This window comes from Calidithermus roseus, from assembly GCF_003574095.1.
Classification (GTDB): Bacteria; Deinococcota; Deinococci; order Deinococcales; family Thermaceae; genus Calidithermus; species Calidithermus roseus.
This window is the reverse complement of record NZ_QWLA01000002.1, coordinates 1-54,509: the sequence shown is the minus strand read 5'-3', so window position 1 is coordinate 54,509 and position 54,509 is coordinate 1. Positions and strand designations below refer to the sequence as shown.

The window sequence follows — 54,509 nt, the reverse complement described above, 5'->3', positions numbered from 1 at the left end:
GCGGTGCAGGTCGTAGGGCGGGCTGCTGGGCTTCTCGCCGCCGAAACCGCACTCGTCGCCCTGGAAGAACACCGGCACCCCCGGCAGGGCATACAGCAGCGCCGCCGCCAGCCGGACCCGGCCCAGCGCTTCCGCTGAGGGCGTCTCGCGCAGGCCCCCGCCCCCCAGGTCGGTGAGGATGCGGGCGGTGTCGTGCGAGCCGATGAGGTTGAAGCCCATCGCCGCCACCGCCTCGGCATAGGTGGCGTAGACGCGGGCCAGCTCGAGCAGCATGCGGTTGCCGTTGAATAGCGGTCCCCCACGGACGTAACGCAGCACCACGTCACGCCCGATGGCATAGTTCATCAAGGAGTCGAACTCATCGCCCTGAAGCCAGCTCGCGTCGCGCTGCCAGATCTCGGCCACCAGGTAGGCCTCGGGCTTGACGGCCTTCAGGGCGCGGCGCCACTGAGCAAAAAAGCCGTGGGCGTCCACCAGCTCGTTGACCACATCCACCCGGATGCCGTCGAAGCCGAAGCGAAGCCAGTATTTAGACACCTCGATGAGGTATTGGCGCACCCCTGGGTTGCCCGTGTTGAGCTTGGGCAGGCTGCCGAAGCCGCCCCAGGCCTCGTAGGCGGTAGCATCCCCCGGCACGAAGGGCCACTTCTTGATGAAGTACCAGTTCCAGTACGGCGAGTTGCGGCCCCGCCTGACCACGTCCTGGAAAGCGAAAAAGCCCAGCCCGGTGTGGTTGGGCACGAAGTCGAAGAGCACCCGGATGCCTCGCTTGTGCGCTTCGGTGAGGGCTTTTTTGAGCAGGGCCTTGTCGCCGAACTTGGGCGAGACCTCGAGGTAGGAGTGGGTGTCATAGCCGTGGGCCGAGCCCGAGTCGAAGAGGGGGTTGAAGTAGACCAGGCTCACGCCCTGCTCCTGCAGGTAGGGCAGCTTCTGGAGGAAGCCCGCCAGGTCGCCGCCAAAGTACTGGTGGCAGCAATGGTCGCCTGCCGGCGGATCGGTCCACTTCGAGACGAAGGGCTTGGGGGCGCCGGGGTCCTTGCTCCAGGCTTGGTTAAAGTTGTATTCGTCGCTCACGAGGGCCTTTTCGTCGTTGGAGGGGTCACCGTTGGCGAAGCGCTCGAGGAAGATCTGGTAGCCCACCCGCCCGCTCACCCAGTCCAGCGCCGCGAAGGGCTGCCGGGGTGGGCTGAAGGGGCCGAAGCTCTGCTCCTGGCCGCCGGAGTCCACCACCCGGATGCGGTACTCACCCACTGAAGTCGGCACAGCAGCCCGCCAGACCTCCACGTCCGCGTAGCTCAGTTGCCGGTGCATGGGGTAGCGCCCTCCGGCCTCGAGGAAGGCTTCCTTCACCGAACCCGCCCGGACCTCGAAACGCACCGAGAGCCTGCCCGCCGCTACGGAGACGTAGCGCACCGCCGAGGGGTCGTGCTCGAAGTTCAGCTCGGCGGCTCCACCCTCGGCAGGCGCATCGGCCTCGAGCCGGATCTCGCGGAAGGCGTTGAAGCCACCAAAGCCGTCGTCTACGCAGCCCTGGGCCTCAGCGTCAACCTGTGGGGTGCCAAAGGTGGGGTCGTCGCACATGTTCTTGGGCCACTGGCCGTTGATGAAGAACTTGTACTGCACGACTCCGGGCTCGAGCTCCACGCTCAGGGCCCAGGTGCCGTTGTCCTGCTTGCGCATGGGCAGCTCGGCCCAGTTGTTGAAGCTGCCCCGCAGGCTCACCGAGCGCACCTCGAGGCCCGCCGGGGGGTCGTAGGTGAAACTAACCTGGACTTTGGCCGCGCTGGCGAGGGCCAGCAGGAGCATCACCAGTACGGTCCACAAGCGCATCAAGGCCCTCATGCTCCTTATTATGGCCCAGCTTCAACATGGGCCGATGGCCTTCACCTGCGGCGGCCCTCCAGCGTCAGCACCAGCAGCCCCAGCAACACCAGCCCGGCCCCCACGTAACCCAGCGGGCCAAAACGCTCGCCCCACCACGCGAAGGCCACACCCGCCGCCACCACGGGCTCGAAGGTGGCGACCACGGCGGCGCGGGTGGCCTCGAGCCGCCGCAATCCCGCGTAGTAAGCCAGGTTGGCTCCGTACGTCGCCAGCGAGGCGATGAACAGCAAAGCACCCCAGGCCAGGAGGCTCTTGGTCTCGAACTGCACCAGCGGGAAAAGCCCCAAAGCCCCGACGGGAAGGGCATACAGGAAGATGGTGGGGGTCGAATAGCGGCTCAGGTACAACTTCCCGAAGATGTAGTAAAGCGCATAGGTGAACGCCGAGAGCATCCCCCAGAGCAAAGCCGCCGCCGACAGGCGCACCTCACCGCCTTGCAGACTGATGGCCGCCACGCCGAGCAGGGTGAGCCCCAGCGCTGCGAGCTTTCCGGCTGTCATGCGCTCGTGCAACAGCGGCCAGGCCAGCAGCGCGACCAGGGCCGGAGCGGTGTAGAGCAGCACCGCCGCCAGCGCCGCACCCCCAGCCTGCACGGCGAACTGGTAAGCCGCGTAGAACACCGAAATCCCCAGCAACCCAAAGCCCAGCACCGCCACCAGGTCGCGGGGAGCCACCTTAGCCTGGCGCAGGAGCAGGGCGTGCGCTCCGAACAAAACGCTGCCGATGGCGGCCCGCCAGAAGGCCACCTCGAGCGGGGTGATCCCCTCCTGGAACGCCAGCTTGGAAAATGATCCCAGCAAACCCCACAACGTCGCAGCAATGAGAACGTAGACGTAACCCACCGGGCCGAGTCTACCTCGACGCGCCGCTGAGCCATTGGGCTTTCACTTGGCATTGGTATAATCCCGGCGGAGCCTTATGAGGCCACGCGTAATCTTCGTCACCCTGGTGCTGGTGCTTCTGGGCATCTTCGCCGCGGCCAACTGGTCGCTCATCATGGCCCCCCAGTCACTCTCGCTCGTCTTCACCCGCGTGGAAGCCCCGCTGGGTCTGATCCTGCTCATCACCGTGGCCCTGCTTTCGATCTGGTACGTCATTCTCTCCATCGGGACCGAGGTAGCGGCCTTGCTCGAGGTCAAGAAGTACGCCCGCGAAATCCTGGCCTTGCGCAAGCAGGCCGAGGACGCCGAGGCCAGTCGCCTGGCCGAGCTCAAGAAGCTCATCCAGGAGGAACTCGAGTCCCTGCGCACCCATCTTGGCGAGCGCATCACCCAGTCGGAGAGCACCATCATCGATGAGTTGGAGAAGGCCGGCAACACCCTGGCGGCCTACATCGGGGAACTCGAGGACCAGATCACCGGGCAAGACCGCCACCCCCCTCCCCCACCCCAGCGCTAAAGCGTTGAGCCTGAGGGGCAAAACCGCTAAACTGGCAAGGGTTCGGGCCGTTAGCTCAGTTGGTCAGAGCGGGGGACTCATAATCTCTTGGTCGCAGGTTCAAGTCCTGCACGGCCCACCAGAAAAGCAGTGGCCGGGGTCTTTCGGGGCCCCGGTTCTCTTGTGCCGTACCCGCCAGCCTAAGTGACTAAGTGAGTTGATCACCTTCAGCCCCAACACCCCCATCAAGTCCAGCGAGGTCAACCAGAACTTCAGCACCCTCAGGGCAGGGATCATCGCCCTGGAGAGTGGCAAGCGGTGATGGTGCTGGGCTCGAACACGGTGGAAGGGGTTGGGCTGGTGATCTTCATGCAGAACCAAACCCCCGCCCAGGTGGTACAGGCCCTCAGCGAGGCCCAGGACCTGGGCAACGGGGTGGTGCTCGAGCTAGCGGGGAAGGTCCAGACCCAGGGTTCCAGGGTGAGCGCCCGTTACCTGAACAAAAGCTACGTGGGCCGGGCGCTGGCGCTTTTGGGTTCCGGCAAAAACCCCCTCTTCCCCAAAGCACGCCTTACTGAAGCTCCACCTGCTCTGCACGGATAACCAGGGGATCAGCGAGGTGATCTTCACTCCCGGTTCCACTGCGGATGTGGAGGGTTTGTATCGGCTACCGTTGGACTTACCGAGGGGGTCTGAACTGTAGGTGGATCGGGGGTATACCGCCTACCAGGCGGAGGATGACCTGGCGGTGGCCGAGGGTATCCGGCTGCGAGCCATCCGCAAGCGGAACTCCAAACGCTACCGGCAGGCCTCGCAGTGGATTGCCCAGCAGGGGCGGAAGATCATCGAGTCGGTGGGTTCTGCCCTGACGGAGCTATTCCCCAAGCGGATTCATGCTACGACCCTCCAGGGCTTTGTGCTCAAGGTGTGGGGGTTCATCTTTGCCCACAACTTCAGGAAGCTGGCCAGTATTTTGTAGGTGGCAACTTGGGTTATCTTACCGTCTGGATCAACCGCTAAAGCCCTCGAGGCCCACCTGCCAGGCCTCGAGGTTTCGGCTTGCTGACGGGAGCGGAAGCCGAGTGCCTTATCCTTGTGTAGTGCTGAAAGCCGTGCTCAAACCCGGCAAGGAGAAGAAAGTTCGCAACTACTACCCCGGCGTGTTCGCCGACGAGCTATCCGAGGCTCCGGTTATGGCGGGCGTCGCTGAACTCTACGACGCCGAGGGGCAGTACGCGGCCACCGGCTACTTCGACCCCAAGAGCCGGGTGGCTCTGAGGATTTACCGCTGGGAGCGGGGCAACCTCGACCGGGCCCTCTTCCGTAAGCGTTTCGAAGTCGCCCAGTCCAAGCGGGCTCACCTGGGCCGCTTCTACCGGCTGGTCCACGCCGAGGCCGACGGGCTGCCGGGACTGGTGGTGGACCGCTTCGGCGAAACCCTGGTGGTCCAGGTGCGCAACCGGGCCATGGAGGCCCTGCGCGAGTTCTGGCTGCCCGCGCTGCTCGAGGTCGCCCAGCCCGGCGGCGTCTACGAGCGCTCCGACGTGGAGGCCCGCAGGCAGGAGGGCCTACCCGAAAAGGTGGGCGTGATCCACGGCAACGTGCCAGAGGTGCTCGAGGTCGAGGAGGACAGCTTAGTCTTCCCCATCCCGCTGGCCCTGGCCCAGAAGACCGGCTTCTACCTCGACCAGCGCGACAACCGCCGCCTGTTCGAAAGCCGCCTCAGGGCGGGAGAGCGCGTGCTGGACGTGTACAGCTACGTGGGCGGCTTCGCCCTGCGGGCCGCGCGGGCCGGGGCCTACGCGCTGGCCGTGGACAAAGACCTCGACGCCCTGGCCGTGCTGGACAACGCCGCCCGCCGCCACCGGCTCAGCGTGGATATCCGCGCCGGGGACGCGCTGGAAGTGCTCAAAGACCTCAGCACGAAGGCCCAGCCTTTCCACCACGTCCTGCTCGACCCTCCCACCCTGGTCAAGAAGCCCGACGAGTTACCCAGGGTCAAGCGCCTGCTGGTGGAGCTGGTGAACCACGCCCTCGAGTTGCTGGCCCCCAGGGGCTACCTGTGGCTGTCGAGCTGCGCCTACTACCTGGGCGTGGAGGAGTTGCTCGAGGTCACCCGCCGCGCCGCCGCCGACCAGCGCCGCCGCCTGCGGGTGGAGCGCGTGACCTACCAGCCCAGCGACCACCCCTGGAGCCTGCACGTGCCGGAGTCGCTGTACCTCAAGACGTTGGTGGTACAGGATGATCCTCTGTGAGGGTCTTACGTCGTACGTCCTACGTCGTACGCAAAACGCAAGACGCGAGACGCCTTCCTCGACCCTAGACTCTGGACCCTCGGACAGGCCACCGGCCTTACCGCCCCTCTCTCCCCATCCCAAGCTCGGTGAGCTCGAGCTCCCCTGCTCCCGCCTCGAACCCCACCCGCTTGTGGGTGCCGTCGCAGAAGGGCTTGTTGCCCGAGTGACCGCAACGGCACAGGGCCAGTTTGGCGCGCTCGAGCCGCCGCTCTGTCCCGTTCACCTTCAGCGGGGTCCCCTCGGGCAGGTCGATGGCGATGGAGGCGTTCTCGCGGAAGCGAATCCTCATAGCTTCAGGATAGCGCTCTTCAGGTAGAGCCGAACCGGCGAGCGAACGGGCTAAATGCCCCTACCTCGCCAAAACTTTATCGAGCAGACTGCTCTTCGAGGCAAAAGTGGCCCTCAGCACGAAGTGGACGAACTGCGCGGCTTAGGAGGTATAGTTACAGATGACGGTAAAGTATCGTATGACAACAGTTACTGCAGACACACTCGAGTTCCCCAGCTACGTCAAAAGCCCTCGTGCCAGGCAGTGGATTGCCGAAATGGTGGCGCTGTGCAAGCCCGACAGCGTCTACTTTTGCGAGGGCACCGAGGAGGAGTACCAGCAGATGTGCGACCTGCTGGTGGAGAAGGGCACGTTCATACGGCTCAACCCACAGCTCAGGCCCAACTCCTTCTTAGCCCGCTCCGATCCCTCCGACGTCGCGCGGGTGGAGGACCGCACCTTCATCTGCAGCATCAACAAGGAAGACGCCGGCCCTACCAACAACTGGGTCAACCCCCGCGAGATGCACGAGACGCTGCAAAAGCTCTTCGACGGCTGCATGCGCGGGCGCACCATGTACATCGTGCCCTTCTCGATGGGGCCGCTGGGCTCGCCCATCAGCTACATCGGCATCGAGATCACCGACTCGGCCTACGTCGTGGTCAACATGAAGATCATGACCCGCATGGGCAAGCAGGTCTTCGAGGTGCTGGGCGAGAGCGACCAGTTCGTGCCCTGCGTCCATAGCGTGGGGATGCCGCTTAGGGACGGCCAGCCCGACGTGCCCTGGCCCTGCAACCCCGACGTCAAGTACATCGTCCACTTCCCCGAGGAGCGCAGCATCTGGAGCTACGGCTCAGGCTACGGCGGCAACGCGCTGTTGGGCAAGAAGTGCCTAGCACTGCGCATCGCCAGCGTGATCGGGCGCGACGAGGGCTGGCTGGCCGAGCACATGCTGATCCTGGGTGTCGAGGACCCCAAGGGCCAGAAGACCTACGTTGCTGCCGCTTTCCCCTCCGCCTGCGGCAAGACCAACTTCGCCATGCTGATCCCGCCCAAGCCCTTCCAGGAAGAAGGCTGGAAGGTGACCACCGTGGGCGACGACATCGCTTGGATCAAGCCCGGCCCCGACGGGCGGCTCTACGCCATCAACCCCGAAGCTGGGTATTTCGGGGTAGCTCCGGGCACTTCCTACAGCACCAACCCCAACGCCATGGAGGCCATCCGGGCCAACACCATCTTCACCAACGTAGCCCTCACCCCCGAGGGCGACGTGTGGTGGGAGGGCATGGACGGCCCGCCCCCGGCCAGGGCCATCGACTGGCAGGGCCAGGAGTGGACCCCCGATTCCGGGCGCAAGGCCGCTCACCCCAACGGGCGTTTCACCGCTCCGGCCTACCAGAACCCGGCCATCGACCCCGAGTGGGAGAACCCCAATGGAGTGCCCATCAAAGCCTTCATCTTCGGGGGCCGCCGGGCTACGGTGGTGCCCCTGGTCTACCAGAGCTTCAACTGGAGCTTCGGGGTATATCTGGGCGCTACCATGGGCTCAGAGATGACGGCGGCGGCCTTCGGTCAGATCGGTGAGGTGCGGCGCGATCCTTTCGCCATGCTGCCCTTCATCGGCTACCACATGGCCAGCTACTTCAACCACTGGCTGGACATAGGTCGCCGGGTCGTAGACCCCCCGCGCATCTTCAGCGTCAACTGGTTCCGCAAGGACAAAGACGGCAACTACCTCTGGCCCGGCTACGGCGAGAACATGCGGGTGCTGAAGTGGATCGTGGAGCGGGCCAACGGACGTGGCTACGCCACCGAGTCTCCCCTGGGCTACGTGCCCCGCTACGAGGACATGGACTGGCGCGGCCTGGACTTCTCCAAGGAGCAGTTCCAGGAGCTCATGGCCATCGACCGCGATCTGTGGCTCAGGGAAATCCTCTCGCACGAAGAGCTCTTCATCAAGCTCTACGAGCGCATGCCCAAGGAGTTTTTGGCCATGCGCGAGTTGCTGATCTCCAACCTCTGGCGCTCGCCCGAGCACTGGGACGTAGGAGAGGTCAACAACTCGTAAACAAGCCAAACGCCATTTGTAGGGGCGAGCCACTAGCTCGCCCCTTCCCTTCTACCGCACCAGCTTCACAACCTGCCGAATGGCCCCCAGATGGTAGGCCACGTGGGCCAGCGAGGCGGCCAGGCCGCCCGCCGCGTCCTCGTCCCAGGCTTCAGTTTTGCGGGCCAGGTCCACGGTGGCCTGGTAAGCCGCACGCACCCGCTTGCAAGTGGCCTGCCACTGGGCCTCGTCCACGACCCTGGGTTCGAAGCTGCCCTTCCAGTCGAAGGGGCCCCGGTCGCCGCCGGCCCAGCGCACCCCGACCTCGAGGTGAAACGCCACGTGCGCCGCGTGCGCAGCCACGCTGGTGCCCAGGGCCGTGGGGTCGGAAGCCTGCTCGGCGGTGAGGGCGTCCAGGGTGGCGAAGAGGCCGTGGTTGCCGCTGCCGTCGGGCTTGGTGTTATCCAGGAAGGCGGTGCCCTCGCCCGGCCTGCCACCCTCACAGGCTTCCCGAAGAACCTCGAGCCAGCTTTCGACGAACGCCTTTTCGTTCATGACAGAATGATACCCGCTAGTTCTGCTTCGTTCAACCTATCGAGGGAATACCTGCGTTCACTCGACCCCTTCCGCCTTCAACTCCGCCGCCAGCTTCTCGTAGCCCCTGCGGCCCATCAGGGCGTAGGTGTACTCCTTGCCCAGCTCCACGCCCGGCTGGTCGAAGGCGTTGATGTTCCACAGCTCGCCCAGGAAAGCGGTCTGCCACATGAGGTGCTGCATCAGCCAGCCCAGGGTGTAGGCGTCGAGGCGCTCGAGCACGAAGGCGAAGTTGGGTTGATGGGCCTTGGCCAGGGCGTGGGCGGTGGCCTTGGCCTCGGCGTCCAGCAGCTCGAAGAAGCTGCGGCCAAAGAGGTAATCGAGGGCCTCGAGCCCGGCCACGGCGGGGATCTTGAGGTCTTCGGTGGGCTTCTCCAGGCGCACGAAGGTGATCAGCTTGTCGTGGGGGCCCTCGCGGAAGAGCTGCACCTGGGCGTGCTGGTCGGTGGTGCCGATGGCCCGCACCGCCGTGGTGCCAGTGTGAACCACCTTCCCTTCGCGGTCGATGGCCTTGCCTAGCGACTCGTCGTGCAGCTGCACGAACCAATCGGGCAGGTAGCGCAGGCGGGTGGAGTAGGGCATGAAGACGTTGACGCTCTTGCCCTTCTGGCTCAGGAGGTGGTGGACCAGGGCACTCTGGGCGGGCAGGTTGGCCTCGACCTGGGCCTGCGCGGTCTCGTTGGCCTTGCGGCAACCCGCCAGCAGGGCTTCCAGGTCTACCCCCACGAAGGCCAGCGGCAGCGTTCCCACCGGGCAGGTCACGCTGAAGCGCCCGCCCACCGCCGGGGGTACCTCGAAGGCAGGGAGCCCCTCGGCCTGGGCGTAGGGGCGCAGGATGCCCCTGGCGGGGTCGGTGGTGACGACCACGTGCCGCTTCCAGTCCTGGCCCAACGCCTCCTCCAACCAGCGCCGGAAGGCCAAGAAGGCGGCCATGGTCTCAGCGGTGGAGCCCGACTTGCTGATGACATTGACCAAGGTCTTGCGCGGCTCGAGCGAGCGCAGCAGCTCGAGGATAGGCTCGGGCTCGACGTTGTCCACGAAGTGCAGCCGCACTGGCCCCTTGCCCAGGGCCGCGTTCACGGCCTGCGCTCCCAGCGCCGAACCCCCGATCCCCAGCACCACCAAGTCCTCCACCCAGGCGTTGGCCTCGCGGTAGCGCAGCACCTTGCGCAGGGTCTGGGTGTCTTCGGGCACGTCGATCCAGCCCAAAAACTCAGCAGGGTCGCCCTTACGGCCCCAGAGGGCGTCGCGGGCGGCCTCGAGCCGCTTTTTGTGGGCCCGCAGGGCCTGCTCGAGGTCGATGCCTTGCGATCCGATACGGCGGGAATCCAGGTTGCTGAGGTCTAGGCGCAACATGGAGCCATGCTACTGGATGGGGCAAGCAGCAGGAAGCGGGGAGGTTGTGAGGCCTGGGCATCCCCTGGAAAATACGGGAGGAAGCCTCGTCCGAGGGTCACCCTCGGACAAAAGCCCCCTCGCGCACTCCACCGGAGGAGGACCCCATGCCCGACCGCTACTACCCAGCACCCACGCCGCAGCACGGCCTCGAGTCGGGGCCGGTGATCCTCAAGGATGGCCGCACCGCCTTTTTGCGCCAGGCCACGCCCGCCGACCGGGGCCTGTTCCTGGACTTTCTCAGCCGCCTCTCCCCCCAGGCCCGGCAGTACCGCTTTTTCTCCGAGATCAGCCCCGAGGCCGCCGTGGATTTGCTGCTCAAGCAGAAGCCCGGCGAGGAGCGCTTCACCCTGATCGTGCTTTCAGGTGACCCCCAGCGCATCATCGCCACCGGGGAGTTCGTGCCGGAGGGGCCAGGGGCCGACAGCGCCGAGGTGGCCTTCCTGGTGGACGACTGGTACCAGGGCAAGGGCCTGGGGACGCTGCTCTTGGAGCGCCTGGCCCTCATCGCCGCCCGCCGGGGCATCCGGCGCTTTCACGCCTTCACCCTGCTGGAAAACCGGCAGATGCTCGACGTCTTCCGTAGCAGCGGCTTCGAGGTCCACACCGAGAACGAGGCCGGGGAGGTGGAGGTCACCTTCGAACTCGAGCCCAGCGCCGAGACCGTGGCTCGTTTCGAGTGGCGCGACCAGGTCGCCACCCTGGCCTCGCTCTACCCCTTCTTCCGGCCCCGCGGGGTAGCGGTGGTGGGGGCCAGCCGCGACCCCCAGAGCGTGGGCTACCGGGTGCTGGAAAACCTGGTCAGGAACCGCTTCGCCGGACCGGTCTACCCGGTCAACCCGGCGGCTTCCCCCGCGGCAGGGGAAGTGCTGGTGGTGGGCTCGATCCTGGCCTATCCCTCGGTCAAGGCCATTCCCGGACCCGTGGACCTGGCCATCCTCACCACCCCCCCCGACCAGGTGGTGGCCGCCGCCGAGGCCTGCGGGCAACGCGGGGTGCGAGCACTGGTGGTGCTCACCATCCGCCTCGAGCGCTCCACCACCCTCGCGCTGGTGGAGGTTTGCCGCCGCTACGGGATGCGGCTGGTGGGGCCGGGCTCGCTGGGCCTCATCCACACCCACCCCGAAGTGCGGCTGGCCGCGGGCCTCACCCCCATGCCCGAGCACGGCAACATCGCCCTCTCCTCGCAAAGCGGCTCGCTGGGGCTGGCGGTGCTCGAGTACGCCCGCGAGATGGGGCTGGGCCTGTCCAGCTTCGTGAGCCTGGGGGCCAAGGCCGACGTCTCCAGCAACGACCTGCTGCAGTTCTGGGAGGACGACCCCCAGACCGGGCTGATCCTGCTGTACCTCGAGTCCTTCGGCAACCCCCGCCGCTTCGCCCGGCTGGCGCGGCGGGTGGGGCGCAAGAAGCCCATCGTGGTGGTGCGACCGGGGCGCGACCCCGTAGTCGAAGCCCTCTTCGCCCAGGCCGGGGTGCTGCGGGCGGAGAGCCTGGAGGAGATGTTCGACGCCGCCGCGCTGCTGGCCCACCAGCCCGCGCCTGCGGTGCGGGAGGATGGCCGCCATCACGTGGCCTTAGTCTCCAACGCCAGCGGCCCCGGCACCCTGGCCGTCGAGGCCCTGCGAACCACGGGCCTCGAGGTCACCCACCACGACCTGGGCTCGGTGGCCGGACCCGAGGAGTTCGGCCAGACCGCCCGCCAGGTGCTGCAAGACCCACAGTACGACAGCGCCGTGGCCCTCTTCGTGCCCATGGGCTTCTCCGAGCCGCTCGCGGTGGCCGAAGCCCTGCGCCAGGCCCTGCTCGAAGCCCGCCAGGCCGGCAGCGCCAAGACTGTGCTGGCCTGCTTCATGACCGCCAGCCGGGTGCTCTTCCGGGTGGGCAAGGAGCAGGTGCCGGTGTACCGATTTCCCGAGTCGGCGGCGCGAGCCCTGGGCCTCACGGTGGCCTATGCCCGCTGGAAGAGCCGCCCCACCGGCGAGTTCCCCGACTTCGGGCCCGACCTCGAAGCCGCCCGCGCCCTGTTGCAGGGCCGCCAGGGAGAACTCACGGCGGAAGAAACCCAGCGCCTGCTGGAGCTTTTCGCCATCCCCCAGGCCCCCCAGGCCGAAGGGCTGGCGCTGGAGCTCGAGGTGCGCCACGACGAGCTTTTCGGGCCGGTGATCTCCCTGAGCCTGAGCGATTTGCCGCTGGGACCACAACTGCTGGCCGTGCGCATCACCCCCCTCTCCGACCAGGACGCCTCGGAGATGCTGCGGGCGCTGGAGGGCAAGGCTGACGTGGCCGCTTTGCAGGAGTTGCTGCTGCGGGTCTCGCAGATGGTCGAGGAGCTGCCCGCCTTGCACGGGGTCGGGCTCGAGCTCAGGGCCGGCCTCGAGGGTTACCGCGTCACCCGGGCGAAGGTCGAACTCCAACCGCTATCCTGAAGCCGTGCGGCTCTTCGTCACCGGGGGCACGGGCTACCTGGGCCAGGAGCTGGTGCGGCAGGCGCTGGCCCTTGGCTGGGAGGTGGCGGCCAGCCACCACACCCGGCCTCCCCTGCCCTACCCGGCCACCTGGGTCCGGCTCGACCTGCGCGACGCGGAGGCGACGCGGGCAGCGCTGGAGTCTTTGCGCCCGGACGCCGTGATCAACACCGCTTACGCGCAGTCCGGCCCCGATCTCTGGCCGCTGAGCGCCCAGGCCCCCGGCCATCTAGCGGCAGTGACCCATCGCCTGAGCGCCCGGCTGATCCAGCTATCCACCGACCTGGTCTTCGACGGGCAGGCAGGCCGCCCCTACCGCGAGGACGACCCACCCAACCCCTTGAGCGACTACGGCCGGGCCAAGCTAGAGGCCGAGCAGCAGGTGCTCGAGCGCGAGGGCAGCCTGGTGGTGCGCACCTCGCTGATCTACGGCCTGCGCCCCGAGCCCCCCGACAAGCACACCCTCTTCGCCCTGCGCCTGCTGCGCGGCGAGGCCCAAGGGGTGCTGTTCCATGACGAGTTTCGCAGCCCTGTAGCGGTGGAAGACCTCGCCGCAGCCCTGCTCGAGCTGGCCCAGTACCCCAGGGAGGGCGTCCTGCACGTGGCTGGTCCCGAGGTGCTGAGCCGGCTCGAGTTCGGTCGCCTGCTGCTCGAGGCCCGAGGCCTCGACCCCGCTTCCCTGCCCTCAGGCTCCGTCCTCGACTTTCCCGGCCCCAGGGCCCGCAACACCGCCCTCGATTGCACCCTGGCCCGAAGCCTGCTGCATACGCGGCTGCGCGGCGTGCGCGAGGCGCTGGCTCTGCGGACGTGAGGCCGATGCGGTAAGCTCAGGCCCATGAAACTCGGCATCGACTTCGGCCTGACCAACACCGACGCGGTGCTGGTCGAAGGGGAGCGCATGGTGCGCCGCTGGACCCTGCGCCACACCGGGCCTGCGCGGCTGGAAGTGCTCCAGCAAGTCCTGGCCGCACAAAACCTCGAGCCCTCCCGGCTCTCGGCCATCGCCACCACCGGCGGCCTGCACCGCAACCTGCCCGACTATGTCGAGGGGGTCCGGGTGCACAAGGTCGGCGAGGCCGAGGCCATCGGGCGGGGAGGGCTGGCGCTGGCCCAGTTGGGGCAGGCCCTGGTGGTCTCGGCAGGCACCGGCACCGCCATGATCGCCGCCCGCGACGGGAAGTTCGAGCACGTCACCGGCAGCGCGGTCGGGGGTGGCACGCTGCTGGGCCTCTCCCGGCTGCTCATCGGCACTGCCGACCCGCTCGAGGTCGCCCGCCTGGCCGGGGCCGGCGACTCCGGTGGCGTGGACTCCACCCTGGCCGACGCCATTGGTGGAGGAATCGGGCACCTACCGGCTTCAGCCACCGCCGTGAACTTCGGCAGGGTGGCCGAGCTGGAGCACCCCCCCAGCCGGGAGGACATTGCCGCCGGGCTCTTCACCATCGTGGGGCAGGTGATCGGGGTGATCGCGCTCAACGCGGCCAGGGCCACTGGGCTCGAGCACATCGTGATCGTGGGCCACCTACCCGACCTCGAGCCCTTGCGGCAGGCCCTGGAGCGGGTCTGGCAGTTCTACCTGGTCGAACCCCGGCCCCTCATCCCCCCTCATGGCGGCTGGGCCACCGCGCTGGGAGCAGCCCTGAGCGCCGGCGAGACTCGAGGGTGAGGCATGGAAGTCATCACCAGCACCGCCAACCCCCGCATCAAGGCCCTATCGCGGCTGCTGGAGCGCAAGGAGCGTGAGCGGGAGGGCAGGTTTCTGATCGAAGGAGCCCGCGAGATCGAGCGGGCCATGCGGGCGGGCGTGGAGCTCGAGCTGATCCTGGTGCGCGATGGCCCGCTGCACCCCGACGAGGAAGCGCTCTACCGCACCCTGGCCCGCGCCGAGGGCCTCAGGGGCCTCGCCCTGGCCGAGGCCCCGCTCAAGAAGCTCTCCAGCCGCGAGAACCCCGCCGGCCTCATTGCCGTAGCCCGCCTGCCGCGCCGCTCCCTGGCCGACCTCACCCTCCCACCCGACCCCCTGGTGCTCGTGGGTGTGGGGCTGGAAAAACCGGGCAACCTCGGAGCCATCCTCCGCTGCGCCGATGCCGCCGGCGCCCACGCGGTGATCGCGGTGGGGGGCGTGGACCTCTACGGCCCGCAGGTGATCCGCAACAGCACCGGGGTGGTGTTCGGCCTACCCACGGTGGCCGCCCCGGAAGGCGAGGTGCTGGCCTGGTTGAAGGCTCGAGGCCTCGTCCTCGTCGCCGCCACCCCCCACGCCCAGCGGCTGTACTGGGACGTGGACCTGCGCGGCCCGGTGGCCATCGCCGTAGGCCCCGAGCACGAAGGCCTGGGTCCCCAGTGGCTCGAGGCCGCCCAGCTCGCCGTGCGCATACCCATGCAGGGCCAGGCCGACAGCCTCAACGTGTCGGTATCGGCAGCCCTGCTGCTTTACGAAGCCCTGCGCCAGCGGCGGGGCCGCGGTATGTGAATATCCATACATTCACAAACTTGACTATCTCACACTCAAGTTCATAGCCTTGACCCTTGACAAGCGGCTGATCCAAAGCTAATACTGTGATCTCGGGTTGACACTCTAAACCCATAACTGTCAAAGGAGGAATCATGGCGACCAAAACCGCACTCAAGCCTCTGGGCGACCGTGTTGTGGTCCAGCGCATCGAAGAACAGGCCACCACCAAGGGCGGCATCCTGCTCCCTGACACCGCCAAGGAAAAGCCCCAGAAGGGCAAGGTGATCGCCGTGGGCTCGGGCCGCGTGCTGGACAACGGCACCAAGGTGCCCCTGGAGGTTAAGGAAGGCGACACCGTGGTTTTCGCCAAGTACGGTGGCACCGAGATCGAGATCGACGGCGAGGAGTACATCATCCTCTCCGAGCGCGACCTGCTGGCTGTGATCTAAACCGTCGAGGTCAAGGGGCCAGAACCGAGAGCCAAAGACAACAGAGCTAGCTCTTGACACCTGACCCAGACGCTGTTCGACACGACTGAAAGGAGCTTTGATATGGCTAAAATGCTTGTTTTCGACGAGGCTGCCCGCCGCGCCCTCGAGCGCGGGGCTAACACCGTGGCTAACGCCGTGAAAGTGACCCTGGGCCCCCGTGGCCGCAACGTGGTGCTGGAGAAGAAGTTTGGCTCCCCCACCATCACCAAAGACGGCGTGTCCGTAGCCAAGGAAATCGAGCTCGAAGACCACCTGGAAAACATCGGGGCCAAGCTCCTCATCGAGATCGCCTCCAAGACCAACGACATCACCGGTGACGGCACCACCACCGCCACCGTGCTGGGCCAGGCCATCGTGCGCGAGGGTCTGAGGAACGTGGCTGCCGGAGCCAACCCGCTGGCCCTGCAGCGCGGCATCAACAAGGCCGTGGACGTGGCGGTCAAGGCCATTCGGGAGATGGCTGAACCGGTCAACGACCGCAAGGCCATTTTCGAGGTAGCCGCCGTGTCGGCCAACAACGACGAAGAGATCGGCAACCTCATCGCCGATGCCATGGAGAAAGTGGGCCGCGACGGCGTGATCACCGTCGAGGAGTCCAAGAGCCTCGACACCGAGCTGGACTTCGTGGAGGGGTACCAGTTCGACAAGGGCTACATCTCGCCCTACTTCGTCAACAACCCCGACACCATGGAGGCCAGCCTCGATGATCCTTACATCCTGATCACCGAGAAGAAGATCACCAACGTGCGCGAGCTGCTGCCCGTGCTCGAGCAGGTGGCCCAGACCGGCAAGCCCCTGCTGGTCATCGCCGAGGACGTCGAGGGCGAGGCCCTGGCTACGCTGGTGGTCAACAAGCTGCGTGGCACCCTCAACGTCGCTGCCGTGAAGGCTCCGGGCTTCGGTGACCGCCGCAAGGAGATGCTCAAGGACCTCGCCGCGGTGACCGGCGGCACGGTGATCTCCGAGGAGCTGGGCTTCAAGCTCGAGAACGCCACCCTCTCCATGCTGGGCCGCGCTGAGCGCGTGCGCATCACCAAGGACGAGACCACCGTGGTGGGCGGCAAGGGCAAGAAGGAAGACATCGACGCCCGAATCAACGGCATCAAGAAGGAGCTCGAGACCTCCGACAGCGAGTACGCCAAGGAGAAGCTCCAGGAGCGCCTGGCCAAGCTGGCCGGTGGCGTGGCGGTCATCCGCGTTGGTGCGGCTACCGAGACCGAGCTGAAGGAGAAGAAGCACCGCTACGAGGACGCCCTCTCCACCGCCCGCGCCGCCGTGGAGGAAGGCATCGTGCCCGGTGGCGGTGTGGCCCTGCTGCGTACCGTGCCCGCTGTGAAGAAGCTGCTCGAGCAGCTCGAGGGCGATGAGGCCACCGGCGCCAAGATCGTGCTGCGGGCCCTGGAAGAACCCGCTCGCCAGATCGCGGCCAACGCCGGCTACGAGGGCAGCGTGGTGGTCAACCAACTCCTCAGCAAGAACGAGAAGAACTACGGCTTCAACGCCGCTACCGGCGAGTACGGCGACATGATGGCCTACGGCATCGTCGACCCCGCCAAGGTCACCCGTACCGCCCTGCAGAACGCCGCTTCCATCGGCTCGCTGATCCTCACCACCGAGGCCGTGGTGGCCGAGAAGCCCGAAGAGAAGAAAGCCCCCGCTGCCCCCGCCGGCGGCATGGGCGGCGACATGGACTTCTAAAAAACCTCACCGTCCGGCCCCCTCTTCTCCTGTGGAGAAGAGGGGGTACGATGTTAACGCAGGTGTAACGTCACGGTTCGTACGATAAATGCGCCTCGGTTGTAGGGAGCAGCGTGCGCCAGGAAATCATCACCCAGCTCAGGCGGCACCTCAAGGCCGTGCTCTCCAGACGTCCAGGTCGGGCGTTGTGGTTGTGGGGTGAGCCTGGGGTGGGCAAGACCTTCACTGCCCAGACCCTGCTGCGAGAAACTTCCTGCAAGAGCCTGAGCCTGCACGCTACCCTCCCCGACAGGGCCTTGGTCCTCTCCCTCCCCCGGCCTCCCAGGCGGCCTGCCTGGAGCGAGGCCCAGCGCCAGCGGCTCATGCACAGCCAGTACGTGCCGCTAGCGACCCTGGTGGACACCCTGGCGGCCACCATGAGCGCCCTGGCCCCTTTCGTGCTTCACCTCGAGGACCTCCACGAGGCCAGCCCCGAGCGCCTCGAGCTGGTTCAAAAGCTCGCTCAGGTCGTCCTGCGCTTGCGGGGGGTCGGGCTTGTGGTCACCAGCCGCAGCGAACCCCTCGAGCCTTTCAAAGGGTATCGCCTCGAGCCTTTGAGCCAGGCGGAGTCGGACCAGTTGCTCCGGGCCGAAGCCGCACATGAGCTGCCCCAGGAGGGCCTGGAGTGGGTCTTTTCCCGTGCGAAGGGGAACCCCCTCTTCACACTGGAGTTCTGGCGTTACCTCTCCCGGCAGGGCTACTTCTGGTCGGATGGCCGACACTGGCACTGGAGAAAACCCTCGGATGACTTCGTTCCCGTGAGCGTGGAGGCGCTAATTGGCCGGGTACTCTCCGACCTTGTCGAGGCTCCGGACCTGCAAGCCGCCCTGGAAGCACGGGCCATACTACCCAGCAGGCTCCATGACGACGCTTTTGAGGCGCTGTGGTCCAGGGTGGCAGATGTGGATAGCCAAACCCTGAGCCATATCCAGCGACTTCTAAACCAAAAGGGGGTCTTGCAGCAGGGTCGCTTTGCCCATCCGCTGATTCAGGAAGTGCTTCAGCGAGAGATTCCCGCTTGGCGCAAACAAGCCTACGCCCGCCGGGCCCTGGTGGCGCTGGCCGGGCAACCTGAAGAGGCGGCCTGCTTCATCGAAATGGCCCACCTGGAACCCGAGGAAGCCCTCGGCTTGCTCGAGGCCGCCGCGCAAAGCGCAGAAGCCAGGGGGAACAGGCCGGGCCAGGCCAGGTGGCTGGCCGAGGCCGTGAAGTATAGCAGCAGCCTCGAGCAAGCCGGGCGAGCGTTCGAAGCCGCCCAGCTTCTCAAGGCCATGAATCCCACTCGAGCCATTCAGATGGCCGAAATCGCGGCTTCCGCCACCTTGCCCAACCCAGAGGCAGTCCTGCTGCTGGCCGAGTTGCTGGCGGTACAGGGGCACATCCGCGAAGCCGAGGCCTCACTGCGGCGGCTTCCTCGATCAGAGGACGGCGCGCTTCGCTGGTGGGAGACCCAAATCTACGTCCTAGGCCAGGGTGGCCGGTGGCAACAGGCCATCGAGCTGTGGAACCAGCAGCCTGGCTATCAGGCCAGGGCCAGGCCCCGAATCCGCCTCGAGGTAGGGTCCTGCCTGGCCTTCTTGAACAAGCTCGACGAAGCCCAGCACATCCTGGAGGAACTGCCTAGCCTCCATTCGCTACCCCCAGCCATTCAACTCGCGGTGCTCAACCTCCAAGGGCAGATCCAGACCTATCGAGGCTGCCATGCCCAGGCGCTGAAAAGCGAGGAGCGCTTCATCGCCTTGGCCAAATCCATGGGCTCAGCACAAGCCGCCATCTCAGGTCTGATCAATCACGCCAGTACCCATAGCGCTTTGGGGCTGCGCAGCCAGGCCAAAGCCTGCTTGCAAGAGGCCAGAATCCTCTCCCTGCAGTCTGGTGAAACCATGCGCCACGCAGTAGTGCAGCTGCGGCTAGCCGACATGCTGGCCGACGAGGGCGAATTCGAGCAGGCCGAAGCCCTGCTGTTGGAAGCGCAGGGCTTGCTATACCAGCACCATCAGGTTCAGTGGCAGGCCGAGAGCCACCTCAAGCTGGCTCGCCTCTACCTGACCTGGCAGCCGCCGCACGGCCCCATCCTGGCGCTCAAGCATGCCCAGTCCGCGCTCAGACTGGCTCGAGCCAGCCGCGACGTGAAGTTCCTGGCCTCGAGTCTGGCCTACCTGAGCCGCGCCCACAGCCAGGCTGGCAACCCTGCGGCAGCGTTGGAGGTCGCTCAGGAATGCCTGGCCTTGTGCACCGGCGAGGGCATAAAACAGGCCGATGCCTACTTTGCCTATGGCCTGGCCCTGGAGGCCAATGGGCGTCTGGCCGAAGCCCTCGAGGCCATCCGGGCTGCTTCCGCCCAGCAGCACGAGCGCAAACTGGCCGAACGCTTTGCCCTCGAAGCCGACCGTATCTCCGCCAATCTGGAGGACGCGCGCAAACGCTACGAGTGGTTCGTCTCCCAGGGGTTGCTGGGGCTGGCCAGGCTGGCTTCGCGCTACTTCCCAGTGCTGGCCGGCCCGTCCCAAGCACGGCACGAAAGCCCTCTCCAAAGTGGGCTCTGCCTCAAAGTGCTGGGTCCGGTGGAGTTGGAGCAGGGTGGCCAGCCCATCACCTACCGAGGCAAGAAGCGCCTGGAGCTGCTGTGCTACTTGCTCGAGGCCCGCATCGCCGGAAGGGCCGAGGTGAGCGGGCTCGAGCTAGCGGACGCACTCTACCCCGCAGCCGAGGAGGTCAGGGCCAGGGCCACGCTCAAGCAACAGGTTCACCTCATCCGCATGACCCTGGGCCCCGAAGCCATCCAGAGCACCCCGAGCGGCTATGCCCTCGGAGCCATCCGCTCCGATGCCGAGGAGTTCTTGCAGAGGGGGGATGCTCGCTTGTGGCGCGGGCCCTACCTCGAGCACCTCTGTGAAGGCTGGCACGGCGGCGTGCGCGAGGCCCTGACCCAGGCCCTGTACGCCGAGGCCGGAGCCCTGCTGGAAAGTGAGCCCAAAGAGGCCTCCCGGCTAGCCCAGATCCTGCTGGCGATGGAACCCTACGACACCGGCTTCTTGCAACTCAGCCTGCAAGCCGTCCGGCGCTGCGGAAGCCCCAAGGCCGCCACCCGGCTGTACAAAGAGGCCCAGGAGCGCTTTTTGGAAGTGGGCGAGGTCTTACCGGGGCTCGAGGCTTTCCTCCAGACAGCCCCTCCAGCCTGAGCCATGGTCGCCAATAGCCAATAGTCGATAGTCAAAAGCCAAAGACGAGAGGCTTGTAGCTCACGGGGAGGAGTCCTCCCCGCAAGCAGCTCGCCTTATCCCTCCTTGCCCCCTTGTTTAAGGGAACAAGCATTTAGCGTCTTGCGTACGACGTACGGCCCCATAGGCATCGACCATCGACGCATTTTTGACCGACTTTTGACCAGGCCTCCCCCAGACTAGACCCCGAGGTGAACCGGGGTTTGGAGGAATGCAGGGGAAGGAGAGCGGCCATGGATAAGCCGGTTTCGTCAGGTGAAGTCAGCCACGGCTTTGCGGCGGATTGGTTGGGCATCTATGGGGGGCAGATAGGCGGGGTGGACTGCACCCTCGAGCTGAAACTGGATCCGCAAGGAAAGCTGCACGGGTACTTCAACAGCGGAGATGAGCGCCTGGAGGTGCGCGGGGTCACCCCTGAGCACGGCGGAGCCATCCGAGGGCTTCTGCAGGAGCCCGGCGAGCCCGCCGCCATCGCCATCTTCCGGGCCTCGCTCGAGGGCCGGGGCCTGCTGCTAGAGATGGACGTGCCCGACCCCGATGAGCGGGACTTCTCGGGGGCCGAGCGGGTCTGGCTGGTCCGCCTCGGGGCCCTCTCCGCCGGTTCAACCTGAGGGAGAATTGCATGAAGCTCAGACCCATTTTCGTGCTGCTGGCCCTGGCCGCCTGCCAGAGCGCCGATACCATCCCGCCCACCATCGCCTCGAGCCTTCCCGCCAACGGGGCAACCGGTGTGGCCCTCGACGCCAAGCTGGTACTCACCTTCTCCGAGGCCATCAAACCCGAGACGCTGGGTGTGACATCCAGCCCGGCCATCACGCTGGGTCCGGTCACCTGGAACGATGCGAAAACGGCTGTGTTCAGCCCACCCGGTGGCTGGCAGGCTGCAACCAGCTACAACCTCGACATCGAGGCCAAAGACCTGGCCGCAAACGCGCTCTCAGGGAACAAGACCATCACCTTCCAGACCGTTCCCCCTCTGGACAGCACCCCCCCAGCCACCCCCACCGGGGTCAAGGCTACGGCGGGCGACGGTGAGTTCTTCGTGGAGTGGAACCCCAACCTCGAGCCCGACCTAGCCGGCTACACCCTCTACGTGGGCACCGCCGCCGACGCACTGCTGCCCATCCTGTTCGTCGAAAAGCCGGCCACCCTGGCCAAGGTGACGGGGCTCGAGAACGGCAAGACCTATTTTTACGCGCTAGACGCACAGGACACCAGCGGCAACCGCTCGGCGAAATCCAGCGTCGCCTCAGTGGCCCCCAAAGACATGGTGCCCCCCACCCTGCTCTCCTCGGAGCCGGCCAACGGAGCCACTGGCTTAGCCTTCGTGCCCCTCCTGCGCTTCACCTTCTCCGAGCCGATGGACAAAAACTCCGTGGAGATCGGGATGTGCGTGAGCACCGACCCCCCCGCAAGCGCGAGCTGCGACGCGCCGGTGGCAGTGAATTTCGGCACCCCCACCTGGAGCGAGAACGACACCCAGGTGCAGTTCACCCCCACCGACCAGCTCCAAAGCGGCAAGACCCACGTGCTGGTGATCTCGGCCAAGGACAAGGGGGGCAACCCCCTCTCCGGGCCGAACAAGGTGGCTTTCTCGCTGCAGGCCACGCCAGATACCACCCCACCCAAGGTGACCTCTACAGCTGCGCTTATTTCTCCGGAAACCCACCGTGGCCGCATCGTGTTGGAATTCAGCGAGGCCATGGACCAGCAGTCGGTGCAGGCTGCATTCCTCAGCCAGCCTGCCCTGGCGTGCAGCTGGGTCTGGGATGGGAACGTAGCCACCTGCAATACCACCTTCCAGCAGTTCACCACCTACACCATCACCCTCGGAAGCGGGGCTAAGGACACCGCGGGCAACGCGCTGGCCGCACCCCATCAGTTCAGCTTCGCCACCGGCAACTTCAACCCGCGCCTCAAGAACGTCAGCCCCCGCGACGGCGCGTTCAATGTCTCGGTCACCGCCCCCATCACCTTCACCTTCACCGAGGCCATGGACCAAGACAGCGTGCAGGGAGCGCTGGAGGTCAAAGTGGGGGGCAGCAGTGTTTCGGGGACCCTCAGCTGGAGTTCCGACAGCACCCAGGTGACCTTTACTCCCAGCGCTGCCTACGGCTACGGCAAGACCGTCACCTGGAAGATCAGCACCGCCGCGCGGGAGCAATCCGCCGGTCGGGTTATCGGGCTGCCTCTTCCTGAAGAGGTCAGCGGCTCATTCGTGACCGAGATGGTTATCGGTCGCTAGATCTTGTCTAAGGAGAAACGATGATGCATAAGCCTTTTCTGACAATTTTGATCGTGGTCATCGCGTCGGCCTGCCAGCAACCACCCCCGCAGCTTCCCCCACCCACCGTCAGCGTGGACCCCACCGTGAGGCCCAGCGTGCCGACGCTGCCCGGCCTCGAGGACGGCGTGCCCCGCCCCCTGGCGAGCATCCGCGACGCCAAGGGCAACCAGGCCGACTTCGTGGAGAACGAGTTGGTCATCGCCACCGACGACAGCGCCGCCCTGGGCGCCTTCCTCGCCCGCTGGCAGGGGAGCGTCCTGAAGACCTTTGACCCCGCCACCGCGGGCTTGAGTGGGGTGAGCAAACAGTATTTGGTGCGCGTGCGCGCCGACACCGCCGACACCTCCAAGCTCTCGGCCAACCTGCGTGCTCTGGACAAGGACAGCCGGGGGGCGCTCTTGGTCTCGAGCGCCGCCGCCCACAAGCTGCTGGCCGCTGCCGCTCAGGAGCAGGTCGGCGGACTCGCCATCGGGGTGAACTGGGTCAGCAAGGGAGACCTTTTTACCGATAAGGCCACGGCGGAGGCCCCCGCCGGGGACAGCATCAGTGGCACCGCCTACACCATCAACGCCTTCAACTGGCCGCACCTGAAAATCGGCGGCACCCAGGACATCGGGGTGGCCGAGGCCTGGCGGGCGCTGGAGCTGGCTGGAAAGCTGGGCAACAAGGTCAAGATCGCCATTCTGGACATGGGTTTCCAGCCCAACAACGACTTTCCCTCTGGCTGGATAGCCCTCTCCAACGTGCCCTTGGTCAATCCCATCGGAACCGAGAATCTGCTCTCCTGCTCGGGCGGGAACCCCTGCCCCTGGCACGGCACGGCGGTGGCCCATGCCGCCGCAGGTCTGCCGGATAACAGCTACGGGGCCGCCGGTTCCGCCGGGCCGGTGGCCGATTTGGTGCTGGTGTTTACCTCCTACGACTACTTCACCGTGATCGGAGCCCTTACCCAGGCCCGTATCGCCGGGGCCAGGATCATCAACATGAGCTTCAGCGCGCCGGTCCCGGCGGCGCTGGCCTGGACGGCGCTGCCCCTCGAGGCCGCCACCCGCGCCATCCGGCTCAGCGGAGCCCTACTCTTCGCCTCGGCGGGCAACGACGGCAAGAACGTCGAGGCCGAGGATTGCTTCATCGTCTGTTGGGAGGAGACCTGGTGGGTCCCCTGCGAGAGCGGTGGGGTGATCTGCGTGGGTGGGCTGGCCTGGGACTCCAAGAACCGCGCCTCCGGCTCCAACTACAGCTCCGATGATGGCGGTGACAGCGACCAGGACGTGGAGATCTTCGCGCCCTTCACCCTTTGGGTGGGCCCCGACCCGGACAACCCCGCCAATTACGCCAGAAAAATCAGCGGCACCAGCTTCTCCTCGCCCTTCGCCGCCGGGGTTGCGGCCCTGATCTGGGCGGCCAAGCCCTCCTTGAGCGCGGGCGAGGTCGAGGACATCCTGAAGGACACGGCCCACACCAGCCCCGATCCCAAAGTCAAGAAGTACGTCAACGCCCTGGCCGCGGTGCAGCAGGTTCTGGGAAACATCCCGCCCAACGTGCAGATCATCTCCCCCAGCGGGGGGAGTGTGCAGGTAGGGATGGAATCGAGGCTCGAGGCCGCCGTCACCGATTTTGAAGATCCCTTCCCCTGCTGCACCGTCACCTGGAGTTCGAGCGTGGAGGGCTCTTTAGGCAGTGGGCGGACCGTCGATTACACCTTCACCACCTTGGGCCCCCGCACCATTACCGCCACCGCCACCGATAGCGGCGGGGCCACTTCGTCAGTCAGCGTCAGCGTCAACGTGGTCAACACCCCGCCCACCGTCGCCATCAGCTCCCCCTATAGCGGACAACAGTTCTTCCGGGGCGTGAACTACACCCTGCGCGGGGTGAGCTACGATCCCAACGAGCCCGGCTACCAGCTCGCCTGTTCCAGCATGGTCTGGAAAGACGGAAGCACCACCCTGGGCACAGGCTGTGACCTTTCGGTGGGCTTCGCCTCCAATGGCGACCGCACCCTCACCCTCACCGGCACCGACTCCCACGGCGGCAGCGGCAGCGCCTCCGTGAACATCAGCGTGATTGACCCGCCCGCCAACCTGCCGCCCGTGGTTAACATCACCAGCCCCCAGAACGGCATCACCATCGGGCCCGACCAGGTGGTCAAGCTCTCCGGGAGCGCCAGCGATCCCGAGGGCGGGGCGGTCACGCTGACCTGGGACGTGACCACGGGCTACGACCCGAATACCGGGCAGGGCACCAACACCTACCCCGTCACCCCCGCGCCCAATGGCGACTGGAAGCCCACCGACAGCATCCCCTACAACACCTGCGAGGTCAGCGACACCCTGCGCCTGCGGCTCAAGGCCAAAGACCCGCAGAACAACGAGGGCTCCGACTTCATCGTCATCAAGGTGCTGCGGATTTGCTGAAAGGGGTGATATTCGACGTGTGAGAGGCATCTGTGAGGTTTTAGGAATCTGGGTTGCTTGAAAGAAGGGATCGACGATGAAAAGGAAATGGATAGCGGTCTTACTGGGAATGGTCCTGGTCGCGGGGTTGATCCTCGCCCAGACCCAGAGCTACACCTTCGAGTTCAGCGAGGAGGTCAAGAAGGCTGAGCAGCGGCAGGGGTTTAACAATCGAGTGATGATCAAGACCCCTACCTTCTCCGTCAGCGCCTTTGCAGTCAAGGACGAGATCAAGCTGCACAGGCATCCGGATGGAGATCACGTGCTCTACATCGTCAGCGGTCGCGGGACGCTAGTCCACGGAGAGATGACCATCCCCCTCAAAGGGGGCATAGTTGTCCACATCCCCAAGGGTATAACGCACAGCATCAAGGCCGGGGGCGAGGAACTCACCTTCGTAGACTTCGCCCAGCCGCCCTTCGATCCGGGCAAGACGGAGTGGGTCAACCGGTAAAGTAGCCTGTTCGCCAGAGTACAAAGCTACTGCAGGCTCAGCGAAGGGATTTCTCCTCCCAGGCGGCCAGGGCCTCGAGCGCGGGCTCGAGGCCCCGGCCACGCTCGGTGAGGGCATAGTCCACACGGGGTGGAACCTCGTTGTACTCGGTGCGGCTGATCAAGCGCAGCTCCTCGAGTTCTTTCAGGCGCAAGGAGAGGGTGCGGGGAGGGAGGTTGGTGAGCTGTTGCAATACGCCAAAGCGCAATGGGCCGTTCTGCAAACTGCGCAGGATGGTGAAAACCCCCTTGTGCCCCATCAGCTCGAGCAGTTGCTCCACAGGGCGCTCGGCAGATTTTAGCATGAGATCAAGCTACACCCGCTACGCTTCAACTGTTGTACGAATCCCTACAAAGCGTAGGAAGTTATAAAATGAGTGAAGCAGGAGCAATCTGAACCAGGATCAGGCAACCGGTTCCTTGAGGAATCGCCTGCTCCAACGGTCGATGGCTTCGACCACCTCCTGAAGGGCCTGACCGGCCTCGGTCAGGGCGTAGCTGGTGCGGGGGGGCATGGTGGAGTGGACGGTCTTCTCGAGGATGCCCAGCCCTACCAGCTTCTCCACCCGCTGGGCCAGGGTCGCCGGGTTACACCCGCCCACCGCCCGCGAGAGCTCGTTGAAACCCTTGGGGCCATCGAGGAGGTTGCGGATGATGTGCAGGGTCCACTTCTCCTGCAAGATGTTGATCGCCTCGTGCACAGGGCAAAAGGCGTGATCGCCGTGATCGTGAGATAGGTTGGCCATAGTCGATTTAGCATAACACACTTTGCTTTGTTGATCCAATCGCTTGACAAATCATAGCACTCTACATTACGATCCGGTTCAGGCGATGAAGCATACGATTCGCCGGTACGAGGAGAACGAATATGCAATGGAACCTGGATCCCAGCCACACCACCGTAGCTTTTGCCATCAAGCACATGGGCATCTTCACCGTCCGCGGCCAGTTCAAGCAAGTGCGCGGCAGCGTCGAGGCCGATGAGCAGGGCCGGCCCAGCCACATCGACGCGGTCATTGACGCCAGCAGCATCGAGACTGGCGATCCCCAGCGCGACGGGCACCTGCGCGCCGCCGACTTCTTCAACGCCGAGCAGTACCCCGAGATCCGCTTCACCAGCACGACGATCGAAGCGCTGGGCTCCAACCGCTACCGCATCCTGGGCGACCTCACCATCCGCGACGTGACCAAGCCGGTGACCCTCGAGGCCGAAGTTACCCCCGTCGTGAAGGATCCGTGGGGCCTGACCCGCGTGGGCGCCAGCGCCGAGGGCAAGCTCAACCGCAAGGACTGGGGCCTGACCTGGAACCAGGTGCTCGAGATGGGCCATCTGCTCGTAGGCGAGGAGGTCAAGTTCAACATCGAGGTCGAGGCGGTAGTTCCCGCTGCGGTTCAGGCCAGCTAATAATTCTTCCCCGCATTCATACACGAGCCTCTCAGCGTGCTGGGAGGCCATTGTGTTTCTGGCCGAACGTTGGGCTCATTTGGCTGTGTATGGTGAATCCTAGGAGCCTGCCCAAATGAAATATCTCACCCGCCTTCAACTGGGATTGTCGCTGGTAGGACTGCTGCTGGGAAGCCAGGAAAGCCGCGCCGCCGATGCTGTCCCCAGCTATCGCAACACTTTCCTGATGGGGGTCTTCGCCAGCACGGTAGCGCTGGACGGAGCCACCGGCATGAAGCGCATGGCGCAGATGCTGGGGGCGCGCAAGATGAACGCGGCCATCGTGCAGATGCACAGCAAGGACAAAGAGCTCTTCCGCGTGGCCGAAGGGGCCGGCATCAAGCTGCTCTTCGCCCCGGCTTACGAGCTCGACCGTAGCTGGTGGGGAGATGGCGAAAAGACCTTCCCCGACACCCCGGAGCAGGCCCGCAAGGCCGCAGAGGAAATCGTGGGCGCAGTGAAAGGCGAAAAAAGCCTGCTGGGATACGTGCTCTACGACGAGCCAGGGCCCGAACTCATAAGCCGGGTGTGCAGGATCACCCAGGCCTTCCAGCAAGCCGACCCCGAGCGGGCGGTGACGGGTGTGTTCATCGGCACCGATCCAGGGCGACAGCGGCTAGTGCGCGAGTGTCAGCCCAGCGTGGTGCTCATCGACGTCTATCCCTTCACCCGCGAGAGCAAGCCCGGCGACTTCACCATGCGGGGCTTCTTCAGCAGCCTGGACTTCGTGGATTACATCCGCAGCTACAGCCGCTACCTCGAGGGCCGCCCCCTGTGGGTGCTGCTGCAGACCCACGGCACCGACTGGGAGGGCTACAAGCTGCGCGAGCCCAGCCGCGCCGAGCTGCGCGCGATGAACTGGATGGCCCTGGGCGAAGGCGCCGACGGCATCTTTTACTTCCACTGGTCGAGCTTCCAGACCTGGCGCGGCCTGGGCGACAACCCCCAGCTCCTCGAGGAGGTCGGGAACTTCTCCGAGCGCATCCAGCCCATCAAGGGGCTGCTGGCGGGGCTCGAGCGCGTCGAGGGTGAGTTCCTTGCCCACCCCACCGACCCCCACCACTACGTGAGCACCCTTCGCCGCGGCAACAACCCGGAAGAGTACGTGGTGGTGGTCAACCGCGACGTGCAGCGCAGCAGGGACATCGCCGTGATCTCCGCCAGAGCGGCGCGGCTGCGCGACCTCCTGAGCGGGCGGGTCTACGCGCTGGGCGAGGCCATCCGGCTAGGGCCGGGGGACGGGCGTATTTTCCGGGTAGTGCCGTAGGAGAGCGGATAGTCGATAGTCGATAGTCGATAGTCGATAGTCGATAGCCGATAGCCGATAGTCGATGGTCGATAGCTGATGGCTGAGAGCCAAACGCCGGACGCGCGTCGTACGTCCTACGTCGTACGTCAGACGCAAAACGCCAAACGCAAGACGCGAGACGCCCTGGCCCTCGACCCTCGACCCTTGGCCCTCGACAAACTATCGGCCACAGGCCACTGGCCTCTCGCTGACCGCTGAAGGCTGACACCCCCTCGAGAGCGTTCGCCACATTCCAATGGCCCTGCCCGGAGGCGGCATAGACTCAGGCATGGATCAGCGCCAGTATCCCGCCGAGGGAATCGTGGTGTACTACGCCCCGCGCCTGTGCATCCACGCTCAGGAGTGCGTGCGGGGCCTGCCGGAGGTGTTCAGGCGCGGGGAGCGGCCCTGGGTTCAGCCGCAGCACGCCACGCCCGACCGGATCGCCGAGGTGATCGGGCGCTGCCCTAGCGGGGCGCTCCAGTACGTGCGGCTGGACGGCGGGCCCGGCGAGGCCGTGCCGCAGGGGATCAGCCTGCGCTTCATCCCGAACGGGCCGGTGTATGTGCGGGGGGCCCTCGAGTTCAAGACCCCTGACGGGGAGGTGATTTTCCGCGGCACCCGCGCCGCGCTGTGCCGCTGCGGGGCCTCCAAGAACAAGCCCTTCTGCGACAACAGTCACCTCGAGACCGGCTTCGAGGCCGAGGGGGCAGCGCTCGAGGTGGGGCGCGATGGCTAGGGTGCTCGTCTACGGGACCGAGTGGTGCCCGCTGACGCTGGGGTTTCGCAAGTACCTCCAGCAGAGCGGCATCCCCTTCGAGCTGCACGACGTGGAGCGCGACCCCGAGGCCGAGCAGGCCGTGCGGGCCATGAACGGCGGCAAGCTCAAGTTCCCGATGGTGGCGGTGGGGGAACTCGAGGGCCACTGGAAACCCGGCGACGACGCCCGCACGCTGAAAAACCCGCGCCTGGCGGAGTTGCAGGAAGCCCTGCAGCGCTACGGCTTCACGATAAGCTGACCATCATGCTTGATTTTTTATAGCACTATATTTAACATCATTGGTGAGGTTGCACTCGAGGAGGACGTGCAATGGAAAACGTCACCGGAATTCACCACATCACCGCGATGGCGGGCGACCCCCAGAAGAACCTGGACTTCTACGCCGGGGTGCTGGGACTGCGCCTGGTCAAGCTCACCGTCAACTTCGACGACCCCGGCACCTACCACTTCTACTACGGCGACGGGCTGGGCCGGCCCGGCACCATCCTGACCTTCTTCCCCTGGCCGCAGGCCGCGCCCGGACGGGCGGGCGTGCATCAGGTGGGGGTGGTCTCCCTGGCGATCCCCCAAAGCTCGCTGGGCTACTGGCTGCACCGCTTGATGGAGAAGGGCGTGGCGTACAGCGGCCCCTTCGAGCGGGAAGGCGCTCAGGTCGTGGCGTTCAAGGACCCCGACGGGCTGCAGCTCGAGCTCGTCGCCACCCCCCACGCGCCCGAGGCCACCGCCTGGGAGGCGATGCCGGTCCCCGCCGAGCACGCGGTCCGGGGCGTCTACGCCGCGCAGATGTGGGTGCTCAGGGCCAGGCCGAGCGTGCGGACGCTCGAGGCCATGGGCTACCGCGTGAAGACGCAGCGTGAGAACGTCACCGTGATGGTGCCCGAGGGCGGGTTCGGCGCGGTGGAGGTGCGGGAGGCGGGAGGGTTCTTGGCCGCGCGGGACGGGGTGGGCACGGTTCATCACGTCGCCTTCCGCGTCCCCGACGACGCGGCCCAAATCGCGCTGCGCGAGAAGCTGCTGGGCCTGGGGCTGCGCGTGACCGAGGTGCGGGAGCGGCAGTACTTCCGCTCGGTCTACTTCCGCGAGCCCGGCGGCGTGCTCTTCGAGGTCGCCACCGACATCCCCGGCTTCACCGCCGACGAGCCCTTCGAGGCGCTGGGCAGCAGCCTCAAGCTGCCGCCGTGGCTCGAGGCCAGCCGTGCCCAGATCGAACTGGCCCTGCCCAAAATCGCCCACCCGGGCGCGGAGGTGCGGGCATGAGCGGGGTGAACGGCCTGCACCACGTCACCGCGATGGCCACCAAGGCCCAGCGCAACCTCGACTTCTACACCGGGGTTCTGGGGATGCGGCTGGTGAAGAAGAGCGTCAACCAGGACGACCCCGGCACCTACCACCTCTTCTACGCCGACGCCGAAGGGCGGCCCGGCACCGACCTCACCTTCTTCCCCTGGGAGAACCTGGCCGCCCCGCGCAAGGGCACCGGCCTAGCCGTCGAGGTGCAGCTCGCCGTGCCACAGGGCAGCTTGGAGTTCTGGGCCGAGCGTTTGCAGCGCTACGGGGTCAAGCTGGGCGAAGCCGAGGTGCGCTTCGGGGAGCGGGCCCTACCCTTCCAGGACCCCGACGGCCTCGAGCTGGCGTTGGTGGAAACCGGCCCCCGCCCCTTCACCCCCTGGGAGCACAGCCCCGTCCCCGAGGACAAGCAGGTCATGGGCCTGCACGGCGCGCGGCTGTGGGAGCGCGAGCTCTACCCCACCGCGCAATTCCTGAACCGGGCGCTGGGCTTCGAGCCCGCGGGCCAGGAGAAGGGCTGGAACCGCTTCGTAGTGAAGGGCGGTGGCTCGGGCAACTTCCTCGACATCAAGGAGCTGCCCAACCTGCCGCAGGGCCGCTGGGGCCGCGGCAGCATCCACCACCTGGCCTGGCGGGTGGACGACACCGCCCACGAGATGGCCGTGCGCGCCCGCATCGAGGCCGCCGGGATGCGGGCCACGCCGCAGATCGACCGCTTCTGGTTCAAGTCGGTCTACTTCAACGAGCCGGGCGGGGCGCTGTTCGAGCTCGCCACCGACGGCCCCGGCTTCGCCGTGGACGAGGAACCCGCCCGCCTGGGCGAGAAGCTGGTGCTTCCGCCGTGGCTCGAGCCCCAGCGTCCACGCATCGAGGCCGTCCTGCCTGAGCTGCGCCTGCCCACCGCCGAGGTGCAACCGTGACCGCCGAGTTGGGCTTCGTCCACCGCTTCGAGCCGGGCAGTTCACAAGCTACCCTGCTGTTGCTGCACGGCACCGGAGGCAACGAGCACGACCTCATCGGGCTGGCCCGCGAGCTCTCCCCCACCGCCAAGCTGCTCTCGCCCCGCGGGAAGGTGCTCGAGAACGGCGCTGCGCGCTTCTTCCGGCGGCTGGCGATGGGCGTGTTCGACGAGGCCGACCTCAAGGCCCAGGCCGCCGACCTCGCCCGTTTCGTGAAAGACGCCGCCGAGCGCTACGGCTTCGACCCTGGCCGGGTCTATGCCCTGGGCTACTCCAACGGGGCCAACATGGCCGCCGCGCTGATGCTGCTGCACCCCCAGGCACTGGCCGGGGGCGTGCTGCTGCGCCCGCTGCTCCCCCTCGAGCCCCCCACCCTCCCCAACCTCCAGGGCAAGGCGGCCTTCCTGGCCGCGGGCCGGCGCGACCCCTGGGCCCCAGGCGAGCGCGTCGAGGCCCTGGCGCGGCGGCTCGAGCAGGCCGGAGCCGAGGTCGAGCTGCGCTGGCAGAATGGCGGGCACGAACTGCACCCGGAGGAACTCGAGGCGGCTCAGGACTGGCTGGCACGACATTTGGCCTGATGCCGATGGTCGATAGCCATGAGGTCGTACGCAAAACGCCGAGCGCTGATGACCACGAGCCACAGACCCTCGACCTTCAACACCACACCACCCGCCTTCTGCCCTTCGTCGACGGCTTAGACAACCCCCACGATAGGCTACTGCCATGGAATTCGACTTCGCCCAACTCAAACCCCAGGAACGCTACAAGCTCCTGACCGCCCTGGTGGTGCCCCGGCCCATCGCCTGGGTCACCACCCTCAACCGCGACGGCTCGGTCAACGCCGCCCCCTTCAGCTTTTTCAACGCGATGGGCTCCGATCCCGGCTTGCTGGTGCTCTCGGTGGGCAACCACGAGCGAACCCGGCCCAAGGACACCGCCGCCAATATCAAGCGCAGGGGGTTCTTCGTGGTGCACATGGTCAGCGAGGCCCTGGCTCCGGCCATGAACCTCACCGCCACCGAGTTTCCCGAGGGCATGAGCGAGGTGGAGGCCGCGGGGCTCGAGCTCGCCCCATCCGTTCACGTCCCGGTGCCCCGCATCGCCCAGGCCCCGGCGGGCTTCGAGTGCAAGCTGCACAGCGTGCTCGAGATCGGGCACAACCGGCTGATCATCGGTGAGGTGCTCCAGGCCTTCGTGCACGATGAGTTCGTAGCCGACGCGCACAAGCTCCACATCAAAACCGAAGCCCTCCAGCTCATCGGGCGGATGCACGGGCGGGGCGGCTACACCCGCACCCGCGAGATCTTCGAGATGCCGCGCATCAGCCTCGAGGAGTGGCAGGCCAGGCAAATGGAGAAAACCCCATGAACCCCCAGACCCCCACCCTGGCCCTGACCGGGCTCACCCTGCGCGTGCGCGACCTCGAGCGACAACTGGCCTTCTACCGCGACCTGCTGGGGCTCGAGATCACCCACTCGGAAGGCAACCGCACCATCCTTTCTCCCGCCGGGCGGAAGTTCGCCCTCACCCTCGTCCACGAGCCCTCGGCTCCCCTGCGCCCACAGCCCACGCTGGGGCTGTACCACTTCGCCCTGCTGCTGCCCGAGCGCAAAGCGCTGGCCAGGGTTTTCCGGCGGCTGCTCGAGGCGCGCTACCCCAACTTCCAGGGCGCCTCCGACCACGGGGTCTCTGAAGCCCTGTACCTAGCCGACCCCGAGGGCAACGGCCTCGAGCTCTACCGCGACCGCCCCCGCGGGCAGTGGCCCTTCCAGGGCAGCAAGCTGGCGATGGTGACGAAGCGGCTGGACCTGGAAGACCTGCTCGCCGAAGCTCCGCCCGGTGCACAGCCGCAGGCTGTCCCGATAGGGGATCGACCCCACGGCACCCCCCTCGACCCCGAGACCACTCTAGGCCACATCCACCTGCACGTCGCCGACCTCGACGAGGCCGAGCACTTCTTCCGGCAGTTCGGCATGGAGGTCACGCAGGGCGACTACCCCGGCGCGCGCTTCCTGGCCGCCGACGGCTATCACCATCACGTCGGCATCAACCTCTGGGCCAGGGGTCGCACCGCTCCTGCGGAGTCCACGGGGTTGCTCGAGTACACCCTCTGGCTCGAGCCTGCGAAAAAAGAACGCCTCAGCAGCCTGACCCTGACCGATCCCAACGGGGCTCGAGTGCGGGTCGGTTGAACAGACGGCTGAGGGGTCCCATCCCTCCACCCCGAAGGCTCGAGGCAAAGGGCGAGCCGATGGCCGATGGCCACTCGCGTTTTGCGTTTGGCGTTTCGCGTACGAGGTACGCTCCCTAACTCGAGGGCCCCCCCTCCTCTTCCCAGCGGCCCAGTTCCTCCAGACGCCGGTAAACCTGGTCACGGTACTCGCCTAGCTCGAGTTCGTCGCGGTCTCCGCCCAGGCTCTCGTAGTCCAAGCAGGCTTCCACCAGCTCGTTGAACAGCTGGACGCAGGGGTCAGGGGCCGGAGCCTCGTCTTCCATGCGGCGCACCTCGTCATACTGCTCACCGTACTCGGCGGCTTCCTGCTCCACGCAGCGTCGGAACACCGAATAAGCCAGGTCCACGCGTTGACGAGCTTCGCTCAGGGGCATGGGTAACCTCCTGCTACATTCTGAGCCTAAACCCCCCTGCCGGGGCCTTTCCACGACCGATTGCACCTTTTCGGCTCCAGCAGAACCAAATTCCGGCATGACGCTACCTTTGGGCTGACCCTCGCAAGGTAGCATACGGCCATGTTGAGCCCTCGTCGCAAGACCCCCACCGTGTGGGTCGGCAAAGTTCCCCTAGGCGGCGATCACCCCGTCGCCGTGCAGTCCATGACCAACACCGCCACCGCCGACGTGGAGGCCACCGTCGGCCAAATCTGGGCGCTGGCGCGGGCCGGCTCGGAGCTCGTGCGCCTGACCGTCAACGACGACGACGCGGCCAAGGCCGTGCCCGAGATCAAGGCCCGGTTGCTGGACCTGGGTGTGGACGTGCCGCTGGTGGGCGATTTTCACTTCAACGGCCACCTGCTGCTGCGCAAGTACCCCGCCATGGCCGCCGCGCTCGACAAGCTGCGCATCAACCCCGGCACCGTGGGCAAGGGCAAGCAGCAAGACCCCAACTTCAAGACCATGTGCGAAGTCGCCGTGGAGTTGGGCAAGCCCGTGCGCATCGGCGTGAACTGGGGTTCGCTCGACCAGGGCCTCCTGACCGAGATGATGGACGCCAACGCCAAGAGCACCAACCCCAAGGACGCGCACCAGGTGACGCTCGAGGCCTGCGTGGAGTCGGCCATCCGCAGCTACGAGTGGGCCCTGAACTACGGCCTGCGCCCCGAGCAGGTCGTGCTCTCGGCCAAGATCTCCAACGCCCCCGACCTGTGGTGGGTCTACCGCGAACTCGCCCGCCGCACCGACGCCGTGCTGCACCTGGGCCTCACCGAGGCGGGCATGGGCCCCAAGGGCATCGTGGCCTCGGCAGCCGGCCTGGTGCCCCTGCTCACCGAGGGCATCGGCGACACCATCCGGGTCTCGCTCACTCCCGCCCCCGGCGAGCCGCGCACCCGCGAGGTGGAAGTAGCGCTGGAGATCCTCCAGAGCATCGGAGTGCGCCAGTTCAACCCCACGGTCTCGAGTTGCCCCGGCTGCGGGCGCACCACCAGCAGCTTCTTCCAGGAACTCGCCCTGGAGGTCTCGAGGCGGCTCAACCAAAACATGCCCACCTGGCGCAGCCAATACCCCGGCGTGGAGAGCCTCAAGGTGGCGGTGATGGGCTGCGTGGTCAACGGCCCCGGCGAGTCCAAGCACGCCGACATCGGCATCTCGCTGCCCGGCACCGGCGAGCACCCTCGAGCCCCGGTCTACATCGACGGGCAACTGGCCACCACCCTGCAAGGCAACCACATTGCCGAGGACTTCATGAATCTGGTCAATGACTACGTCGAGAAGCGCTTCGGCAAGGCTGCGCAGCACGGGCAAGACGTGAAACGCTGATTCCTTGAGCCGGGCTGCGGGTAGGATACTCGCGATGGTCAAGTACATCGGCTCCAAGCGTGCCCTGTTGCCCTGGATCATGGGAGCCATCGAGACCATTCACCATCAAGAACCCCTTCGCTCCGTGGCCGACCTGTTTTCAGGCACCGCCAGGGTCGGCCACGCGCTCAAGAAGCGGGGGTTTTACGTCATCAGCAACGACCTCATGAGCTACGCCCACGTGTTGGCCCAGGCCCTGGTCGAAGCCGACGCGGGCGTGTACAGCCGGGAGCGCCTCGAGCCCATCCTTCAGCGGCTCAACGCGCTGCCCCCTCGAGCGGGCTGGTTCACCCGCGCCTACTGCGAACACTCACGCTACTTCCAGCCCCACAACGGCGCGCGCATCGAGGCCATCCGGGAGGGGCTCGAGGCCGAAGCCCAGGGCGACCCCCTCCTGCGGGCCGTCCTGCTGACCAGCTTGATGCTGGCCGCCGACCGGGTGGACTCGACCACCGGCATCCAGATGGCCTACCTCAAGCGCTGGGCCAGGCGTTCGTACAACGACTTGCGGCTGGAATACCCTCCCCTGCTGCCGGGCACGGGGCAAGCCCTCCAAAAGGACGCGCTCGAGGTAGCGCGGGGGCTCGAGGCCGACCTCTTCTACCTCGACCCGCCCTACAACCAGCACTCCTATTTGGGCAACTATCACGTCTGGGAAACCCTCACCCTGTGGGACCGACCCCAGACCTACGGCGTCGCCCACAAGCGGGTGGACGTGCAGCAGCGCAAAAGCGCCTTCAACTCCAGGCGCGAGGCTGGCGAGGCCATGCAACGCCTGCTGGGCGCGATCCGGGCGAGGCATCTGGTGGTCTCCTTCAACGACGAGGGCTTTTTCCGGGCTGGGGAGATCGAGGCCATGCTGCGCGACTGGGGCTACGTCCACCGCCTCAGTCGCCCTCACACCCGCTACGTGGGCGCACGCATCGGCATCTACAACCCCCAGGGCCAGAAGGTGGGCAAAATCTCGCACACCGAGAACCACGAGTTCCTGTTCGTGGCCACGCACAGCCGCAAGGTGTACGAGGCCATAGCCCAGTCGGCGGGCATGGCCGCCGATTAGAGGCTGCTGGCACGTCGAGGGTCGAGGGCGGGTGGCTGGTGGATATCTCCCCTTGGTGAGTAGAGAAAGGGCGCCCAGCGTTCGGTGTTCGACCTACGATCTTCCAGCATTCAAAACCTACCCCCGCAGGAAGTCGAGGGCGGTGCGGGCCAGCAGTTCGGCGGCCAGGGGCAGAGCCCGCTCGTCGTCGATGTCGAAGGCGGGGTGGTGGTGGGGCTTGTCCTTGCCGCTGGCGGGGTCACCGGCGCCCACCCAAAAGTACACGCCGGGGGCACGCAGCAGAAACTCGGCCATGTCGTCGCCGCCCATCATGGGGGGGATCTCGATGAGCTTGTCCCCCACCCGCTCGCGGGCGATGGCGCGGAAGCGCTCGGTCATGGCCGGGTCGTTGACCACCGCCGGGGAGCCCGGTCGCCAGGCGACCTCGGCGCTGCCGCCCATGGCCGAAGCCAGCCCGCTCGAGAGCTCCTCGATGCGGCGCATCAGGTGCCGGCGCAGGCCCGCGTCGAAGGTGCGCAAGGTGCCCTTGAGTTCGGCCTGCTCGGGGATGATGTTGTGGGCTCCCTCCCCAGCGGTGACGGTGGCGATGGTGATGACCGACGAGAGCAGCGGGTCGGTCTCGCGGCTGACCAGGCTCTGCAAAGCAGTGATGAGGTGCGCCCCGATCAGCACCGGGTCGGTGCCCAAATGAGGGGTGGCGGCGTGGGCTCCGCGGCCCCGCACGATGAGGGTGAAAGCGTCGGCGGCGGCCATGATGGGGCCGGGCCGCACCCCCACCATCCCGGCGGGCAACTGGCTCCACAGGTGAAGCCCCACCACCGCGTCCACCCCCTCCATCACCCCGGCTTCGATCATGGGGCGGGCCCCCTGCACGATCTCCTCGGCGGGCTGGAACACGAAGCGCAGCTCACCGGCGATCTCCTCGCGCAGTTCGCTCAAGGCCGCGGCCACGTGGGCGGCGATGGCGGCATGGCCGTCGTGGCCGCAGGCGTGCATGACGCCAGGGTTCTGCGAGGCATAGTCGGCTCCGGTCGCCTCGTGGATGGGCAGGGCGTCGATGTCGGCCCGCACCAGCACGGTGCGCCCTGGCCTGCTGCCTTTGAGCCGGGCCATCAGCCCGGTCGTGGCGATGCCGCGCGTGACCTCCAGGCCGAGGGCCTCGAGGTATTCAGCCAGCTTCGCGCTGGTGCGGTGCTCCTGGAAGGCCAGCTCAGGGTGGCGGTGAAAATCGCGGCGCATGGCGACCATGCTGGGGACAAGCTGGGTGAGACGCTGGGTCAGGTCCATGAGCAGAGCTTATCGTAAAGCGGGCCGCGTGGCGGGGCCCTGCCATGCTTCTCATCCCACACTCGCACGGCTCTAATATCGTTGACAACGGCAAAAATCACTGTTAGCCTGAGCGCGACTTTTTGGAGGTTGTTTTGATGAAGCGATTCTTCCTGCGTGGGGTAGGGCTCGGCCTGCTGGCCGTCCTCAGCGCGTGCAGCGGTGCGGTCAGCGGTCCCAGCGCATCGGGTGGCAGCGTCGCCATCCTCGGCTGGCCGGCGGCGAGCGGCACCCTGCGCTTCCAGAGCGGGACCACCGTGCTCACCCAGAGCCCGGTGGATTCCGGCGGCCAATTGCAGTACCAGCTTCCCACCCCCGACCCCGCCCTGCTCACGCAGCAGAACCTGGTGCCCGACACCTGGCGAACCAAGGGCAACGGCTGCATCGTCAAGACCTCCTACCAGTACAGCCCCAGTACCATCAAGCACCTGCGCGTGGACCTGCTGCCCCTCGACGGCAGCGGCAAAAGCCTGGGCAGCGTGATCCTGGCCAACCAGCAGCCGGTGCTCGAGCCCGGCCAGAAGTACGCCTACCTCGACTACTTCGACCAGGACACCACCATGAAGGGCACCATCGACTGCCCCAGCACCTTCCTGGGCTTCTGGCAGGACGTGACCCTCAACCTCGACCTCGAGGCCAAGCAGGGCTGGAACTACGTCTTGGCCGAGTACCGGGTGGTCAAGGACAAGTGGATCGTCAACATCAGCAGCTCGACCACCTTGCCCGAGGGCATCCGCTGGCGCTTGCAGCAGCCCTGAGCGCTAAGCGCTAATCTGTCGGCCCTCACTCAGCCGTGGGGCTTGTGGCCCGTGGTTTGTCGAGGGTCGAGGGCCAAGACGTCTTGCGTTCCGCGTACGACCGCGCCTTAATCATCCAGCCACACCGTGGCGTAGCCGCTGGTGCGGGGGATGATGCACAAAAAGCTCACCGGCTCGCCGGTGTGGTTTTCATACCAGTGCGGGATGTCGGGAGGGATCAATAGCGCGTCTCCTGCCCGAACCTCCCGCACCTCGGGACCGATTCCTACCCGCATCTGGCCAGAAAGCACGTACTGCTGGTGCTGCACGGTGGGGTGCTTGTGGCGAGGAATCCTGCCCCCGGGAAGCAAGGTAAAACGCCGCACTACTGCGTGCACGGTTCCATCCTCGGGGCCGATGAGGACCTGAACGAAGGCATCCTGGCTGCGCTCGACAGAATGGGCAGGAACACTCTCTTGTGAGCGTACTAAGGCATCCATGAGCACAGTTTATTGGCCCGAATATCGGAAAATAGGAGTAATCAACCCTCGCGTCTAGCAATCATGGGCTTAATGTTTAGCGGTGGGACTACTGCTTGAACTCGGTATAAAAATCCCCTAAGATTTGAAGTACAGCGCCCAAAGGCTCCTGGAGGTTCAAGCATGGCGAAACCCTGGCTGGCACATTACGACCCCGGCGTACCAGAACACATCACCTATCCCGAGGTCCCCCTGTGGCGCTTGCTCGAGCAAAGCGCTCAGAAGTACCCGGACAATGTAGCTCTGGAGTTCATGGGCTACACCCTCAAGTATGAGCAGCTCTGGGAGTCAGTCCGACGCTTCGGTCAGGCACTGCGCTCGCTGGGCATGCAGGAAGGCGAACGGGTAGCGATCATGCTGCCCAACTGCCCGCAGTTCGTGATCGCCTTTTACGGTACGCTGACGGCAGGTGGCATCTGCGTCAATGTCAACCCGTTGTACACCCCCCGCGAGCTCAAGCACCAGCTCAACGACTCCGGCGCTGAAACCCTGGTCATTCTCGACATGCTGTGGCCGCGCTATGCCGAGATCGCCGGGGACGTGGGAGTCAAGCGGGTGATCACCACCGGCATTCAGGACTACCTGCCCTTCCCCAAGAACCTGCTCTTCCCCATCAAGGCCCGCCGCGAGAAGCGCTGGGTCAGCCTGCCCCCCGACCCCAAGCGGCACAGCTTCAAGACCCTGCTCAAGAACAACCCACCCATCGAGCACCCTCACAACTCCAAGCCCGACGACGTGGCCCTGCTGCAGTACACGGGGGGCACCACCGGGCTGGCCAAGGGAGCCATGCTCTCGCACCGCAACCTCGTCGCCAACACCTACCAGGCCATCGCCTGGTATCCGGTTAAGGAGCTCGAGGGCAAGGGCGTGATGCTCGGAGCCATCCCCTTCTTCCACGTCTACGGCATGACCGTGGCCATGAACTACGGCATCGCCGAGGGCTACAAGATCGTGCTGCTGCCCCGGCCCGAGGTCAAGCCCTGCGTGGAGGCCATCGAGAAGCACAGCGTGACCCACTTCCCCGGCGTGCCCACCCTCTACGTGGGCTTCAACAACTTCCCCGGCATCGAGCGCCGCAAAGTGGGGACGGTCAAGGTCTGCATCTCGGGCTCGGCGGCGCTGCCCGTCGAGGTCGCCAGGCGCTTCGAAGAACTCACCGGGGGCAAACTGGTCGAGGGCTATGGCCTCACCGAAGCCTCCCCCTGCACCCACTGCAACCCGGTGATGGGCAAGCGCAAGATGGGGAGCATCGGCCTGCCCATGAGCGGCGTGGAGGCCAAAATCGTCGGCCCCGACTTACAGGAAATGCCTCCCGGCGAGATCGGGGAACTCGCCATCCGTGGCCCCAACGTGATGCTGGGCTACTGGAACCGCCCCGAGGAAACCGCCAAGGCCATCGTGATCGACTGGCTTCTCACCGGCGACATCGCCCGCATGGACGAGGAGGGGTATTTCTACATCGTCGATCGTAAGAAGGACATGATCATCGCGGGTGGCTACAATGTCTACCCCCGCGAGGTGGAGGAAGTGCTGTACGCCCACCCCGCGGTGCAGGAAGCCGCCGTGATCGGCGTTCCCGACGCCTACCGCGGCGAAACAGTGGCGGCGTACGTGGTGCTCAAACCCGGCCAGAGCGTGACCCAGGAGGAGCTCGACCGCTACTGCCGGGCCAACCTGGCCGCCTACAAGGTTCCCCGTATCTACGAGTTCCGCGAGAGCCTGCCCAAGAGCATGGTGGGCAAGGTGCTCAAGCGCGAGTTGCGCGAGCAGATAGCCCAGGAGAAGGTCTCGAGCTGAAGCGTTCGCTCTTTACAAAAGCCAGGGGGGCTCGAGCCTGGAGTCCAGGCTGATCGATGTCTTCTCGCGCCATTGTCTGTTACACTACGGGTCGATTGAAATGTCGCTTCTACGGCAGCTCAAGACCCACAAGCCCCTGTTTGTCAGGTCGTGGCTTTGTGTGTTCTTGCTGCTGGGCTTAACTCTGGCGCAGCCCCTCCTTTCCCTCAACATGGGGATGCCTTCCCCCGAGGGAGCGGTGCACCATGAAATCGGCGAGCCTCCTGCGCCAGCGATGCCTGGGTGTTGCAGCCAGGCACCGATGCTCCCCTGCACCTCGGTGGGCACTTGCGCGGTCTGGCTCAGGGTGGAGGTCTGGCAGCTAATCCCCCAAACACCCCGCTGGGTTCCCCTTACGCCCTCTGCCCTACTTATCCCTCACCCAATTGGCGAAATCCCCGAACCCCCACCTCGAGCCTGAACCCACCTGTCGAGGCACTGCCGGGTACGAGCTCGGCAGCACGGCTGCAAGCTTCATGCTGGTGAGCTCGAGAAGAGCGCAAGCTTGAGATAAGGGGAATTTGGATGACTGTGACAACTTGTTCAGAAGGTGGAGCATGAAGCGGTGGGCGCTCCTGAGCTTCCTCATGCCGGGCCTGGCCCTGGCCCAAGCCCACATGGGCCAGATCGCCACCCGCGATGCGCACGCTCTGCTGTGGCTTCCCGACGGGCGCATCCTGCTCGGGCACCACGACGGGATACAGGTCTCTGGCGATGGGGGAAAGAGTTGGCAAGACCTGGTGCGCAAACCCAATTGGGATGCCATGAACCTGGCCTGGGACGGCAAACGCCTGATAGTAGCGGGGCACGAAGTCTACTTCGAGAGCAACAACCTGAGGGATTTTCGCCCACTCAAGCCCAGCGGGCTTTCCGGGCTCGATCTGCACGGCTACGCCGTCCACCCGCAAAACTCCCTGCTGCACTACGCCTACGAAGCCGCAAGCGGTCTGTACATGAGCCAGGATGGGGGCAAGCGCTGGAGCAAAGCCCCCCAGGGCAGCCCGGTGATGGCGGTCGGGCTGGACGGCAGGCTATATCTGGCTGTACCAGGGTTAGGGTTGCTCCAAAGGCAAGGGCCACGTCTTGAAGCCATCGCCAGTCCTGAACCCGAGGTTTACGTGCTCCGGGTAGCCCCGGACGGAACCCTCTATGCCGGGGGTAAGCAGGGGCTTTGGCAGCGTACTACCTCGAGTTGGAAGCGGGTTGCTGCTGGGTCGGTGCTTGCTTTGGCGGTAAACCCCAAGAACCCTACCCAATTGGTGTGGGTGGATAGCAATGGCCGGGTGTGGCGGAAATGATGGGGTTATACGCCGATCGAGGTCAGGGACGGGAGAACCCAACGCGATGAGAAACCTTCATCCCTATCTGGGCCTGGGGTTCCTGGCTGGGTTGGGACTGACCCTGGTGCTGCTCGGCCCGCAACTGGCGGGGCTGGCTCCGAGCCTCTATGCCCTGGCCAACCAGCCCTACACCTGGCTGGCCGAACCCATCAACACCCTGCGGCTTGGGCTGGGGATACCCCTGTTGAGCGCGTTCTTGCTGGGCTTGCTGGGGGCCCTCGCCCCCTGCCAGCTTTCCACCAACGCCGCTGCCATCTCCTGGTTTGCCCAGGATGCGCTTCAGGCCCAGGGATCAGCCTGGAGGCGGGTGGGGTGGTTCTTGCTGGGCAAGGCGCTGGTCTACCTGTTCCTCGCAGGTATCGCGGTGTGGGTCTTCGGGGGCACCTTCACCGCACCCGGCGCGCTCTTCACCGGCGTCCGCCGGGTGCTGGGGCCGCTGATGGTGGTGATGGGCTTCCTGCTGCTGGGGCTGATCCGCCTGCCGGGCCCGAGCCTGGGGCTGGGCCAGCTGGGAGCCTGGGCCCAGGCCAGGGGCGGCAGCCTTGGCGCTTTCACCCTGGGGGTGGCTTTCGGGCTGGCCTTCTGCCCCACGATGTTCTTCTTGTTCTTCGGGGTGATGCTGCCCATGGCGGTGGCCTCGAGGGTGGGGCTGATATTCCCCGCGCTCTTCGCCCTGGGCACGGCAGTGCCGGTGCTGCTCATCCTGGCGCTGCTCGACCGAGGCAAGCCCAAAGGCGAGGTGTTGAGCGGGATGCGCCGTAGCGGGCGCCGGCTAAACCTCGCCGGCGGAGTCGTTCTGGTCCTGGCGGGGCTCTATGACACCCTGATGTACTGGTTCGTGTAAGGAGCACCGCTGCGGACCCGGATTCGAGTAGCGGGGATCATGGGAGATGGTGATGAATCTCGTGCTGACGACACGGATGCTGTTGACGCTGACCCTGTTAGGGCTGGCCCTGGCGCACGGCCCTGGGGTTTTCAGGGCGGAGAACCCTCGTGTCCGCCTCGAGGCGGGCCAGGCTTACGTGTATGCGGCGCTGGTCAACCAGGAGAACAAGGCAGTGAAGGTGATCGCAGCCGATTCGCCGGTGGCCCAGAGGGTGGAACTGCGCCAGGGGAATAAGGTGATCCAAACCCTTGAGGTGCCAGCCAGGGGCCGGCTGGAACTCAAGCGAGGGGGTTACACGCTGGTGCTGCTCAAGCTCAGCCGTTCCCTCGAGCCCGGTGATCTGGTGCCCATCCTCCTGCGTTTAGACGACGGCGATGTTTTCGCGGTGCTGGCGGAGGTGAGGAGGTGAAACCGTGACCCTTTCCACGAAAACCCTGCGGCGGGGGCTGCTGGCCCTGGCTGGCCTGCTCCTGCTGGCCCTGCTGCTAATCCTGCTCTACCCGCGGTTTTTACCGACTTACCAGCCCTTTGGCACCCGGCTGCTTCCCCCCAGGGTGGCCTACGACTTCAACCTGACGGCTCAGGGGGGCCAAAGCTACAGACTCTCCGACTTCAGGGGCAAAGCGGTGCTGATCTTCTTCGGCTATGCTAATTGCCCGGACGTGTGCCCACTTACCATGCTCGAGCTGGCCAGGGTCTACCAGGCTCTCTCGCCCAGCGAGCAGGCCAGGGTGCAGGTGTTGATGATCACCACCGACCCCAAACGCGACACCGCTGAGCTGATCGGGCGCTATGCCCGAGCCTTCGACCCCAGTTTTATCGGCCTGAGCGGCGACCCCGAAACGATAGCGGCAATCGCTAAAGCCTACGGGGTCGGCTATTTCACGCAGAGCGCCGAATCGCCGGAGCAGTATCTGGTGGCCCACACCTCCGCGGTCTTCCTGGTAAACCCCAAAGGGCAGCTCGAGCTGATCTACTCCAGAGGCAAGACCGCCCAGACCGGGCAGATGGTGCAGGATGTGCACTGGGTGCTCTCCCGAAGGTAAACGGTGATTTTAGCGACGAATACCGCGCGGTAGATCACCTGCCCTAGCAGGCCCACTGTGGAGTCGCTGACCCTCGAGTTCTCTCCAGGGTTTAACCTGAAAGCATGTACCGCATTGGCGAGCTCGCCAGGGTGGCCGGCGTCAGCCGTGACACCCTGCGCTTCTACGAGCGGGAGGGCTTGTTGCGCCCGGAGGGACGCAGCGAGGGAGGCTACCGCCTCTACGAGGCCGAGGCCGTGCGGCGCCTGCGCTTCATCAAGCAGGCCCAGGCCCTGGGTCTGACGCTGGAGGAGATCAGGGCGGTGCTCGAGGTCATGCACGAAGGCCGCCCCCCCTGCGCCGACGTGCGCCGGGTGCTGCGCCAGAAGGTGGCCTTGCTGGAGCAGCGCATCGCCGAACTCACTGCCCTGCACGATGCCCTGGCCTCTCGGCTGGAGTGGGCCGAGGCCCACCCCGATCCCGCCTGCGACGGCAAGGACCACTGCGTCTACCTGGACTCCACCCTGGCCTGACCTCCACCCCCTTGACCCTGGAGCCCGCTCCAGGGTTTAGGGTGGGGCCATGGAGAACACACGACAGTACAGGCTCAAGGTTCCGGGGATACACTGCTCAGGTTGCATCCGCACGGTGGAAGCTGCTCTCAAGCGCGTGCCCGGAACGGTGCGGGCACGGGTGGACTACCTGCGCAAGGAAGCTACGGTGGCGGGGGAAGCCCCCCTGCAAGCCTGGCTCGACGAGCTGCAAGCCGTGGGGTATCCCGCCCAGGCCATTCCCGAGGAGGCGCGATGAGCTACGACCTGCTGATCGTGGGCAGCGGCTCGGCGGGGGTGGCCGCGGCTTTGGAGGCGGCCTCGAGAGGGGCCAAGGCCGCGGTCATCGAGGGCGGGGTCCTGGGCGGGACCTGCGTCAACGTGGGCTGCGTGCCTTCCAAGGCCTTGCTGCGCGCCGCCGAAGCCTTCCACAAAGCCGGGCGTCACCCCTTCCAGGGCATCCAGACCCAGGCCGAGAGGGTCCACCTGGAGCGGGTCATCCAGCAAAAAGATGATTTGGTGGGCAGCTTGCGCCAGGAGAAGTACGCCGAGGTGCTCCAAGCCGCAGGCGTCCCGGTGATCCACGGCCAGGCCCGTTTTCTGGACGGGGAGACCCTGGAGGTGAACGGGCAGGCCCACAAGGCCCGGCGTTACCTGCTCGCCACCGGTGCCGTCCCGACTCTGCCCCCCATCCCCGGCCTGGCCGAAAGCCAGCCCTGGACGTACCTCGAGGCCCTTTCCCCCGACACGCACCCCAGCACCCTGCTGGTCATCGGCGGGGGGGCTATTGGCCTGGAGATCGCCCAGGCCTACGCCCGGCTGGGGACCCAAGTGACGGTGCTGGAAGCCACCCCCTACCTGCTCCCTGCCGAAGACCCCGAACTCAGCACGCTGCTCAAGGGCTACCTCGAGGCCGAAGGGCTGGAGGTCCACACCAGGGTCAGGGTGCAACGGGTGGAGCGCCAAGGCGAATTCCGGGTACACACCGATGGCGGAACGTACCGAGCTGAGCGCCTGCTGGTGGCTACGGGGCGCAAAGCCCGCACCCAGGGGCTTAACCTCGAGGCCGCCGGGGTCGAGCTGGGCCCACGGGGGGAGATTCGGGTGGACGAACGCCTCAGGAGTGGCAACCCCCGCATCTATGCAGCAGGTGACGCAGCGGGTTTACCCCAGTTCGTCTACGTGGCGGCCCAATCCGGGCGCATCGCGGCTCGGAACGCACTTGGGGGGGAGGAAGCGCTCGAGCTTCAGGCCGTACCCCGCGTGACCTTCACCGACCCCGCCCTGGCGACGGTGGGGCTTACCGAGGAGGAAGCCCGCCAGCGATACGGTTCAGCCATTCGCGTGTCTCGGCTTCCCCTCGAGCAACTCCCCAAGGCCCTGGCGCAGCACGACCCGCGGGGAATGTTCAAGCTGGTGGTGGACGCCGAGGGGGTGGTGCTGGGGCTGTCCATCCTGGCCCCCGAGGCTGGCGACGCCCTGCAGGAGGCGGTGCTGGCGGTGAGGTTCGGACTCAATTACCGCGACCTGATCGACACCTTCCACCCCTACCTGACCCTGGCCGAGGGCATCCGACTGGTGGCCCAAGCCCTAGACACTGAGGTGGGGATGCTTTCGTGCTGCGCGTGAAGGAGGTGGTCCATGACGCCCAACTCCCAGCAGAGCGAGTTGTTACGGCACATCCAAAGCCCAAAACCCGCCCGCTACCAGCTTCTGCGGGCAGACGGGAGCAAGGTCCACGTCTTCTGCGCCTACGATGCGCTGCTTTACGTAGCGCTCACCGGTAAAGAGGTACCGCTCGAGGCCTGGAAAGCGGCTGTACATCAGGTCAACGGTTTGTGCGAACACAAGGAGGGAACATGAAGGTCGAGCTTTTCAGCGCCGGTTGCAGGCTGTGCCAGCGCGCCGAGGAGATGCTCCAGCACCATTTCCCCCAGGTGGATTGGATCATCCATCGTGCCGCAGAGTGCCGTGATGGAAGCTGCTGTGCCCTGGCCGAGCAGTACGGGGTGAGGGCGGTTCCCAGCCTGGTGGTAGATGGCCAGGTGGTGCTGGTGGGGCTTCCAGGTCCGCAGGAGCTGGCCCGCCTGCGGGAAGTTCTCAGCCGGGGGGCCTCACGGTAAGCTTCAGTCGTGACGGTCCGGGCCTTGCTCAACGAATTGGGAAACCGCCTCGAGAGCGCCCACAAACCCAGCCAGGAAGCCTATTGGCTGCTGGCCAAGGCCCTCAGGACCTCTTCCCAGAGGCTTTTGCTGCGCCTGGGCGAGGAGGTCACGCCTGAAGCTGAAGCCAGGGCGCGAAGCTGGCTCGAGCGGCGCCTGGAAGGTTATCCCCTACAGCTCCTGCTGGGCGATGTGGAGTTTTTCGGCCTGAGCCTGGAGGTGCGCGAAGGGGTGCTCATCCCCAGGCCCGAGACCGAGGAGTTGGTGGAGATCGGGCTGGGGTTACTCACTCCACGCCAAAGACCCAGAGTCCTCGACGTGGGCACGGGCACGGGGGCCATCGCCCTGGCCATCAAGCACGCCCGGCCCGACGCCGAAGTGTGGGCTACCGACATCGACCCGGCAGCGGTGGAGCTGGCGCGGGAAAACGCGGCCAGGCTCGATCTGGAGGTGCGGGTACTCGAAGCGCCCTTCACCGCCGGACTCGCCGGCTTCGGCCTGGTGATCTCCAACCCACCCTACCTGCCAGAAGCCTACCGCCAGGAGGCTCCGCCTGAACTGGCCTTCGAGCGCGACGCGGCGCTGTACTCCGGCCCCGATGGGCTCAGCATGCCCCGCGGGCTGCTATCGCAGGCCCAAAAAGCGCTCAAGCCCGGCGGCTGGTTGGCGCTGGAACTCTCCCCTGACAACGCGCCAACCCTGGCCGAGGAGGCAGTGAGTCAGGGTTGGCAAGGGGTTCAGCTCAGAGCTGACCTGAGGGGAAGATACCGTTTTCTGGTGGCCCAGAGCCCTATGCGAAGCTCGCCGTGACCCGCCCGCGCAGCTCCCAATCGCCCTCACTGCTCCAGCGCCGGTAGATCTCCAGGCCGGGGGTGCCGACGGCCTGCTCGAGCTGGGCGTGAGTGTAGCAGAAGACCCCGCTGCCGATGCGGTCGTCCACGCTGTCAAAGCCCCTGAACCAGTCCCACGCCCAGACGCTGTCCTTGACGGCCCTGGTCACGGCACCGGCGATCTTCGAGCACGTGGCGGCGAGATCGGCCTCGGTGGGCTGGGGATGGGCGAAGCCTAGGGTGGGCATCAACCGGTCGAGGCACTCCCGCACCGCCTCGTCGAGGGCCATGTGGCCTTTGGCAATGGCGGAAGCCTGGATGTTGTCCTCCTCCATCAGGAGGGCGATGCAGCCCACCACCCCGCCCACTTCGCGGACGTTGCCGATGGGTCGCTCGAGCGGGATCGGCCTGAGCGCGGTGTTGAACTCCCCGACGAGCGAAGGGACGGCGATCACCTCACCGGGATCGACGTCGTGGTCGGGCAGATTGCTCTGGTTTCTCAGGGTTCCTCGCACCGTGGCCGTACCCCTCAGGGTGAGGAGCGGGCCCAGCCGGGCGGTGTCGCCGTCGATCTTGAAAAACACCGTCCACAAATAAGGTGCGGCGCTGCCTTCGCCCATACAACGAATCTGGTTGAGCTTGAGCCTCACGCTCAGCGCCCGCATCGCGTCCTCCCCTCACTTGAGGGGAAGGGTAGCTCGAGGCGGGTTACCCTGACGTTACAGGGGCAGGCGTCGCAGGGTCACGTTGAGCAGGAGATGCTGGCCCGAGGCGATGCGGATGGTCTGGATGAAGACCTCGTGACCAGGGGCCAGCACCACGACCTCGTGGGTGCCCGGCTGGATGCGGGGAAAGACGAGCACCCGGTCCTGGCCCACCCGCCCGACCTCACGCCCGTCCACGAAGACGATGGCCTGCGCCGAAGAGGTGCGGACCTCGAGGGTAGTCACCCCAGGCGGTGGGGGAACTTCCACGACGACCGGGAAGCACCCGGCCAGCAGCAAGGCGAAAAAGGCGAGAACGAAGCGCAGTCCCATGGGTTCCTCCAGCTTCGATTAAAGCCGCGGAGGGTTTGCGGCTCATGAGGAAAAGGCCAGCAGATCGGACGTCGGACTCTGCGCACCACCTCTGGTATGGTAGGCAGGTATGGACCTGCGACCCTTCCTGGACACCGCCCTTTCCGCGGCCTTCGTAGCGCGGGGCATCCACCAGCTCTACCAGGACAAAGGCTTCACCCAGAGCACCAAGTCCACCCCCACCGACGTGGTGACCCAGGCCGACAAGGAGGCCGAGGCCGCCATTCGCGCCCTCATCGAGCAGCGACATCCCGGCCACGTGGTGCTGGGTGAGGAAGGGGGACAGGAGGGAGAGGGGGAGTACCGCTGGATCGTGGACCCGCTGGACGGAACCGTCAACTACGCCCACGGCTTCCCCTTCTACTGCGTGAGCATCGGCCTCGAGGTGCGCGGGGAGGTGGTGGTGGGGGTGGTGCTGGACACCGCCAGGGGCGAACTCTTCACCGCGACCAAGGGAGGAGGGGCCTTTCACAACGGGCGGCCCATCCAGGTCTCGCAGTCCCCCAAGCTGCTGGGCAGCCTGGTCGCCACCGGCTTCCCCTATGACGTAGCCCGCGACCGCGAGAACCTGACCTACCTCGAGCGCGTGCTCTTCAAGGGCATCACCGTGCGCCGCCCCGGTGCCGCCGCCCTCGACTTGGCCTACGTCGCCTGTGGCCGGCTGGACGGCTTCTGGGAGGTCAAGCTCAACCCCTGGGACGTGGCGGCGGGCCGGCTGCTGATCGAGGAGGCGGGTGGCATGGTGACGGGCATCCACGGCGAGCCCTACCATCTGGGCAACCGCTACCTCGTAGCCTCCAACGCTCGCATCCACCAGGAGTTGCTGGATACGATTCACGGCAGGCTCTGAAGCAGCTTCTGCCCGATGTCCCGCCGGAACTGCGCCTGGGGGAAGTCCACGGCGGCCACGCCCTGGTAAGCGCGCTCGAGGGCCTGGCGCAAATTGGCACCCAGGCCCACCACGTTGAGCACCCGGCCCCCGTTGCTTTGGAGCTGATCACCTACCCGCCTGGTCCCGGCGTGAAAGTAGAGCACCTGATCGGAGGCCTGGGGAGGCAGTTTCAGGGGGATACCCCTGCGGGGGTCTTCGGGGTAACCGGGCGCGGCCAGCACCACACAGGCGGAGGCTCCCTCGCGCCAGCGCAGCTCGAGTTCGCGCAGGCGGCCCTCGGTTACGGCCAGGGCCAACTCGATGAGGTCGGTCTCCAGCAGCGGCAGGATGGCCTGGGCCTCGGGGTCGCCGAAGCGGGCGTTGAACTCGAGCACCCGAATCCCGCCTGGCGTGAGCATCAGCCCGGCATACACCACGCCCTTGTAGATCACACCCTCCGAGCGCAAGCCGGCGATGAGGGGCTCGAGCACGCGCTGTTGCACCTCGCGCAGGGTTTCGGGCGGGAGGGGGTAGGGGCAGACGGCCCCCATGCCGCCGGTCATCTCACCCCTGTCCCCATCGCGCAGGCGCTTGTGGTCCTGCGAGGGGAGCAAGGGCACGATGGTCTGGCCGTCGGTCACGGCCAGCACGGTGACCTCGGGGCCGGTGAGGAACTCCTCGATCACCACCTCGCCCGGCTCGGGTCCGGAGAGGATGTTGATCACCGCCTGCTTGGCCTGGTGCAGCTCGCTGGCCACGGTCACGCCTTTGCCCGCCGCCAGGCCGGAATCCTTGACCACGATGGGCGCCCCGACCTGCTCGAGGTACTCCAGCGCCTCGATGGGGTCGCTGAAGGTGCGGTAGGAGGCGGTAGGGATGCCGTAGCGCTCCATCAGCCCCTTGGCGAAGGCCTTGGAACCCTCGATCATGGCCGCTTTCTGGCGGGGGCCAAAGACCCTGACGCCCCGCTCCTCGAGCCGGTCGGCCAGCCCCTCCACCAATGGGGCCTCCGGGCCCACGATCACCAGGTCGATCGAGTTGCGGGCCGCCCAGTCGGCCAGCTCGCGCACCTCGGTGATGGGCACCAGTTCGGCCAGCTCGGCCATGCCCGGGTTGCCCGGTGCGGCGTAGAGCTTGGAGACGAGGGGCGACTGGGCCGCCTTCCAGACCAGGGCGTGTTCGCGCCCGCCTGAGCCCACTATTAAAACTCTCACGTCGCCATTCTAACGGCTTGTTCAGAGAAGGCCACCCTGCTTACAAAGTTTCCCGCCCTGTAGGGGCCCCTACTCAACCTCGTCACCTGGGGAGAGTGATCCGGATCCCTCGAGGCCCCCCCATTCCTCCTCGAGGAAGGTCAGGAGGGCCTCGAGGCTGGCGAACAGGTGCTTCTTCCCCTTCCCGCCCCGGCTCAAGCTAGCCCGCCAAACCGTGCCCTCCTGGTCCGGCTCCCACCAGATGCGCAGTACGTAGACCTGGCCAGCTTTGGGGTTCATGGGGTCTCCCGTCCTATTGAACCGGGGCGAAGCCCCAGGACACGCTGGCCGCGCCCAGGTTGTCCTCTCCCAGGATCTGCAAGATCAAGAAATCGTCTTGCAGGAACCAGTCAGAAAGCTCAGGCTGCTGCACGATGTAGTGGTCGGAGTGCGCCGGGTACGGGCCGCCGCCGCTGAGCACGAGGCTTTCGGGGATCGGATGCCAAGCGCTCTGGAAGATGCCTGCCGTGGCCTCGACCTGAGCCGTTTTGCCGTCACGATCGGTAAGGGTGGCCACCACATACACCTCGACGTGGACGTTGAAACGGCAGTTCACTGTATCGAGATTGAGGAGTAGGCGCGAGCCCCGCTCGACCGATTCAAAGGGAATCGGGCTACCGCTCCCCAAGAGCTGGTACATGAGCTCGAGCTTCCCGTTCTCGTAAACATGGGCGCTCTTCTCGATGGTTCCGGTGCCGGTAGGGCTGCCCAGGAAGGCGATCCCTCCCGGTCCACTGCTGAAGACCTTGAGGGTGCCGGAGACCCCAGCGCTCCTCTGCGCCTCGTTGATCCGGAGCTTGCCGTCGTCGGCAAGCACGCTATAGGAGAACGAGGCGTTGCCGGTCCATCTGGTGATGCTGGCCACCTCACCGCATCCGCAGCCGCTCTCCTTGGCCACCAGCTTGACCTCGCCGGCCCCCAGGCGATGATGGCGGTCCTGCCACTTGCTGTTGCTGATGATGAGGACCAGTTCCTCCACGTGCTCTTCGGGCTTGTCACGACAGAACTTCTTGCGCTCAAGGGCCGTCCAGTCTTCCGGTGGCCGCCACTGGCCGCCGATCTTCACGATGCCCCAGAGCCGGGCCGTGGGCTCGCCCCCAGCGGCCAAGGGGTTCTCGACGATGAAGGTGCGGACGCTCTCGGAGGTGATCCGGGCGGTGTAGTAGTAGGCCGAAAGGTGATGGACGTCGGCGGGCAGGAGGTCTTCCCCGGCCAGGCCGATCTGGAAGCCGGTCACGATGTTGGCCCCCTTCCCCAGCCCGTCCCACCGCCGGTAGTGGGTCACCGGCTCCTGGTTCCAGTTGTAAAGGGTGAACTCGGGCCAGCGCTCCCTGAAGCCTCCGGGGATGGCGGCGTCCACGACCTCGAGGCTGTCGGCCTTGGTAGCGTTCTCCCAGACGCTTCGCACGATCTCGGGTCGGGAAAGCCCGTACTGGAGGTAGAAGAAGAGCAAGTAGGCCCCGTATTCGTGGTCGTCATTGACCGTCTCCAGCGGGGACTCGGGGATGAGCAGGAATTTGGGAGCAACGCCGTGCTCCTCGTCAGTGGCGGGATAGTCGGGGTCCTGGTTGCTCTTGGGGTAGACGTACTGCTCGGCCCAGGCCGCAGTCGCCTCCAGCAGCCAGCGGTACTCCTCGAGGGAGGCAAAGGGATAGGCCGCCTGGATGGCGTGCATCAACTCGTGGGCTACGTCGGCGAAGGTCGCGGTCCGCTCCAGCAGGATGTAGGCCCAGCTTCCCTGACAGCAGTAGAAGTGCGTCACCGAGCGATTCACGTCGACCAGATAGATGTCGAGCCGCTCATCCCCGCCCCCTTCCGAACAGGTAGCCCCGCAGTCGGGCAGGGGTTCTTTCAACCCCAGGCCGACCGGTATCGCCTCGGTCAGTAGGGGCCAGATGGTGTTGTCGATGGCGTCCGCGATCTTCTGGGCGCGGGCCCCGTCGGCCGGGTAGCGCTTCTGGTACCAGATCTTGACCTTGCCATTCTTGGTCCCCACCGTGCCCCACTCGGTGGTCTGAGCCTTGAGGGACTGGCCCGTGCTCTCCTGGAGCTCGAACCAGCTCCCCGGCTCAGGGGGGGTGAGGAGGAAGGGTTTCAGCGTGGCCTGGGCCTGTGGGGAGAGCTGGCCAAAGGTCTGGGTCACCCTGGCCACCAGCCAGGTGCCGTCGCGCCTGCGGTCGTCGCCCAGGTACTTTCCGGGCAGCCGCTTATCGGCGAAGACCGAGTAAACCTTGTAGACCAAGCCGGTTTCCTGGTCGAGCTCCCCCCGAGCCACTGCCTCGTCGATGAGCTGGAAGCTGCTGGGCCGGTCACCGCCCGGTGGGGGCTGGTTCCCAGGGCCGCCGCACGAGCCCAGCAGGGCCCAAAGAACGGCCATAAACAACCACCGAGCGACTCCGTGAGGTTTGCTTCCCATACTCATTCCCCCATCGAGGCCCCCCTCAGGGCCCACTGCTATTGCCGGTAATAGACATCGAGCGTCCCGTCAGGAAGCACCAGCACCAGTCGAACATCGCCTACGTAGGGATCCTTCTCGACCCTCCACGGGAACGACCTAGGGCGGCCAGCCTTGGGGGAAATCGTCAGCCGGTTCGCCTCGACAGCAAACCTCCCCTCCTCCCTGACCAGAACCTTCTCCTCCAGACTCCCGGTGTTTCGCGAGGTGAACACGAACTCATACGAGCCGTCCGGCTTGAAGTGATAGCGCTTCCTCAAGGTGAGGACGGGGCCGATATCGTCCTGAACCCACACGCCCAATAGAGCCGTAACCATGGCTGACCTCCCTGGGGGGCCCGTTACGGGTCTGGTAGCCGCGATAATCGGAAGCTTCGTGCGGGTTGGGCTGTGCACTTCAAGCCCCGCAACCTGCGCCTGACCGGGCGCAGGGCCAAGAGCCACCCCGCCCACGATAGATAGCCCGATGAGGAGGAGTCGTGAAACGCGCCGGTTATTGCCCCACATCCAAGCCCACACGGGCCGGGGGCCTCTGCCACCAACCCACCCCAGGAGAACTGCTCTCAGGTAGCCTGTTTTCCCCATGGCTCGAGTCACACCTCTGCCGTGTCAGCAGGGAGTGGCCTTGGGGGGACTTGGCTCGGCAATTTTCCCCGGTCGAGGGCCGGACCGGCCCAAGCCAAGCCCCCCTTCACTTACTCCGCGCTTAACGGGTCGCCGCGAGAAACTCCGGGAACCTACCCTCGAAATAGGCCATGTTGTGGAAGACCCCCGTTTGCCCCGGCGTTTCATCGCAGCCACCTCCCTCGGCAGAGCCCCAGCTTACGGACCTACCCTGCACGAGCCCTAATGCCTTACCTGCGCTCGAAGCGAAGCTCCCACCCTGTATTCATCGGATCGGGTGCGGTATAGGCATCGCCCGGCTTCTGCAGGCGACTGAGGTCTACCACGAAAGAAAGTTCACCCTGATCCGAATACCCAGGCAAGGTCGTGGCAATACACCCCTCGTCGGTGCGGATGAACCAGATGACCGAGGGAACCGTCACACTGCCCTCCAAGGTGAAGAAGTAATACCAACCTTAGATAGATAGTCATCCATTGGGGATCCACCTGAACCCCGCCACCCCCCGGATGACCTCGGGGTGCTCCTGGAGATAGACACAGCGCTCTACCAGACGCTCTTGCAAAGCCTCCAAGCTGGGGAAGCTCTCATTGGCCACCGCTTCCCGCAGCAGAGGCACCACCGGCTCCGCCGGGGAGAGCTCCGGGGTGTAGGGCGGTAGGTGCAGCAGCAGCAGACCGG

The 54,509-nt window shown here is 65.9% G+C and carries 56 protein-coding genes, 1 tRNA gene and 2 pseudogenes (1 of these 59 running past the window's edge); 41 read left to right on the top strand and 18 right to left on the bottom strand.

What is annotated here, in order from left to right; all coding sequences use genetic code 11:
* Together Mrose_RS00990 and Mrose_RS00985 are read right to left on the bottom strand one after the other, a co-directional pair.
* Positions 1 to 1,842, bottom strand: partial view of an alpha-amylase family glycosyl hydrolase gene (locus tag Mrose_RS00990; protein ID WP_182482622.1) — the 5' portion only. Its footprint begins 324 nt before the window's first position; only the first 1,842 of its 2,166 coding nucleotides appear in the window; its start codon is at positions 1,840 to 1,842; its stop codon lies beyond the left edge, outside the window.
* 41 nt (positions 1,843 to 1,883) lie between these two features.
* Complete coding sequence (locus Mrose_RS00985) at positions 1,884 to 2,726, bottom strand: DMT family transporter (protein WP_119275573.1); 843 nt, start codon at positions 2,724 to 2,726, stop codon at positions 1,884 to 1,886.
* Positions 2,727 to 2,802: 76 nt separating this feature from the next.
* Here Mrose_RS00985 and Mrose_RS00980 point away from each other — a divergent pair, with 76 nt between their 5' ends.
* From Mrose_RS00980 to Mrose_RS00965, 5 genes and pseudogenes are all read left to right on the top strand, one after another.
* A complete protein-coding gene (locus Mrose_RS00980) occupies positions 2,803 to 3,282 on the top strand; it encodes a DNA cytosine methyltransferase (protein ID WP_119275572.1) in 480 nt (159 codons plus the stop codon).
* A gap of 44 nt (positions 3,283 to 3,326) precedes the next feature.
* Positions 3,327 to 3,403 (top strand) — tRNA-Ile (locus Mrose_RS00975).
* 179 nt (positions 3,404 to 3,582) lie between these two features.
* Positions 3,583 to 3,864, top strand: coding sequence for a hypothetical protein (locus Mrose_RS18730; RefSeq protein ID WP_182482621.1), 282 nt, complete (start codon positions 3,583 to 3,585; stop codon positions 3,862 to 3,864).
* A pseudogene (locus Mrose_RS19265) lies at positions 3,836 to 4,240 on the top strand (transposase family protein); the annotation flags it as partial. The gene Mrose_RS18730 and the pseudogene Mrose_RS19265, both read left to right, overlap by 29 nt.
* 121 nt (positions 4,241 to 4,361) lie before the next feature.
* On the top strand, positions 4,362 to 5,516 hold the full coding sequence (locus tag Mrose_RS00965; RefSeq protein ID WP_119275571.1) for a class I SAM-dependent rRNA methyltransferase: 1,155 nt from the start codon (positions 4,362 to 4,364) through the stop codon (positions 5,514 to 5,516).
* Positions 5,517 to 5,613: 97 nt separating this feature from the next.
* Here Mrose_RS00965 and Mrose_RS00960 read toward each other — a convergent pair whose 3' ends face one another.
* The gene (locus Mrose_RS00960; protein ID WP_119275570.1) at positions 5,614 to 5,847 is read right to left on the bottom strand and encodes a CDGSH iron-sulfur domain-containing protein; all 234 of its coding nucleotides are present in this window, start codon (positions 5,845 to 5,847) and stop codon (positions 5,614 to 5,616) included.
* 178 nt (positions 5,848 to 6,025) lie between these two features.
* On the opposite strand from Mrose_RS00960, the gene Mrose_RS00955 reads away from it, so the two are divergent.
* The gene (locus tag Mrose_RS00955; protein WP_119275569.1) at positions 6,026 to 7,897 is read left to right on the top strand and encodes a phosphoenolpyruvate carboxykinase (GTP); all 1,872 of its coding nucleotides are present in this window, start codon (positions 6,026 to 6,028) and stop codon (positions 7,895 to 7,897) included.
* A 51-nt stretch (positions 7,898 to 7,948) separates the two neighbouring features.
* Here the strand turns inward: Mrose_RS00955 and Mrose_RS00950 are convergent, their stop codons facing one another.
* Together Mrose_RS00950 and Mrose_RS00945 are read right to left on the bottom strand one after the other, a co-directional pair.
* On the bottom strand, positions 7,949 to 8,431 hold the full coding sequence (locus Mrose_RS00950; protein ID WP_119275568.1) for a DinB family protein: 483 nt from the start codon (positions 8,429 to 8,431) through the stop codon (positions 7,949 to 7,951).
* Positions 8,432 to 8,488: 57 nt separating this feature from the next.
* Positions 8,489 to 9,826: a glucose-6-phosphate isomerase gene (locus Mrose_RS00945; RefSeq protein WP_119275567.1), complete on the bottom strand. Its 1,338-nt coding sequence runs from the start codon at positions 9,824 to 9,826 to the stop codon at positions 8,489 to 8,491.
* Between the two features lie 146 nt (positions 9,827 to 9,972).
* On the opposite strand from Mrose_RS00945, the gene Mrose_RS00940 reads away from it, so the two are divergent.
* The 11 genes from Mrose_RS00940 (at position 9,973) to Mrose_RS00890 (ending at position 25,431) form a co-directional block, all read left to right on the top strand.
* On the top strand, positions 9,973 to 12,291 hold the full coding sequence (locus Mrose_RS00940) for a bifunctional acetate--CoA ligase family protein/GNAT family N-acetyltransferase (protein ID WP_119275566.1): 2,319 nt from the start codon (positions 9,973 to 9,975) through the stop codon (positions 12,289 to 12,291).
* A 4-nt stretch (positions 12,292 to 12,295) separates the two neighbouring features.
* The gene (locus Mrose_RS00935; protein WP_119275565.1) at positions 12,296 to 13,141 is read left to right on the top strand and encodes an SDR family oxidoreductase; all 846 of its coding nucleotides are present in this window, start codon (positions 12,296 to 12,298) and stop codon (positions 13,139 to 13,141) included.
* Positions 13,142 to 13,165: 24 nt separating this feature from the next.
* Positions 13,166 to 13,996: an acetate and sugar kinases/Hsc70/actin family protein gene (locus tag Mrose_RS00930; RefSeq protein WP_119275564.1), complete on the top strand. Its 831-nt coding sequence runs from the start codon at positions 13,166 to 13,168 to the stop codon at positions 13,994 to 13,996.
* A gap of 3 nt (positions 13,997 to 13,999) precedes the next feature.
* The gene (locus tag Mrose_RS00925; RefSeq protein ID WP_119275563.1) at positions 14,000 to 14,803 is read left to right on the top strand and encodes an RNA methyltransferase; all 804 of its coding nucleotides are present in this window, start codon (positions 14,000 to 14,002) and stop codon (positions 14,801 to 14,803) included.
* A gap of 134 nt (positions 14,804 to 14,937) precedes the next feature.
* Positions 14,938 to 15,234, top strand: coding sequence for a co-chaperone GroES (groES, locus tag Mrose_RS00920; protein ID WP_018467234.1), 297 nt, complete (start codon positions 14,938 to 14,940; stop codon positions 15,232 to 15,234).
* Between the two features lie 102 nt (positions 15,235 to 15,336).
* Positions 15,337 to 16,974: a chaperonin GroEL gene (gene groL / locus Mrose_RS00915; RefSeq protein ID WP_119275562.1), complete on the top strand. Its 1,638-nt coding sequence runs from the start codon at positions 15,337 to 15,339 to the stop codon at positions 16,972 to 16,974.
* A gap of 113 nt (positions 16,975 to 17,087) precedes the next feature.
* Positions 17,088 to 20,195: an AAA family ATPase gene (locus tag Mrose_RS00910; RefSeq protein WP_119275561.1), complete on the top strand. Its 3,108-nt coding sequence runs from the start codon at positions 17,088 to 17,090 to the stop codon at positions 20,193 to 20,195.
* Between the two features lie 272 nt (positions 20,196 to 20,467).
* Positions 20,468 to 20,845 (top strand): hypothetical protein, encoded by a 378-nt coding sequence (locus tag Mrose_RS00905; protein WP_147371542.1) that lies wholly within the window; start codon positions 20,468 to 20,470, stop codon positions 20,843 to 20,845.
* A gap of 11 nt (positions 20,846 to 20,856) precedes the next feature.
* On the top strand, positions 20,857 to 22,479 hold the full coding sequence (locus tag Mrose_RS00900; RefSeq protein ID WP_119275559.1) for an Ig-like domain-containing domain: 1,623 nt from the start codon (positions 20,857 to 20,859) through the stop codon (positions 22,477 to 22,479).
* A gap of 23 nt (positions 22,480 to 22,502) precedes the next feature.
* Positions 22,503 to 24,938 carry a S8 family peptidase gene (locus Mrose_RS00895; protein WP_220452266.1) on the top strand — a complete coding sequence of 812 codons (2,436 nt, stop codon included), beginning with the start codon at positions 22,503 to 22,505 and terminating at the stop codon, positions 24,936 to 24,938.
* Between the two features lie 76 nt (positions 24,939 to 25,014).
* Positions 25,015 to 25,431, top strand: a complete 417-nt coding sequence (locus tag Mrose_RS00890) for a cupin domain-containing protein (RefSeq protein ID WP_119275557.1) — start codon at positions 25,015 to 25,017, stop codon at positions 25,429 to 25,431.
* Between the two features lie 37 nt (positions 25,432 to 25,468).
* Here the strand turns inward: Mrose_RS00890 and Mrose_RS00885 are convergent, their stop codons facing one another.
* Together Mrose_RS00885 and Mrose_RS00880 are read right to left on the bottom strand one after the other, a co-directional pair.
* Positions 25,469 to 25,774, bottom strand: coding sequence for a winged helix-turn-helix transcriptional regulator (locus Mrose_RS00885; RefSeq protein ID WP_119275556.1), 306 nt, complete (start codon positions 25,772 to 25,774; stop codon positions 25,469 to 25,471).
* Between the two features lie 99 nt (positions 25,775 to 25,873).
* Complete coding sequence (locus Mrose_RS00880) at positions 25,874 to 26,215, bottom strand: winged helix-turn-helix transcriptional regulator (RefSeq protein WP_119275555.1); 342 nt, start codon at positions 26,213 to 26,215, stop codon at positions 25,874 to 25,876.
* 122 nt (positions 26,216 to 26,337) lie between these two features.
* Here Mrose_RS00880 and Mrose_RS00875 point away from each other — a divergent pair, with 122 nt between their 5' ends.
* From Mrose_RS00875 to Mrose_RS00835, 9 genes are all read left to right on the top strand, one after another.
* On the top strand, positions 26,338 to 26,874 hold the full coding sequence (locus tag Mrose_RS00875) for a YceI family protein (RefSeq protein ID WP_119275554.1): 537 nt from the start codon (positions 26,338 to 26,340) through the stop codon (positions 26,872 to 26,874).
* Between the two features lie 115 nt (positions 26,875 to 26,989).
* The gene (locus Mrose_RS00870; protein ID WP_119275553.1) at positions 26,990 to 28,180 is read left to right on the top strand and encodes a beta-galactosidase; all 1,191 of its coding nucleotides are present in this window, start codon (positions 26,990 to 26,992) and stop codon (positions 28,178 to 28,180) included.
* A 310-nt stretch (positions 28,181 to 28,490) separates the two neighbouring features.
* On the top strand, positions 28,491 to 28,940 hold the full coding sequence (locus Mrose_RS00865; RefSeq protein WP_119275552.1) for a (4Fe-4S)-binding protein: 450 nt from the start codon (positions 28,491 to 28,493) through the stop codon (positions 28,938 to 28,940).
* Complete coding sequence (locus tag Mrose_RS00860) at positions 28,933 to 29,220, top strand: glutaredoxin family protein (protein WP_119275551.1); 288 nt, start codon at positions 28,933 to 28,935, stop codon at positions 29,218 to 29,220. The genes Mrose_RS00865 and Mrose_RS00860 overlap by 8 nt, the downstream gene beginning before the upstream one ends.
* 71 nt (positions 29,221 to 29,291) lie before the next feature.
* Entirely contained in the window at positions 29,292 to 30,239 is a 948-nt protein-coding gene (locus Mrose_RS00855; RefSeq protein WP_119275550.1) for a ring-cleaving dioxygenase, read from the top strand.
* Complete coding sequence (locus Mrose_RS00850; RefSeq protein ID WP_119275549.1) at positions 30,236 to 31,189, top strand: ring-cleaving dioxygenase; 954 nt, start codon at positions 30,236 to 30,238, stop codon at positions 31,187 to 31,189. The genes Mrose_RS00855 and Mrose_RS00850 overlap by 4 nt, the downstream gene beginning before the upstream one ends.
* The gene (locus Mrose_RS00845) at positions 31,186 to 31,806 is read left to right on the top strand and encodes an alpha/beta hydrolase (protein ID WP_119275548.1); all 621 of its coding nucleotides are present in this window, start codon (positions 31,186 to 31,188) and stop codon (positions 31,804 to 31,806) included. The genes Mrose_RS00850 and Mrose_RS00845 overlap by 4 nt, the downstream gene beginning before the upstream one ends.
* Positions 31,807 to 31,951: 145 nt before the next feature.
* Positions 31,952 to 32,596 carry a flavin reductase family protein gene (locus Mrose_RS00840; protein WP_119275547.1) on the top strand — a complete coding sequence of 215 codons (645 nt, stop codon included), beginning with the start codon at positions 31,952 to 31,954 and terminating at the stop codon, positions 32,594 to 32,596.
* On the top strand, positions 32,593 to 33,420 hold the full coding sequence (locus tag Mrose_RS00835; RefSeq protein WP_119275546.1) for a VOC family protein: 828 nt from the start codon (positions 32,593 to 32,595) through the stop codon (positions 33,418 to 33,420). Before Mrose_RS00840 ends, Mrose_RS00835 begins: the two co-directional genes overlap by 4 nt.
* 115 nt (positions 33,421 to 33,535) lie before the next feature.
* Here the strand turns inward: Mrose_RS00835 and Mrose_RS00830 are convergent, their stop codons facing one another.
* Positions 33,536 to 33,835 carry a hypothetical protein gene (locus Mrose_RS00830; RefSeq protein WP_119275545.1) on the bottom strand — a complete coding sequence of 100 codons (300 nt, stop codon included), beginning with the start codon at positions 33,833 to 33,835 and terminating at the stop codon, positions 33,536 to 33,538.
* A gap of 141 nt (positions 33,836 to 33,976) precedes the next feature.
* Here Mrose_RS00830 and ispG point away from each other — a divergent pair, with 141 nt between their 5' ends.
* Both ispG and Mrose_RS00820 read left to right on the top strand, forming a co-directional pair.
* Entirely contained in the window at positions 33,977 to 35,221 is a 1,245-nt protein-coding gene (ispG, locus tag Mrose_RS00825) for a flavodoxin-dependent (E)-4-hydroxy-3-methylbut-2-enyl-diphosphate synthase (RefSeq protein ID WP_119275544.1), read from the top strand.
* 34 nt (positions 35,222 to 35,255) lie between these two features.
* Positions 35,256 to 36,320 (top strand): DNA adenine methylase, encoded by a 1,065-nt coding sequence (locus Mrose_RS00820; RefSeq protein ID WP_119275543.1) that lies wholly within the window; start codon positions 35,256 to 35,258, stop codon positions 36,318 to 36,320.
* 117 nt (positions 36,321 to 36,437) lie between these two features.
* On the opposite strand, the gene Mrose_RS00815 is transcribed toward Mrose_RS00820, so the two are convergent.
* A complete protein-coding gene (locus Mrose_RS00815) occupies positions 36,438 to 37,607 on the bottom strand; it encodes a M20 metallopeptidase family protein (protein ID WP_119275542.1) in 1,170 nt (389 codons plus the stop codon).
* A gap of 137 nt (positions 37,608 to 37,744) precedes the next feature.
* Here Mrose_RS00815 and Mrose_RS00810 point away from each other — a divergent pair, with 137 nt between their 5' ends.
* Positions 37,745 to 38,404, top strand: a complete 660-nt coding sequence (locus tag Mrose_RS00810; RefSeq protein ID WP_119275541.1) for a hypothetical protein — start codon at positions 37,745 to 37,747, stop codon at positions 38,402 to 38,404.
* A 107-nt stretch (positions 38,405 to 38,511) separates the two neighbouring features.
* Here the strand turns inward: Mrose_RS00810 and Mrose_RS00805 are convergent, their stop codons facing one another.
* A complete protein-coding gene (locus Mrose_RS00805) occupies positions 38,512 to 38,883 on the bottom strand; it encodes a cupin domain-containing protein (protein ID WP_119275540.1) in 372 nt (123 codons plus the stop codon).
* A 162-nt stretch (positions 38,884 to 39,045) separates the two neighbouring features.
* Between Mrose_RS00805 and Mrose_RS00800 the strand changes: the two genes are divergently transcribed.
* The 11 genes from Mrose_RS00800 to prmC all read left to right on the top strand — a co-directional run bounded on the left by Mrose_RS00800 (position 39,046) and on the right by prmC (position 47,532).
* On the top strand, positions 39,046 to 40,719 hold the full coding sequence (locus Mrose_RS00800) for a long-chain-fatty-acid--CoA ligase (protein WP_119275539.1): 1,674 nt from the start codon (positions 39,046 to 39,048) through the stop codon (positions 40,717 to 40,719).
* A 596-nt stretch (positions 40,720 to 41,315) separates the two neighbouring features.
* Entirely contained in the window at positions 41,316 to 42,056 is a 741-nt protein-coding gene (locus Mrose_RS00795; protein ID WP_119275538.1) for a WD40/YVTN/BNR-like repeat-containing protein, read from the top strand.
* Positions 42,057 to 42,102: 46 nt separating this feature from the next.
* On the top strand, positions 42,103 to 42,942 hold the full coding sequence (locus Mrose_RS00790) for an urease accessory protein UreH domain-containing protein (RefSeq protein WP_119275537.1): 840 nt from the start codon (positions 42,103 to 42,105) through the stop codon (positions 42,940 to 42,942).
* Positions 42,943 to 42,994: 52 nt separating this feature from the next.
* A complete protein-coding gene (locus Mrose_RS00785) occupies positions 42,995 to 43,393 on the top strand; it encodes a copper chaperone PCu(A)C (RefSeq protein WP_182482620.1) in 399 nt (132 codons plus the stop codon).
* 4 nt (positions 43,394 to 43,397) lie between these two features.
* On the top strand, positions 43,398 to 44,030 hold the full coding sequence (locus tag Mrose_RS00780; protein ID WP_245969377.1) for an SCO family protein: 633 nt from the start codon (positions 43,398 to 43,400) through the stop codon (positions 44,028 to 44,030).
* Positions 44,031 to 44,134: 104 nt separating this feature from the next.
* Positions 44,135 to 44,542: a heavy metal-responsive transcriptional regulator gene (locus tag Mrose_RS00775; protein ID WP_119275535.1), complete on the top strand. Its 408-nt coding sequence runs from the start codon at positions 44,135 to 44,137 to the stop codon at positions 44,540 to 44,542.
* A gap of 49 nt (positions 44,543 to 44,591) precedes the next feature.
* Positions 44,592 to 44,819 (top strand): heavy-metal-associated domain-containing protein, encoded by a 228-nt coding sequence (locus Mrose_RS00770; protein ID WP_119275534.1) that lies wholly within the window; start codon positions 44,592 to 44,594, stop codon positions 44,817 to 44,819.
* Positions 44,816 to 46,189, top strand: coding sequence for a mercury(II) reductase (gene merA / locus Mrose_RS00765; RefSeq protein ID WP_119275533.1), 1,374 nt, complete (start codon positions 44,816 to 44,818; stop codon positions 46,187 to 46,189). Before Mrose_RS00770 ends, merA begins: the two co-directional genes overlap by 4 nt.
* A gap of 12 nt (positions 46,190 to 46,201) precedes the next feature.
* Positions 46,202 to 46,423, top strand: a complete 222-nt coding sequence (locus Mrose_RS18525; protein ID WP_147371541.1) for a hypothetical protein — start codon at positions 46,202 to 46,204, stop codon at positions 46,421 to 46,423.
* Complete coding sequence (locus Mrose_RS00760; RefSeq protein WP_119275532.1) at positions 46,420 to 46,683, top strand: glutaredoxin family protein; 264 nt, start codon at positions 46,420 to 46,422, stop codon at positions 46,681 to 46,683. The genes Mrose_RS18525 and Mrose_RS00760 overlap by 4 nt, the downstream gene beginning before the upstream one ends.
* Before the next feature lie 9 nt (positions 46,684 to 46,692).
* A complete protein-coding gene (gene prmC / locus Mrose_RS00755; RefSeq protein ID WP_119275531.1) occupies positions 46,693 to 47,532 on the top strand; it encodes a peptide chain release factor N(5)-glutamine methyltransferase in 840 nt (279 codons plus the stop codon).
* On the opposite strand, the gene Mrose_RS00750 is transcribed toward prmC, so the two are convergent.
* Positions 47,513 to 48,217, bottom strand: coding sequence for a hypothetical protein (locus Mrose_RS00750; RefSeq protein ID WP_119275530.1), 705 nt, complete (start codon positions 48,215 to 48,217; stop codon positions 47,513 to 47,515). The genes prmC and Mrose_RS00750 overlap by 20 nt on opposite strands.
* 54 nt (positions 48,218 to 48,271) lie before the next feature.
* A complete protein-coding gene (locus Mrose_RS00745) occupies positions 48,272 to 48,589 on the bottom strand; it encodes a PEGA domain-containing protein (protein ID WP_119275529.1) in 318 nt (105 codons plus the stop codon).
* A gap of 109 nt (positions 48,590 to 48,698) precedes the next feature.
* Between Mrose_RS00745 and Mrose_RS00740 the strand changes: the two genes are divergently transcribed.
* Positions 48,699 to 49,478, top strand: coding sequence for an inositol monophosphatase family protein (locus Mrose_RS00740; protein ID WP_119275528.1), 780 nt, complete (start codon positions 48,699 to 48,701; stop codon positions 49,476 to 49,478).
* On the opposite strand, the gene purD is transcribed toward Mrose_RS00740, so the two are convergent.
* From purD to Mrose_RS18725, 6 genes and pseudogenes are all read right to left on the bottom strand, one after another.
* Entirely contained in the window at positions 49,463 to 50,713 is a 1,251-nt protein-coding gene (gene purD, locus Mrose_RS00735) for a phosphoribosylamine--glycine ligase (RefSeq protein ID WP_119275527.1), read from the bottom strand. The genes Mrose_RS00740 and purD overlap by 16 nt on opposite strands.
* 69 nt (positions 50,714 to 50,782) lie before the next feature.
* Positions 50,783 to 50,992, bottom strand: coding sequence for a hypothetical protein (locus Mrose_RS00730; RefSeq protein WP_119275526.1), 210 nt, complete (start codon positions 50,990 to 50,992; stop codon positions 50,783 to 50,785).
* Positions 50,993 to 51,005: 13 nt separating this feature from the next.
* Complete coding sequence (locus tag Mrose_RS00725) at positions 51,006 to 53,129, bottom strand: hypothetical protein (protein ID WP_119275525.1); 2,124 nt, start codon at positions 53,127 to 53,129, stop codon at positions 51,006 to 51,008.
* 77 nt (positions 53,130 to 53,206) lie between these two features.
* On the bottom strand, positions 53,207 to 53,524 hold the full coding sequence (locus Mrose_RS00720; protein ID WP_119275524.1) for a hypothetical protein: 318 nt from the start codon (positions 53,522 to 53,524) through the stop codon (positions 53,207 to 53,209).
* A gap of 536 nt (positions 53,525 to 54,060) precedes the next feature.
* Entirely contained in the window at positions 54,061 to 54,252 is a 192-nt protein-coding gene (locus Mrose_RS00715; protein ID WP_182482619.1) for a hypothetical protein, read from the bottom strand.
* Between the two features lie 45 nt (positions 54,253 to 54,297).
* Positions 54,298 to 54,509, bottom strand: a pseudogene (locus tag Mrose_RS18725) (IS630-like element ISAva6 family transposase); the annotation flags it as partial.

Excerpts from the sequence above, each read along its gene's own strand:
- Mrose_RS00980 (WP_119275572.1), top strand. The coding sequence starts at position 2,803 with ATGAGGCCACGCGTAATCTTCGTCACCCTGGTGCTGGTGCTTCTGGGC.
- Mrose_RS18730 (WP_182482621.1), top strand. The coding sequence starts at position 3,583 with ATGGTGCTGGGCTCGAACACGGTGGAAGGGGTTGGGCTGGTGATCTTC.
- Mrose_RS00960 (WP_119275570.1), bottom strand. The coding sequence starts at position 5,847 with ATGAGGATTCGCTTCCGCGAGAACGCCTCCATCGCCATCGACCTGCCC.
- Mrose_RS00955 (WP_119275569.1), top strand. The coding sequence starts at position 6,026 with ATGACAACAGTTACTGCAGACACACTCGAGTTCCCCAGCTACGTCAAA.
- Mrose_RS00950 (WP_119275568.1), bottom strand. The coding sequence starts at position 8,431 with ATGAACGAAAAGGCGTTCGTCGAAAGCTGGCTCGAGGTTCTTCGGGAA.
- Mrose_RS00945 (WP_119275567.1), bottom strand. The coding sequence starts at position 9,826 with ATGTTGCGCCTAGACCTCAGCAACCTGGATTCCCGCCGTATCGGATCG.
- Mrose_RS00940 (WP_119275566.1), top strand. The coding sequence starts at position 9,973 with ATGCCCGACCGCTACTACCCAGCACCCACGCCGCAGCACGGCCTCGAG.
- Mrose_RS00930 (WP_119275564.1), top strand. The coding sequence starts at position 13,166 with ATGAAACTCGGCATCGACTTCGGCCTGACCAACACCGACGCGGTGCTG.
- Mrose_RS00925 (WP_119275563.1), top strand. The coding sequence starts at position 14,000 with ATGGAAGTCATCACCAGCACCGCCAACCCCCGCATCAAGGCCCTATCG.
- groES (WP_018467234.1), top strand. The coding sequence starts at position 14,938 with ATGGCGACCAAAACCGCACTCAAGCCTCTGGGCGACCGTGTTGTGGTC.
- groL (WP_119275562.1), top strand. The coding sequence starts at position 15,337 with ATGGCTAAAATGCTTGTTTTCGACGAGGCTGCCCGCCGCGCCCTCGAG.
- Mrose_RS00905 (WP_147371542.1), top strand. The coding sequence starts at position 20,468 with ATGGATAAGCCGGTTTCGTCAGGTGAAGTCAGCCACGGCTTTGCGGCG.
- Mrose_RS00900 (WP_119275559.1), top strand. The coding sequence starts at position 20,857 with ATGAAGCTCAGACCCATTTTCGTGCTGCTGGCCCTGGCCGCCTGCCAG.
- Mrose_RS00895 (WP_220452266.1), top strand. The coding sequence starts at position 22,503 with ATGCATAAGCCTTTTCTGACAATTTTGATCGTGGTCATCGCGTCGGCC.
- Mrose_RS00890 (WP_119275557.1), top strand. The coding sequence starts at position 25,015 with ATGAAAAGGAAATGGATAGCGGTCTTACTGGGAATGGTCCTGGTCGCG.
- Mrose_RS00885 (WP_119275556.1), bottom strand. The coding sequence starts at position 25,774 with ATGCTAAAATCTGCCGAGCGCCCTGTGGAGCAACTGCTCGAGCTGATG.
- Mrose_RS00880 (WP_119275555.1), bottom strand. The coding sequence starts at position 26,215 with ATGGCCAACCTATCTCACGATCACGGCGATCACGCCTTTTGCCCTGTG.
- Mrose_RS00875 (WP_119275554.1), top strand. The coding sequence starts at position 26,338 with ATGCAATGGAACCTGGATCCCAGCCACACCACCGTAGCTTTTGCCATC.
- Mrose_RS00870 (WP_119275553.1), top strand. The coding sequence starts at position 26,990 with ATGAAATATCTCACCCGCCTTCAACTGGGATTGTCGCTGGTAGGACTG.
- Mrose_RS00865 (WP_119275552.1), top strand. The coding sequence starts at position 28,491 with ATGGATCAGCGCCAGTATCCCGCCGAGGGAATCGTGGTGTACTACGCC.
- Mrose_RS00860 (WP_119275551.1), top strand. The coding sequence starts at position 28,933 with ATGGCTAGGGTGCTCGTCTACGGGACCGAGTGGTGCCCGCTGACGCTG.
- Mrose_RS00855 (WP_119275550.1), top strand. The coding sequence starts at position 29,292 with ATGGAAAACGTCACCGGAATTCACCACATCACCGCGATGGCGGGCGAC.
- Mrose_RS00850 (WP_119275549.1), top strand. The coding sequence starts at position 30,236 with ATGAGCGGGGTGAACGGCCTGCACCACGTCACCGCGATGGCCACCAAG.
- Mrose_RS00840 (WP_119275547.1), top strand. The coding sequence starts at position 31,952 with ATGGAATTCGACTTCGCCCAACTCAAACCCCAGGAACGCTACAAGCTC.
- Mrose_RS00835 (WP_119275546.1), top strand. The coding sequence starts at position 32,593 with ATGAACCCCCAGACCCCCACCCTGGCCCTGACCGGGCTCACCCTGCGC.
- Mrose_RS00830 (WP_119275545.1), bottom strand. The coding sequence starts at position 33,835 with ATGCCCCTGAGCGAAGCTCGTCAACGCGTGGACCTGGCTTATTCGGTG.
- ispG (WP_119275544.1), top strand. The coding sequence starts at position 33,977 with ATGTTGAGCCCTCGTCGCAAGACCCCCACCGTGTGGGTCGGCAAAGTT.
- Mrose_RS00820 (WP_119275543.1), top strand. The coding sequence starts at position 35,256 with ATGGTCAAGTACATCGGCTCCAAGCGTGCCCTGTTGCCCTGGATCATG.
- Mrose_RS00815 (WP_119275542.1), bottom strand. The coding sequence starts at position 37,607 with ATGGACCTGACCCAGCGTCTCACCCAGCTTGTCCCCAGCATGGTCGCC.
- Mrose_RS00810 (WP_119275541.1), top strand. The coding sequence starts at position 37,745 with ATGAAGCGATTCTTCCTGCGTGGGGTAGGGCTCGGCCTGCTGGCCGTC.
- Mrose_RS00805 (WP_119275540.1), bottom strand. The coding sequence starts at position 38,883 with ATGGATGCCTTAGTACGCTCACAAGAGAGTGTTCCTGCCCATTCTGTC.
- Mrose_RS00800 (WP_119275539.1), top strand. The coding sequence starts at position 39,046 with ATGGCGAAACCCTGGCTGGCACATTACGACCCCGGCGTACCAGAACAC.
- Mrose_RS00795 (WP_119275538.1), top strand. The coding sequence starts at position 41,316 with ATGAAGCGGTGGGCGCTCCTGAGCTTCCTCATGCCGGGCCTGGCCCTG.
- Mrose_RS00790 (WP_119275537.1), top strand. The coding sequence starts at position 42,103 with ATGAGAAACCTTCATCCCTATCTGGGCCTGGGGTTCCTGGCTGGGTTG.
- Mrose_RS00785 (WP_182482620.1), top strand. The coding sequence starts at position 42,995 with ATGAATCTCGTGCTGACGACACGGATGCTGTTGACGCTGACCCTGTTA.
- Mrose_RS00775 (WP_119275535.1), top strand. The coding sequence starts at position 44,135 with ATGTACCGCATTGGCGAGCTCGCCAGGGTGGCCGGCGTCAGCCGTGAC.
- Mrose_RS00770 (WP_119275534.1), top strand. The coding sequence starts at position 44,592 with ATGGAGAACACACGACAGTACAGGCTCAAGGTTCCGGGGATACACTGC.
- merA (WP_119275533.1), top strand. The coding sequence starts at position 44,816 with ATGAGCTACGACCTGCTGATCGTGGGCAGCGGCTCGGCGGGGGTGGCC.
- Mrose_RS18525 (WP_147371541.1), top strand. The coding sequence starts at position 46,202 with ATGACGCCCAACTCCCAGCAGAGCGAGTTGTTACGGCACATCCAAAGC.
- Mrose_RS00760 (WP_119275532.1), top strand. The coding sequence starts at position 46,420 with ATGAAGGTCGAGCTTTTCAGCGCCGGTTGCAGGCTGTGCCAGCGCGCC.
- Mrose_RS00750 (WP_119275530.1), bottom strand. The coding sequence starts at position 48,217 with ATGCGGGCGCTGAGCGTGAGGCTCAAGCTCAACCAGATTCGTTGTATG.
- Mrose_RS00745 (WP_119275529.1), bottom strand. The coding sequence starts at position 48,589 with ATGGGACTGCGCTTCGTTCTCGCCTTTTTCGCCTTGCTGCTGGCCGGG.
- Mrose_RS00740 (WP_119275528.1), top strand. The coding sequence starts at position 48,699 with ATGGACCTGCGACCCTTCCTGGACACCGCCCTTTCCGCGGCCTTCGTA.
- Mrose_RS00730 (WP_119275526.1), bottom strand. The coding sequence starts at position 50,992 with ATGAACCCCAAAGCTGGCCAGGTCTACGTACTGCGCATCTGGTGGGAG.
- Mrose_RS00725 (WP_119275525.1), bottom strand. The coding sequence starts at position 53,129 with ATGGCCGTTCTTTGGGCCCTGCTGGGCTCGTGCGGCGGCCCTGGGAAC.
- Mrose_RS00720 (WP_119275524.1), bottom strand. The coding sequence starts at position 53,524 with ATGGTTACGGCTCTATTGGGCGTGTGGGTTCAGGACGATATCGGCCCC.